Annotated in this window: 31 protein-coding genes and 1 pseudogene; 16 read left to right on the top strand and 16 right to left on the bottom strand. The window is 75.7% G+C overall.

Annotated elements, in window-relative coordinates; genetic code table 11:
- Nucleotides 1–253: 253 nt before the first annotated feature.
- Genes V9U69_RS12430 through V9U69_RS12420 form a run of 3 tightly spaced genes read right to left on the bottom strand, consistent with a single transcriptional unit; the run spans nt 254 to nt 3,282 of the window.
- Entirely contained in the window at nt 254–1,489 is a 1,236-nt protein-coding gene (locus tag V9U69_RS12430; protein ID WP_337062136.1) for an ABC transporter permease, read from the bottom strand.
- Nucleotides 1,489–2,217 carry an ABC transporter ATP-binding protein gene (locus tag V9U69_RS12425; protein ID WP_337062135.1) on the bottom strand — a complete coding sequence of 243 codons (729 nt, stop codon included), beginning with the start codon at nt 2,215–2,217 and terminating at the stop codon, nt 1,489–1,491. Before V9U69_RS12425 ends, V9U69_RS12430 begins: the two co-directional genes overlap by 1 nt.
- Nucleotides 2,218–2,220: 3 nt before the next feature.
- A complete protein-coding gene (locus tag V9U69_RS12420; RefSeq protein ID WP_337062134.1) occupies nt 2,221–3,282 on the bottom strand; it encodes an efflux RND transporter periplasmic adaptor subunit in 1,062 nt (353 codons plus the stop codon).
- Nucleotides 3,283–3,617: 335 nt separating this feature from the next.
- On the opposite strand from V9U69_RS12420, the gene V9U69_RS12415 reads away from it, so the two are divergent.
- Together V9U69_RS12415 and V9U69_RS12410 are read left to right on the top strand one after the other, a co-directional pair.
- On the top strand, nt 3,618–4,772 hold the full coding sequence (locus V9U69_RS12415; RefSeq protein WP_337062133.1) for a Gfo/Idh/MocA family protein: 1,155 nt from the start codon (nt 3,618–3,620) through the stop codon (nt 4,770–4,772).
- The gene (locus tag V9U69_RS12410) at nt 4,769–5,995 is read left to right on the top strand and encodes a dihydrodipicolinate synthase family protein (protein WP_337062132.1); all 1,227 of its coding nucleotides are present in this window, start codon (nt 4,769–4,771) and stop codon (nt 5,993–5,995) included. Before V9U69_RS12415 ends, V9U69_RS12410 begins: the two co-directional genes overlap by 4 nt.
- Before the next feature lie 43 nt (nt 5,996–6,038).
- On the opposite strand, the gene V9U69_RS12405 is transcribed toward V9U69_RS12410, so the two are convergent.
- The 4 genes from V9U69_RS12405 to msrA all read right to left on the bottom strand — a co-directional run bounded on the left by V9U69_RS12405 (nt 6,039) and on the right by msrA (nt 9,923).
- Nucleotides 6,039–7,118, bottom strand: a complete 1,080-nt coding sequence (locus V9U69_RS12405) for a hypothetical protein (RefSeq protein WP_337062131.1) — start codon at nt 7,116–7,118, stop codon at nt 6,039–6,041.
- Complete coding sequence (locus V9U69_RS12400; protein ID WP_337062130.1) at nt 7,115–8,353, bottom strand: ATP-binding protein; 1,239 nt, start codon at nt 8,351–8,353, stop codon at nt 7,115–7,117. Before V9U69_RS12400 ends, V9U69_RS12405 begins: the two co-directional genes overlap by 4 nt.
- Nucleotides 8,350–9,114: a response regulator transcription factor gene (locus tag V9U69_RS12395; RefSeq protein WP_337062129.1), complete on the bottom strand. Its 765-nt coding sequence runs from the start codon at nt 9,112–9,114 to the stop codon at nt 8,350–8,352. Before V9U69_RS12395 ends, V9U69_RS12400 begins: the two co-directional genes overlap by 4 nt.
- 167 nt (nt 9,115–9,281) lie before the next feature.
- A complete protein-coding gene (gene msrA / locus V9U69_RS12390; RefSeq protein ID WP_442907758.1) occupies nt 9,282–9,923 on the bottom strand; it encodes a peptide-methionine (S)-S-oxide reductase MsrA in 642 nt (213 codons plus the stop codon).
- Between the two features lie 110 nt (nt 9,924–10,033).
- Here msrA and V9U69_RS12385 point away from each other — a divergent pair, with 110 nt between their 5' ends.
- Entirely contained in the window at nt 10,034–11,239 is a 1,206-nt protein-coding gene (locus V9U69_RS12385; RefSeq protein WP_337062127.1) for a cystathionine gamma-synthase, read from the top strand.
- 321 nt (nt 11,240–11,560) lie between these two features.
- Nucleotides 11,561–12,763, top strand: a complete 1,203-nt coding sequence (locus V9U69_RS12380; protein WP_442907755.1) for a serine hydrolase domain-containing protein — start codon at nt 11,561–11,563, stop codon at nt 12,761–12,763.
- Nucleotides 12,764–12,840: 77 nt separating this feature from the next.
- On the opposite strand, the gene V9U69_RS12375 is transcribed toward V9U69_RS12380, so the two are convergent.
- Nucleotides 12,841–14,892 carry a vWA domain-containing protein gene (locus tag V9U69_RS12375; protein ID WP_337062125.1) on the bottom strand — a complete coding sequence of 684 codons (2,052 nt, stop codon included), beginning with the start codon at nt 14,890–14,892 and terminating at the stop codon, nt 12,841–12,843.
- A 232-nt stretch (nt 14,893–15,124) separates the two neighbouring features.
- Between V9U69_RS12375 and V9U69_RS12370 the strand changes: the two genes are divergently transcribed.
- Complete coding sequence (locus tag V9U69_RS12370) at nt 15,125–16,594, top strand: CoA-acylating methylmalonate-semialdehyde dehydrogenase (protein WP_442907757.1); 1,470 nt, start codon at nt 15,125–15,127, stop codon at nt 16,592–16,594.
- Between the two features lie 98 nt (nt 16,595–16,692).
- Here the strand turns inward: V9U69_RS12370 and V9U69_RS12365 are convergent, their stop codons facing one another.
- The gene (locus V9U69_RS12365; protein ID WP_337062123.1) at nt 16,693–16,896 is read right to left on the bottom strand and encodes a hypothetical protein; all 204 of its coding nucleotides are present in this window, start codon (nt 16,894–16,896) and stop codon (nt 16,693–16,695) included.
- Between the two features lie 279 nt (nt 16,897–17,175).
- Here V9U69_RS12365 and V9U69_RS12360 point away from each other — a divergent pair, with 279 nt between their 5' ends.
- Entirely contained in the window at nt 17,176–18,519 is a 1,344-nt protein-coding gene (locus tag V9U69_RS12360) for an MFS transporter (protein ID WP_337062122.1), read from the top strand.
- Nucleotides 18,516–20,186, top strand: coding sequence for an FAD-dependent monooxygenase (locus V9U69_RS12355; protein ID WP_337062121.1), 1,671 nt, complete (start codon nt 18,516–18,518; stop codon nt 20,184–20,186). The genes V9U69_RS12360 and V9U69_RS12355 overlap by 4 nt, the downstream gene beginning before the upstream one ends.
- Before the next feature lie 35 nt (nt 20,187–20,221).
- On the opposite strand, the gene V9U69_RS12350 is transcribed toward V9U69_RS12355, so the two are convergent.
- Nucleotides 20,222–20,980 (bottom strand): IclR family transcriptional regulator, encoded by a 759-nt coding sequence (locus V9U69_RS12350; protein ID WP_337062120.1) that lies wholly within the window; start codon nt 20,978–20,980, stop codon nt 20,222–20,224.
- 381 nt (nt 20,981–21,361) lie between these two features.
- Between V9U69_RS12350 and V9U69_RS12345 the strand changes: the two genes are divergently transcribed.
- The 5 genes and pseudogenes from V9U69_RS12345 to V9U69_RS19340 form a co-directional block, all read left to right on the top strand.
- Nucleotides 21,362–22,207: a fumarylacetoacetate hydrolase family protein gene (locus tag V9U69_RS12345; RefSeq protein ID WP_337062119.1), complete on the top strand. Its 846-nt coding sequence runs from the start codon at nt 21,362–21,364 to the stop codon at nt 22,205–22,207.
- A complete protein-coding gene (locus V9U69_RS12340; protein WP_337062118.1) occupies nt 22,204–23,409 on the top strand; it encodes a CaiB/BaiF CoA transferase family protein in 1,206 nt (401 codons plus the stop codon). Before V9U69_RS12345 ends, V9U69_RS12340 begins: the two co-directional genes overlap by 4 nt.
- Nucleotides 23,406–24,944, top strand: coding sequence for a carboxyl transferase domain-containing protein (locus V9U69_RS12335; protein ID WP_337062117.1), 1,539 nt, complete (start codon nt 23,406–23,408; stop codon nt 24,942–24,944). The genes V9U69_RS12340 and V9U69_RS12335 overlap by 4 nt, the downstream gene beginning before the upstream one ends.
- Nucleotides 24,934–26,148, top strand: a complete 1,215-nt coding sequence (locus V9U69_RS12330; RefSeq protein ID WP_337062116.1) for a DUF3500 domain-containing protein — start codon at nt 24,934–24,936, stop codon at nt 26,146–26,148. The genes V9U69_RS12335 and V9U69_RS12330 overlap by 11 nt, the downstream gene beginning before the upstream one ends.
- Before the next feature lie 63 nt (nt 26,149–26,211).
- Nucleotides 26,212–26,597: pseudogene (locus V9U69_RS19340) on the top strand (biotin carboxylase N-terminal domain-containing protein); the annotation flags it as partial.
- Nucleotides 26,598–26,659: 62 nt separating this feature from the next.
- On the opposite strand, the gene V9U69_RS12315 reads toward V9U69_RS19340, so the two are convergent.
- A complete protein-coding gene (locus tag V9U69_RS12315) occupies nt 26,660–27,349 on the bottom strand; it encodes a helix-turn-helix transcriptional regulator (RefSeq protein ID WP_337062115.1) in 690 nt (229 codons plus the stop codon).
- A gap of 133 nt (nt 27,350–27,482) precedes the next feature.
- On the opposite strand from V9U69_RS12315, the gene V9U69_RS12310 reads away from it, so the two are divergent.
- A complete protein-coding gene (locus V9U69_RS12310) occupies nt 27,483–30,239 on the top strand; it encodes a multicopper oxidase domain-containing protein (protein WP_337062114.1) in 2,757 nt (918 codons plus the stop codon).
- Nucleotides 30,240–30,275: 36 nt separating this feature from the next.
- On the opposite strand, the gene V9U69_RS12305 is transcribed toward V9U69_RS12310, so the two are convergent.
- The 3 genes from V9U69_RS12305 to V9U69_RS12295 all read right to left on the bottom strand — a co-directional run bounded on the left by V9U69_RS12305 (nt 30,276) and on the right by V9U69_RS12295 (nt 33,149).
- Nucleotides 30,276–32,501, bottom strand: a complete 2,226-nt coding sequence (locus V9U69_RS12305; protein WP_442907756.1) for a heavy metal translocating P-type ATPase — start codon at nt 32,499–32,501, stop codon at nt 30,276–30,278.
- Between the two features lie 68 nt (nt 32,502–32,569).
- A complete protein-coding gene (locus tag V9U69_RS12300) occupies nt 32,570–32,794 on the bottom strand; it encodes a heavy-metal-associated domain-containing protein (protein ID WP_337062112.1) in 225 nt (74 codons plus the stop codon).
- Nucleotides 32,795–32,867: 73 nt separating this feature from the next.
- Nucleotides 32,868–33,149, bottom strand: coding sequence for a metal-sensitive transcriptional regulator (locus V9U69_RS12295; protein ID WP_337062111.1), 282 nt, complete (start codon nt 33,147–33,149; stop codon nt 32,868–32,870).
- A 151-nt stretch (nt 33,150–33,300) separates the two neighbouring features.
- Here V9U69_RS12295 and V9U69_RS12290 point away from each other — a divergent pair, with 151 nt between their 5' ends.
- On the top strand, nt 33,301–33,615 hold the full coding sequence (locus V9U69_RS12290) for a type II toxin-antitoxin system Phd/YefM family antitoxin (RefSeq protein ID WP_337062110.1): 315 nt from the start codon (nt 33,301–33,303) through the stop codon (nt 33,613–33,615).
- Nucleotides 33,612–34,025 carry a type II toxin-antitoxin system VapC family toxin gene (locus V9U69_RS12285; RefSeq protein ID WP_337062109.1) on the top strand — a complete coding sequence of 138 codons (414 nt, stop codon included), beginning with the start codon at nt 33,612–33,614 and terminating at the stop codon, nt 34,023–34,025. The genes V9U69_RS12290 and V9U69_RS12285 overlap by 4 nt, the downstream gene beginning before the upstream one ends.
- A 106-nt stretch (nt 34,026–34,131) precedes the next feature.
- Here the strand turns inward: V9U69_RS12285 and V9U69_RS12280 are convergent, their stop codons facing one another.
- A complete protein-coding gene (locus V9U69_RS12280) occupies nt 34,132–39,960 on the bottom strand; it encodes a pectinesterase family protein (protein WP_337062108.1) in 5,829 nt (1,942 codons plus the stop codon).
- 226 nt (nt 39,961–40,186) lie between these two features.
- Entirely contained in the window at nt 40,187–41,629 is a 1,443-nt protein-coding gene (locus V9U69_RS12275) for a sigma 54-interacting transcriptional regulator (protein WP_337062107.1), read from the bottom strand.
- A 138-nt stretch (nt 41,630–41,767) separates the two neighbouring features.
- On the opposite strand from V9U69_RS12275, the gene V9U69_RS12270 reads away from it, so the two are divergent.
- A complete protein-coding gene (locus V9U69_RS12270) occupies nt 41,768–43,051 on the top strand; it encodes an AI-2E family transporter (protein ID WP_337062106.1) in 1,284 nt (427 codons plus the stop codon).
- Nucleotides 43,052–43,215 lie beyond the last annotated feature (164 nt).

Below are 43,215 nucleotides of genomic sequence, written 5' to 3'. Positions count from 1 at the left end.
TCCCGCTGGAGGCGGTGCTGCCGCCGGGGGTCGTCCTGCAGGACGTGCCCGCGTTCCCGGTGTCCGCGGCCGTCGAGGGGCTGCTGGCCGCCACGGCCGTGGGGGCGCTCGCCGGGATCGTGCCGGCGACCATGGCCGTGCGGGCGAAGGTCATCGACGCGATCCGGTACTGAGGCGATCGGCTGCCGAGCGCGAGCGGGGCCCCGCGGTGCGCGCACCGCGGGGCCCCGCTCGCGCTCGGCAGCCGATCGCCTCAGTACCGGATCGCGTCGATGACCTTCGCCCGCACGGCCATGGTCGCCGGCACGATCCCGGCGAGCGCCCCCACGGCCGTGGCGGCCAGCAGCCCCTCGACGGCCGCGGACACCGGGAACGCGGGCACGTCCTGCAGGACGACCCCCGGCGGCAGCACCGCCTCCAGCGGGAAGTTCGAGACCAGCAGCACCGACAGCGCCACCGCCGCGAACCCGGCCACGAAGGTGGCCGCCACGCTCTCCAGGAGCACCGCGAAGAACACCCGGCCGCCGGTGGCGCCGAAGCTGCGGCGCACGCCGATCTCCCGGATGCGCTGGCGCACCGTCACCAGGCCGACGTTGAGCACGCCGATGCCGCCGAGGACGAGGGCGAAGACGCCCACCCCGCGCACCCCGTAGGCGAGGACGAGGTCGACGACGCCGAGGGCCTCGCCCGCGTCGGAGCGGTAGACGCTCACGTAGTACCCCGGCAGGCTGCTCTCGAGCTCGGACTGCAGCACGGCCACGAGGGCCTCCGCGTCCGCGTCGGGCACCCACAGCTCCAAGGTGGGCGGCCCGCTCATCGCCGGGTCGATCAGCCCCCACGCCTGCGCGGCGGAGTTCAGCACGTACGCGGCGGGCACCTCCGGGTCGGAGTAGGGCACCTCCATGACTCCCACGATCGTGGCGGTCACCGGCCGGTCGCCGCCGAGCGCGACCGTCGTCGGTGCCCGCTCGTCGAAGCCGCCGAGCAGTTCCGCGAAAGCCCCGTTGACGACGAGGCGGGGCGAGTACGCCGCGTCGTCCCCGGCGTTCAGAAACCGTCCCTCGTCCGTGAGTGCGCGGTGCATGGTGCCGTAGTTCGGGTCCACCGCGGAGAAGGTGACCAGCTGCGCCCCGGAGGGGAAGCGCACCGTCATCTGCCCGGAGCCCTGCGACACGAAGCCCGACCAGGTGATCTCGTGGCGCTCGGCCGCTTCGCGCATCGCCCGCACGGCCGTGTCGGCGCTCTGCGCACTCGTCGGGCCCGTCATCGGCGAGGCGGACGCCTGCAGCGTCGCCGCACGGCCCGAGGACCGCTCGGTGCTCTCCAGCATCATCTGCCGGCCCATGTTCCCGGCCGCGGTGATGGTGGTCATCGCGAACACGGCCAGGAACACCCCGACGAGGGAGAGCACGACGCGGGTGCGGTGCACGCGGACCTCGCCCCACGCCTCGGTGACGGCCGCGACGGGCCCCAGCAGCCAGCGGCTCATCACACCGTCTCCCGGTGCGCGGTGGCGGCGGCGACGGCGTCGCGGGTGATCTCGGTGAGCACGCCGTGGTCGAGGCGGAACTGCCGGTCGGCGCGCGCGGCCACCGACAGGTCGTGCGTGATGGTGATCAGGGTGGTGCCGTCCACGCGCACGAGCTCCTCCAGGACGTCCATGACGGCCGATCCGGTGTCGACGTCGAGGGCGCCGGTGGGCTCGTCGGCCAGCAGCACGCGGGGCCGGCGCACCAGGCTGCGGGCCAGGGCGACGCGCTGCTGCTCACCGCCGGAGAGCTTCTCCGGCATGGTGTCCAGCCGCCCGCCCAGGCCGACGCGCTCCAGCATGGCGCGCGCGATCCGCTTGCGGGCCAGGAACTCCCGGCCGGAGGCGTACAGCAGCGGGGAGGCGACGTTCTCGGTGGCGGTGCGCCCCGGCAGCAGGTTGAACTGCTGGAACACGAACCCGAACGTCTCCCCGCGCAGGCGCGCGGTGCGGCGGGCGGACAGCCCGCTCACCGGGCGACCGTCGAGCAGGTACTGCCCGGAGGTGGGGGAGTCCAGCAGGCCCACGATGTTCAGCAGCGTCGACTTGCCGGAGCCGGAGCGGCCGACGACGGCGACGTGCTCGCCGGCGGCGACCTCGAGGTCGACGCCGGTGAGGATGCGCAGGGTCGTGCCGTCGGGCAGGGGCACGGAGCGGCTGACCTGCTGCAGGGACAGCGCGGCGGTCATCGCTCAGTACCCCCCGTACATCCCGCCGGGGGCGTACGGGTCGCTCACCTGGTCGCTGCCGGGCGTGAACTGCAGGACCTGCGCGCCCTCGGTCAGCCCCTCGGTGACCTCCACGACCGCGCCGTCGGTCAGGCCGAGGCCCACCTCGGTCTCGGTCTGGGCGCCCGTGGCGTCGACGACCCAGACGGTTCCGGTGTCCACGCGGCCGCGCACGGCGGTCACGGGCACCGTGAGCACCCCGGTGGCCGTGCCGGCGGTGACGTCCACGGTGGCGGACAGCCCGGCGAAGACCTGCACGCCCTCGGGCACGCGGCAGGAGACGGTGGCGCCGGTGGTGGCCTGCGCGGGGTCGGCGTAGGGGTCCACGTAGCCGGCGTCCGGGGCGGGGGCCTCCGGGGCGGTCGCGCTGGGCGTGCCGGTGCGCAGGTCCGTGCACTCGAACGTGCCGGGCCCGCCGGGGACGGTGACCTGCGCGGTGGTGGGCGGGGCGAGCAGGCGGAACTGCTGCTCCTGCGTCAGGGGCGCGGAGGCGCTGAGGGTGCCGGGGGAGACGGTGGCGACGGCCTGCCCGACGCTGACCTCCTGCCGGGGCAGGACGTCGAGGGTGGCCAGCGTGCCGGCGGCGGGGGCGGTGACGTTCACCGCCCGGGTGCGCGGGGCCGCGGGGGCCGCGGGGGCGGCAGGGGCGGCGGGCGCCGCGGGATCGGTGGCGGGGGGCGCGGCGACCGCGGTCTCCTCGACGGGCACGAGGACCGTGAACAGCACGGTGCCCTTCTCGACGGCCTGGCCGACCTCGGCGCGCACCTTGCCGACCTCGCCGGCGGCGGTGGACTTCACGGTGGTGGCGGGGTCGGCGGAGATGGTGCCGGTGAGGGAGACGGTGTTCACCACGTCGCCGCGCACGACGGCCGTGGTGGCGGGCTCGAGCACCGCGGAGGGGCTGGCGGCGGCCTCCCCGTCGGCGGTGGTGGCGCGCCCGAAGGCCAGCCACAGCAGGGCGACGGCGATGGCGGCCCACACCACCAGCCGCAGCGAGGGGAAGACGATCGTGCGGAAGACGCCCACGCGCCCTACCTCCGGGTGGTCCTGGGGGGTGGTGCGGTGCGCCGGAGCGCGCGCCGGTCGGCGCGTCGTGGAACCCCGCCGCCGATCCCCCGAGCGGCTCGGCGAGCGCGGCGAACCTAGCAGCGGCGGAGGGGCGCCCGTGAGCGTTCGCGGCGAACGGCGCCCCGTCGGCCTGTGGAGGTTCGGTGGTGTTCCAGGGCTCAACGAGACGGGGCTCACGCGGGCGGCCCGGACGGGGTCCTTGCACGGGGGCGCCTCCGGGGCCTACCGTCTGGGAAGCGCTTTCCAACCACGCCCCGTGCAGGGGCGCGACCCGGTGAGGAGGAGGAGCAGCGATGACGCAGCGCCTCGGAGTGGTGATGAACGGCGTCACGGGACGCATGGGCTACCGGCAGCACCTGGTGCGCTCGGTGCTGGCGATCCGCGAGCAGGGAGGTGTGGAGCTCTCCGACGGCAGCCGCGTGCAGCTCGAACCCCTGCTGGTGGGCCGCAACGAGGCCAAGCTGCGCGAGATCGCCCAGCGGCACGGCCTGGAGCGGTGGACCACCAGCGTCGACGACGCCCTCGCCGACGACGACTACCCGGTCTACTTCGACGCGCAGCTAACCTCGGTGCGCGAGCGCTCCATCCTCGCCGCGATCGCCGCCGGCCGGCACGTCTACACCGAGAAGCCCACCGCCGAGACCCTCGAGGGCGCCGTGCGCCTGGCGGAGGCGGCCACCGCCGCCGGCGTCAAGAACGGCGTCGTGCACGACAAGCTGTTCCTGCCCGGCCTGCGCAAGCTCAAGCGGCTCGTCGACTCCGGCTTCTTCGGCGAGGTCCTCTCCGTGCGCGGCGAGTTCGGCTACTGGGTGTTCGAGGGCGACTGGCAGCCCGCGCAGCGCCCCAGCTGGAACTACCGCGCCGAGGACGGCGGCGGCATCGTCGCCGACATGTTCTGCCACTGGAACTACGTCCTCGAGCAGGTCATCGCCCCCGTCGAGGCCGTCACCGCCCGCGCCGTCACCCACGTGCCCGTGCGCCACGACGAGAACGGCGAGGCGTACAAGGCGACCGCCGACGACGCCGCCTACGCGATCTTCGAGCTCGAGGGCGGGATCATCGCCCAGCTGAACTCCTCCTGGGCCGTGCGCGTCGACCGCGACGAGCTCGTCGAGTTCCAGGTCGACGGCACCCTCGGCAGCGCCGTGGCCGGCCTGTTCGGCTGCCGCGTGCAGCCGCGCAGCGCCACCCCGCGCGCCGTGTGGAACCCCGACCTGCCCGAGCAGCACCGCTACCGCGACGACTGGCTCGAGGTCCCCGACAACGAGCCCGGCGGCTTCGACAACGGCTTCAAGGTGCAGTGGGAGCAGTTCGTCCGCCACGTCGTCGAGGACGCCCCCCACCCCTACGACTTCGCCTCCGGCGCGCGCGGCGTCCGCCTGGCCGAGGCCGGCCTGGCCTCCTCCGCGCAGGGCCGGCGCATCGAGCTGGCGGAGCTGGCCCTGTGAGCGCCCCCGCCGAGGCGCGGCCCGCCACCGCGGCCGGGCACGCCACCACCGGCACCGTGCTGCGCCTGCCGCGCCGCAGCGCCGGCGGCGGCGTGGAGGTCGTCGAGCACGCCGTGCACGAGCCCGTCGCCTGGGAGGTGCCCGCGGGGCCGCCCACCAGCCGCATCGCGTTCGCCGCCGCCCACGTCGTGCCCCGCACCGGCTCGGAGACCGTGCCCGGTGCCCCGGCCGAGCTGGACTGGGACGCCACCCTGGCGTTCCGGCACCGCCTGTGGGGCCTCGGGCTCGGGGTCGCCGAGGCCATGGACACCGCCCAGCGCGGCATGGGCCTGGACTGGGCCGCCACCGCCGAGCTCGTGCGCCGCAGCGCCACCGAGGCCGCGGCCGTCGGCGGCCGCATCGCCGCCGGTGCCGGTACCGACCAGCTCGCCCCCGGCACCCACCCGCTCGCCGACGTCGTGGCCGCCTACGAGGAGCAGATCGCCGTCGTCGAGGACGCCGGCGCCCAGGTGATCCTCATGGCCAGCCGGCACCTGGCCGCCAGCGCCCGCAGCGCCGAGGAGTACGCCTCGGTGTACGGCCGGCTGCTGGGGCAGGTGCAGCGCCCCGCGGTGCTGCACTGGCTGGGGGAGGTGTTCGACCCGGCGCTCGCCGGCTACTGGGGCTCGCGCGACGTCGCCGCCGCCACCGACGCGTTCGTGGACCTCGTGCACGCGCACGCCGGGAAGGTCGACGGGGTGAAGGTCTCCCTGCTGGACGCCGACCACGAGCGCGAGCTGCGCCGCCGGCTGCCCGCGGGCGTGCGCCTGTACACCGGCGACGACTTCAACTACCCCGAGCTCATCGCGGGCGACGGCGAGCACCGCTCCGACGCGCTGCTCGGCATCTTCGCCGGCATCGCCCCCGCCGCCGCCGCGGGCCTGGCCCGCCTCGACGCCGGCGACACGGCGGGGTTCCACGCCGCCCTGGACCCCACGCTGCCGCTGGCCCGGCACGTGTTCGGCGCACCCACGCCCTACTACAAGGCCGGCATCGCGTTCCTCAACTGGCTCGACGGCCGCCAGGACGGCTACGCGATGGTCGGCGGCCTGCACGCCGCGCGCAGCGCCGTGCACCAGGCCGAGACGTTCCGGCTCGCCGACGAGGCCGGCGTGCTGGCCGAGCCCGAGCTGGCGGCCCGGCGCCTGCGCACCTACCTGGCCGTGCACGGCTTCGAGGCCTGAGCCGCCGGCCGGCCCGCCGACCGGTGCGCCGGCGGCGGGCCGGTCAGCGCGCCCGCAGCTCCGCCCACAGCGAGCCGTCCACCGCGTCGACGTCCACGTCCAGGGCCAGGTGCGCGGGCAGGCGCGCCTGCAGCGCCCACGCCACCGCGGCGGTCGTGGCCGGCGCCGCCTCGACCGCCAGGGTGGCCGGGCTCCCGCCCGGCGGCAGGCGCAGCGTCACCGTGCCGTCCGCGCACGACGGCAGCACCGTCGTGAGCACCCCGCGCACCCCCGCGAGGAACCCCTCGTCGTCGCCGCGCACCGCGCGGTCGTCGACCACGTCCACGGTGCAGCCGCGGGCACGGGCCGCGCGCAGCTGCGCGCGCACCGGCTCGTCCAGCAGGGCCCGCGCGCGCAGGTCGTCGCGCAACCGGCGCTCCAGCCCCACCGCCGCGCGCGGCAGCTGCTCCCAGGCGCGCTCGTCGGCCGGGTCCGCGGCCGCCACCCGCCGCAGCAGCGGAAGCGCCCCCAGGTCCAGGTCCGCCCGGCGCTGCCGCGCGCTGGCGCCGCGCGCCGCGACCGCGGCCTCCTGCGCCGCGGCCCGCGCCGCCACCTCCTCGTAGCGCGTCACCTCGCGCGCGGTGCGGTCGAACAGCACGCGCACCCCGACCGCCGCGCTGAACCACAGCAGCGCCGGCTGCTCCAGGGCGGCGATCCACGCGGCCGGCTCCACCACACCCGCCCGCAGCACCAGCACCGCCACGACGAGCGCGGACGCCACCTCCGCGGCCAGCGCCGCCGGCCACCGCCGGCGCACCACCAGCGCCACCACGAGCACCTGCGTCGCGCCCGGCCACCAGTTCGCGTAGGTGCGCCACGCGGTCACCGGCAGCCACGGCATCACCGCCAGCCCGGACAGCGGCACGAGCGCGGCCGCCGCCCAGGCCGCCCCGGCCCCCAGCCGCGTCGGCCCGCCCAGCAGCGGCCGCAGCAGCAGGGCCGACGCGGTCAGCACGGCGCCCACCGCCACCAGGCTCAGCGAGGGCAGGCGGTGCACGTCCAGCGACAGCAGCGCCGGCAGCGGCGCGTGCGAGACCAGCCACAGCGCCGCCCCCGCGGCGCAGGCGCGCTGCACCGCCCTCACCGCCCCGTCCCCCCGTCGAGCCCGTCGTCCCCGTCGTGCCCGTCGCCCGGCGCCGCGGGCAGCACCGGCACGGACAGCAGCGCGCAGGTGCCCGTCCCCGGCCACGAGCGCAGGCGCGCCGCACCGCCGACGGCGCGGACCCGCCCGTGCACCGACACCGCCAGGCCCAGGCGCCAGGCGCCGGGCGCCCGGGCGCCGAACCCGGGGCCGGCGTCGCGCACCTCCACCAGCAGCCGTTCCCCGTCCGCCCCGGCGCGCAGCCGTGCGCGCACCCGCACCGGTGGGGGAGCGCCGGTGGCGTCGGCGCCGTGGCGCACGGCGTTGCGCACCAGCTCCGCGGTCGCGGTGCTCAGCGCCTCGGCGGCCTCGGGGTCCAGCGCCCCCACGTCGCCCGGCCCCTCGCCCGGCCCCTCGCCCGGCCCGTCGAGCAGCGCACCCGGGTGCAGCTCCCGCACGGCGTCCGCCACCCGCGCCCACACCCGCGCCACCGGCAGCGCCGCCCGTGCCGCCGGGCGCTCACCCTCCACGCGCGCCAGGGCGGTGCGCGCCGCCTCCCGCGCCTCGGCGCGCCCCGCCGCCCCGCGAGCCTGCGCCGTCGTCGTCAGGGCGGCCAGCACGTCGTCGTGCACGATGGCGTCCCAGCGGGTGTTCTCCAGCTCTGCGGCGCGCGCCGCGGACTCCCGCGCCGCCGCTTCCTCCGCGCGCGAGCGCGCCTGCTCCAGCCGGGCGCCCGAGGAGCGCACGGCCGCCACCGCCACCCACACCGCCGGGACGACCACGAGCACCAGCAGGGCGTCCAGGGCGAACGCCACCGGGGGCACCACCCACACCCCCGCCGCCTGCACCAGCGCGCGCAGGCCGACGTGCACCAGGCCCAGCCCCACGGCCGCACCCAGGCCGGCCGCCACCGCCCCCGCACCCGCGGTCAGCGGCGACAGGGCCAGCACCCACGGGGCCTGCTCGGCCCGCCCGGGGACCACCAGCGGCCACGTCGCCAGGGCCGCGTCCCCGAGCACGACCAGCGCCCACGGCAGCCACGGTCGCGGCCGGCCGTGCGCCGCCTGCGCCAGCAGCAGCACCAGCAGCACCGCGTAGCCGGTGAGGACGGGCACGCTCCACGCCAGCGGGGGCCGGGGCCCGTGCCCCGCGCTCGCGGAGGCGATCGTCGGCACCAGCGACAGCAGCGACAGCGCCAGCACCAGGGCGACCAGGCGGTGGCCGCTGCGCGCGGTCACCCGCCGGGCGGGGGGCCGCCCGCACCGGGCACCGGTGGCGCGGCGGGAGGGGTGGCGGGGGGCAGCGGGCTCAGCACGCCGTCCTCCACGGCGCGCCGGTACAGCTCCATGCGCGTGTAGGCGGGCCGGTCCAGCGCGGCGTACTTGGCGCGGATGCGCTTGAGGTAGCTCTTGGCGGTCTCCAGCGTCACCCCCAGGCGCAGCGCCACCGAGCGCGCCGGCATCCCCCCGGCGTACAGCTCCAGCACGCGGCGCTCCTGCGGCGAGAGGTGCCCGGCCAGGTCGGCGTCGACCTGCAGCGCCGCGGCCGTCTCCGCCGACGGCAGCGTCTCGCCGTCGGCGACCGCGCGCAGCGCCTCCGCCAGCGCCGCCACCGGGCGGTCCTTCAGCAGCACGCCCTGCGCGCCGGCGCGCAGGGCCTCGGAGGCCTCGGCGTGCTGGCGGCCCTCGGTGTAGACGAGGACGCGGCTGCCGGCCCGCAGCAGCGCGCCGACGTTGTCCGCCGGCCGGGAGCCGTCGCCCAGGCGCAGGTCCAGCAGCACCACCGGGACCGCGCCGCCACCGCCCGCGGCGTGCTCGTCACCGGTGGTGCCCCCACCGAGGGCGCGCAGCAGCTGCGGCACCGTCGGCGCGGTCGCGACGAGCTGGACGCCGTGGTCGGCCAGCTCCACGCGCAGCCCCGTCAGCAGCGCCGGGTGGTCGTCCACGGCCGCCACGCGCAGCACGGCTCCGGGTGCGGTGGGTACGGGCTCCTGCTCCACTCGGGTGACCTCCTTCGACCGCGGAGCCTAGCCAGTCCACAGCCCACCACCGGCACGGACGGTGGGCGGCGGCGCCTGCGGGGTGGTGCCCCGGGGCGCCGCGGGAACGCGCGAGGGGGCGGTGCCGCGACCGCGCGGCACCGCCCCCTCGACCGTTCACGACCGGTTCACTCCCCGGTGCCGACCAGGCCGATCTGGCAGGTCAGCCCGTTCGGGCCGTGGTTGCAGTACCCGTTCGGGACCTTGTGCAGGTACTGCTGGTGGTGCTCCTCCGCGTACCAGAACGGGCCCGCCTCGCTCGCCGGGCGGATCTCGGTGGTGATCTCGCCGTGCCCGTGCCCGGTCAGCTCCCGCTGGAACGTCTCCCGGGTGCGCTCGGCGGCCGCCCGCTGCTCGTCCGTCGTCGTGTAGACGGCCGAGCGGTACTCGGTGCCGCGGTCGTTGCCCTGCCGGTAGCCCTGCGTGGGGTCGTGGTTCTCCCAGAAGACCTTCAGCAGCTGCTCCGGGCCGGTCACCGACGGGTCGTAGGCGACCAGGACCGTCTCGGCGTGCCCGGTGCGGCCCGTCACCGACTCCTCGTACGTCGGGTTCTCGGTGAAGCCGCCCTGGTACCCGGCGGCCGTGGTCACCACCCCCGGCTGGCGCCAGAAGATGCGCTCCGCCCCCCAGAAGCAGCCCATCGCGAACGAGATCACCTCGGTGCCCTCGGGCCAGGGGCCCTGGAGCGGCGTGCCGAGCACGGCGTGGGTGGACGGGACCTCGAAGCGCCGCACCGGCGAGCCGGGCAGGGCCTCCTCGCGGGTCACCATGCGCGTCTTGTACGGGTTGCCGAACAGCAAGACCAGCTCCTCCCTCGTGGTGCTCCGTCCAACCACGGGGACCGCCGGGACCTTCCCCGCCGTGCGTAGGCTTGCCGACCGTGACGACTCCCGACAGCCCCGCCGGCGGCACCCCCGCGACGCCCGGCTTCTCCACCCGCGCCCTGCACGCCGGTCAGGAGGCCGATCCGGCCACCGGCGCCGTCGTGACCCCGATCTACCAGGTGTCCACCTACAAGCAGGACGGTGTCGGCGGCCTGCGCACCGGCCTGGGCACCGGCTACGAGTACTCCCGCTCCGGCAACCCCACCCGCACCGCCCTGGAGGTGCAGCTCGCGGCCCTGGAGCAGGGCGACGCCGCCTTCGCGTTCGCCTCCGGCCTGGCCGCCGAGGACACCGTGCTGCGCGCGCTGCTCAAGCCCGGCGACCACGTCGTCATCCCGAACGACGCCTACGGCGGCACCTACCGCCTGGTGAAGAAGGTCGCCGAGCCGTGGGGCGTGGAGCACACCCCCGCCGACCTCGCCGACCTCGACGCCGTGCGCGAGGCCGTCCGTCCCGGCGGCACCCGCCTGGTGTGGCTGGAGACGCCCACCAACCCGCTGCTGACGATCGGCGACATCGCCGCCATCGCCGAGATCGCGCACGCCGCCGGCGCGCTCCTCGTCGTCGACAACACCTTCGCCACCCCGTACCTGCAGACCCCGCTGCTGCTGGGCGCCGACCTCGTCGTGCACTCCACCACCAAGTACGCCGGTGGCCACTCCGACGTCGTCGGCGGCGCCGTCGTCGTGCGCGACGGCGACGACGGCCGCGGCAGCACGATCGCCGAGCGCATCGGCTTCCACCAGAACTCCATGGGCGCCGTGCCCGGGCCCTTCGACTCCTGGCTGGTGCAGCGCGGCCTGAAGACCCTCGCCGTGCGCATGGAGCGGCACTGCGACAACGCCGAGCGGATCGTGGAGTTCCTGCAGTCCCACCCCCGCGTGACGAAGGTGCTGTACCCGGGGCTGCCGGAGTTCCGCAACCACGACGTCGCGGTCAGGCAGATGCGCCGCTTCGGCGGGATGATCTCCTTCCGCACCGCCAGCGTCGAGGACGCCCTGAGCGTGTGCAAGGGCACCGAGCTGTTCACCCTCGCCGAGTCCCTCGGCGGTGTGGAGTCGCTCGTGGAGCACCCCGGGAAGATGACCCACGCCTCGGTGGCGGGTTCCCTCCTGGAGGTCCCGGACGACCTCGTGCGCCTGTCCGTGGGCCTGGAGGACGCGGACGACCTCATCGCGGACCTCGCCACCGCCCTGGGCTGAGCCGGCCGGTCCGGTCCCGTCCGCGTGGTCGCGGTGGTGGGCCGGTGGGGGTGCTGCGGCCGGCTCTCCGCCCGCTGCTCGGTGCACCGCGTCGGGTGAACACCGAGGGCGGGCTCCGGACGCCGGCCTCCGCACCCCCACCGTCCTGCCGTGCGCTGCGGTGAGCGCCGGGACCAGGGTCGGCTCCAGGGCTTCCTCGTCTCGGCCCGTGGTGCCCGCCCGGGCGGGAACCCGGCCCTGATCTGGAGCTCCCCGGTAGGGGAAACCCCCGCACCGGGACACCCGCTCACCCCCTCGAACGAGACGCAGCCCTCCGGTCGGATGGGAACACCCACCCGCCGACGTCAGGAGAACGACGTGACCACCACCACCCTCGCCGCCCCCTCGCGCCGCTCCCTGCTCAGCGCCCTCGGGGGAGCCGCGCTCACCGCCGGGGCCGTCGCCGCGGCACCCGGTGCCGCCGCGACCCCCCGCCGCCGGCGCCACCCGCTGCAGGAGCACCTGGACCACCTCGTGCACGACGTCGGGTTCCCGTCCGCGCTGGCGAGCGTGCGTGACGCCGACGGGCGCGTGGACGACCTCACCGCGAGCTCCGTCGGGCCGGTGCCCGTGGACGGGCGCGTCCGCGTCGGCAGCAACACCAAGACGTACGTGGCGACCGTCGTGCTGCAGCTCGTCGACGAGGGGCTCGTCGACCTCGACGAGCCGGTCGAGGCGCACCTGCCCGGGCTGCTGCGCGGCCCCGGCGGGGACGGCCGCGAGATCACGGTGCGGCAGGTCCTGCAGCACACCGCCGGCCTGCCGAACTACACCGGGTTCTTCGGCACGACCGACTGGTTCGCCCTGCGGGAGCGCTACTACGAACCCCGGCAGCTCCTCGACCTCGTCGCCGAGCAGCCCGCGACGTCGGCGCCGGGGGAGACGTGGGCGTACAGCAACACCGGGTACGTGGTCGCCGGGCTGCTCGCGCAGCGCGTCGCCGGCCGGCCCCTGGCCGAACTGGTGCGGACCCGGATCACCGAGCCGCTGGGACTGTGCGAGACGTTCTTCCCGCACCCCGGGGAACAGGGTTTCCGCGGCGAGCACCCGGCGGCGTTCCACCGCGACTCCACCGCGCAGCCGTGGCGGGACATCACCGAGCTGGACCCGTCGTGGGGGTGGGCGGCCGGCGCGCTCGTCGCCTCGCCCAGCGACCTCAACAGGTTCACGGTCGCGCTGCTGTCCGGCGAGCTCCTGTCCGGCGACGCGCTGGAGCAGATGCGCACCACCGTGCCGTCGCCGGACCTGTGGGAGGGGGCGCGCTACGGCCTGGGGCTGTCCAGCTCCCCGCTCCCGGGAGGTGAGCCGCTGTGGGGGCACGGCGGGGACATCCCGGGTTTCGAGACGCGGGGAGGCGCCACCGAGGACGGGCGCGCGGTGACGATCGCGGTGACGGCGCTGCCGAACGGTGTCGCTGCCGACGAGGAGGGGGCGCTGGCGGTGGCGCACGAGGTGCTGGACGCCGTGCGTGCTGCCTTCGCCTGAGTTCTTTCCCCGGGTTCCGTCCGCGTGGTCGCCGTGGTGGGCCGGTGGGGGTGCTGCGCCACCGCTGGGCAGCGCCCCTACGACGCGCGGCGACGGGAGGAACGCCCCGACCGCGAGCGGAGGTAGTCGTCGACGACGAACTGCCCGAGGCGCTCCGGGCTGGGGGAGAGGACGCGGCCGCCGTTGCGGCGGGCGACGGCCTCGACGAAGCGGCGCAGACCGGGGTCCTCGCCGAGCATGAACAGGTTGATCGTGGCGCCGAAGCGGGTGAGGTGGTCCACCTCGGCGACCGTGGCGCGGATCGTGGCGCTGGTGGGGGGCCATTGGAACACCGCCTCGGGGGTGCCGGTGCTGTCGTCGAGGTGGGCGGTGGGTTCGCCGTCGGTGATGACGAGGACGACGGGTTCTGCGTCGGGGTGCCGGCGCAGGTGGCGGCGGGCGATGCTCAGGGCGTGCTGGAGGTTCGTGCCCTGCACGAAGTCCGGTTCGGCCTCGGCCAGTTCGGTGAGGGTCATGGGGGCGGCGTGCAGGCCGAAGCCGATGACCTGCAGGGCGTCGCCGGGGAACTTCGTGGAGACGAGGTGGCTGAGGGCGAGCGCGGTCTCCTTCATGGGGCCCCACCGGCCCTCGGCGGCCATGGAGAACGACAGGTCCACGCAGAGGGCGACGGCGGCGGAGGCGCGGCGTTCCGTCTCGACGACCTCGAAGTCCTCCCAGCTGAGGCGGACGCCGCCACCGGGGGTGGGGCGGGTGCGGCGCAGCGCGTTGGAGACGGTGCGCACGACGTCGAGGGGCTGCTCGTCGCCGAACTCCCACCGGCGGGTGGCGCCGGTGGGTTCCCCGCCGGCGCCGGCGCTGGTGTTCTCGTGGTCGCCGCGACCACCGCTCGTGACGCGGTTCAGCACGTCGCGCAGCGCGGTCTGCCCGAGTCGGCGCAGCGCCTTGGGGGAGAGGGTGAGGCCCTGCCCGGAGCGGGTGAGCCAGCCCTGCCGCTGCAGCTCGCGCTCCAGCTCCTTCAGCCGGCGCAGGTCGTCGGCGGCGCCGCGGCCGAGCTGGCGCTCCAGGGCGTCGACGTCGACGTCGTCCAGGGTCGCGCCGGGGTGCTCCTGGCCGAGGGAGTCCAGCAGGTCGTCGAGCTCGGAGATGTCCTGCAGGGCGTCGGCGGCCTCGCCGTAGCCGAGGGGTTCGCTGCCGCGCGCGCCGCGCACGCGCTCGCCGCGACCGGTGTCGAGGTCGGGGCGCAGGGCGCGCAGGTTGTCGGAGAGCTGCGACATCTGCGCCTGCAGGTCGAGGTCGTCACCGAACGCCTGCTGCACGAGCTGCGACAGCTCCTCGCGCTGCTGGGGGGACAGCGAGCGCATGAGGCGGGACGCGGCGGCGGCGCGGCGGGCGAGCAGGTCGACGAGGCCGTCGAGGTCCTCCACGCCCTCCGCGTCCGCGCCGAGGGTCTCGCCGTGCTCGGACATGAAGTCCTCGAAGTCGGCCTGCGTGTCCTCGCCGCGGGCCCGCTTGGCGAGGAGGTCGTTGAGGTCGGCGACCATGTCCTTCATCGCCTGCAGCGCGGCCGGGTCTCCGCCTTCCAGCGCCTGCTTCATCCCGTGGAACTGCTGGCCGAGGACGTCCTCGCGCAGCCCGTCGAGGATCTGCCGGTACTGCTGCCGGGCCTGCTCGGAGGCCCAGTCGTAGTCCTCCAGGTCGCGCACGGCCCGGGCGGTGGAGCGGGGCAGGGCGTCCAGGCGCGCTTCGGCGAAGCGGGCGTCGTCGGCGCGCGGGTCCTCACCGGTGCGGGCGGCGAGCTCCTCGCGCTCGGCGGCGAGGGCCTGGTCGAGCTGGGCGCGGGCCTTCGTGAGCGCGCCGTCGAGGTCGCCGCGACGTGCGGCCTCGCGGCGCAGGCGGGCGGCGCGGGCCCGCAGGTCCTCCAGGCCGGAGCGCCCGTCGGGGCCGTGGCGCAGCAGGTCGCGCAGCGCCTCGCGCAGCGATCCCCCGTCCAGCACCTCGCGCCCGACGCGGTCGAGGGCGGCGCGCACGTCGTACGGCGGGGCGAGGGGGTCGGGGCCGCCGGCCCACTCGCCGTAGCGGTAGCGCCCGCCGCGCCGTCGCGCCCAGGAACGGCCCCGCGCATCGCTCATGCGCCCGACGCTACGTCCGGTGCGGCCGCGCCGCCACGCCCGTCCTGCGCCGACCACCCCACCCGCATGACAGCTTGTCTTTACAAAAGGGGGTGTTCCGGTGGCATGATGGCGCGGTCCGCCGACCCGTGACCGAGGAGGCTCCCTCGTGACCACCACGACCGCCAGCTCCACCGCCGCCGCTGGCAGCGCCGCGTCGCAGCGCAGCGACCACCCGCTCGTCGAGCACTGGATCGGTGGTGCCCCGACCGCCGGGTCCGGCGACCGGTTCGGTGACGTCTACGACCCCGCGACCGGCCGCGTCACGAAGAACGTGGCGGTGGCCGCCCCCGCGGACGTGGAGGCCGCCGTGGCCGCAGCCAGCGCTGCGTACCCGGCCTGGCGCGACACCTCGCTGGCCCGGCGCACCACGGTGCTCTTCAAGTTCCGCGAACTGCTGAACGCCCGCAAGGGCGAGCTCGCCGAGATCATCACCGCCGAGCACGGCAAGGTCCTCTCCGACGCCCTGGGGGAGATCTCCCGCGGCCAGGAGGTCGTGGAGGTCGCCTGCGGGATCAACCACCTGCTCAAGGGCGGGTTCACCGAGAACGCCTCGACCAAGGTCGACGTGTACTCCGTGCGCCAGCCGCTGGGCGTGGTCGGCATCATCTCGCCGTTCAACTTCCCGGCCATGGTGCCCATGTGGTTCTTCCCCCTGGCGATCGCGGCGGGCAACACCGTGGTGCTCAAGCCCAGCGAGAAGGACCCCTCGGCGGCCAACTTCATCGCGCAGCTGTGGAAGGACGCCGGTCTGCCCGACGGCGTCTTCAACGTCCTGCACGGCGACAAGGTCGCCGTGGACGGGCTGCTCACGCACCCCGACGTCGCCTCGATCTCCTTCGTGGGGTCGACTCCCATCGCGCAGTACGTCTACGAGACGGGCACCTCCCACGGCAAGCGCGTGCAGGCCCTGGGCGGGGCGAAGAACCACATGCTGGTCCTGCCCGACGCCGACCTGGACCTGGCCGCCGACGCGGCCGTCAACGCCGGTTTCGGCTCCGCCGGTGAGCGCTGCATGGCCGTCTCGGCGCTGGTGGCCGTGGACTCCATCGCCGACGAGCTGATCGCGAAGATCAAGGAGCGCGTGGCGACGCTGCGCACCGGTGACGGCCGCCGCGGCTGCGACATGGGACCGCTGGTCACCGGCGCGCACCGCGACAAGGTCACCGGTTACGTCGACGCCGGTGTGGCCGAGGGCGCCGAGCTCGTCATCGACGGCCGCGAGGTCGTCCCCGACGGCGACGCGGACGGCTTCTGGCTGGGCCCCACCCTCTTCGACAAGGTCTCCACGGACATGTCGATCTACACCGACGAGATCTTCGGCCCCGTCCTGTCCGTGCTGCGCGTGGACGGGTACGCCGACGGCGTGGAGATGATCAACGCCAACCGGTACGGCAACGGCGTGGCCATCTTCACCAACGACGGCGGCGCGGCCCGCCGGTTCCGCAACGAGGTTCAGGTCGGCATGATCGGGATCAACGTGCCGGTGCCGGTACCGGTGGCGTACTACTCCTTCGGCGGCTGGAAGGCGTCCCTGTTCGGTGACACCCACGCCCACGGCACCGAGGGCGTGCACTTCTTCACCCGCGGCAAGGTCGTCACCGAGCGGTGGCTGGACCCCTCCCACGGTGGGCTGAACCTGGGTTTCCCCCAGAACTCCTGACGACCGGCTCCGGGGGCGCTGCCCGCTGCGGCACCGCGCGCAGCGCCCCCGGCGGTCCACCCGGTGCCCCCCACGACCGGGTGAGGGCCTGCGCCGACTCAGCGGCGGTCGCGAGCGGCGGCGACGCGGGCGTGCAGGCCCAGCAGCCGGGGCACGCCGACGTGGACGGCGAACAGCACGACCAGCGCGGTGAGCACCCCCGTGCGCAGCAGGGACGGCCAGCCCTCGGTCAGCGGCGCCATCACGGCCTGCCCCACCGCCACGCTCGGGAAGATCACCAGCCAGGTCAGCAGGGCGCGCACGTGCACCGACGGTGCGCGCACCGGTGCGGTCGTGGCGGGAGCGGTGGCCGGCGGTGCGCCGGGGCCCGACCGCGGTCGTGACGGTGTGCTCAAGGGACTCCCCGGTCGTGCGGCTGGAGCTCCAGGTTACCGGTGCGCCGGCCGCGGATTCCCGTCCCATTGAGCGGGCGCCACCCTTCTGGCGGCCGGGTGGCGCGTGTCACGGTCGCGGTGACGCCGGAGCCGCCGTCACCGCGAGGCGGACCGGACGACCCCACCCGTCCGTCCCAGGAGGCCGCAGTGTCGCTCGCCCCCACCCCGACCGCCCGATCGCGGGCACCCCTGTTCGTCCTGTGCTGGTTGTGCTTGATGGCCGACGGGTACGACCTGCTGGCCTACGGCGCCACGCTGCCCAGCCTCATCGGGCACCCGCCGTTCCTCCTCACCGTCGAGCAGGGCGGGCACATCGGCAGCCTGGCCCTGGCCGGGATGCTGGCCGGTTCCCTCGTGGCCGGAACCCTGACCGACGTGGTCGGCCGCCGCCGCATCTTCATCTCCAGCGTGGCGCTGTTCTCGGCCGGCACGCTGATCACGGGCCTGGCGCCCACGCTCGAGGTCTTCGTGGTGTTCCGCACCCTCACCTGCGTGGGCGTGGGTGGGCTGCTGCCGACCGCCGTGGCCCTCGCCTCCGAGTTCGCCCACCCGCGCAACCGCTCCCGCACGCTGGGCCTGGTCCTCACCGGCCCACCGCTGGGCATGCTCCTGGCGTCCTTCGTCGCCTCCCAGGTCGTGCCCGCCCACGGTTTCCGCCCCGTGTACGTCGCGGGCGGTGCGGTGCTGCTGCTGGTCCCGGTGCTGGTGAAGCTCCAGCCCGAGTCGCCGGCGTTCCACACCGCGCGCGGCCGGCACGAGCTGGCCGCAGCGCTGCGCGCGCGCTACGGGCTGCCCCCCGAACCGGTCCCGGCACCCACCTCCGGCGCGACGGGCGGGCGCAACCCCCTCGCAGGCCTCCTCGGAGGCCACGATCGGCTGCCGACCCTGCTGATCTGGGGGACGACGTTCTTCAGCCTGCTGACGGTGTTCGGCATCAGCACCTGGCTGCCGCAGGTGATGACCCGGTCCGGGTACGGGCTCGGCTCGTCCATCGTCCTGCTCGGCGTGTACTGCACCGGGGCGGTCGTCGGGACCCTGGTCGCCTCCGCGCTCGCTGACCGCGTCGGGCCCAAGCCCCTGGTGCTCGCCGGGTACCTCACGGCCGCCGCCTCCCTGCTGGCGATCTCCCAGCGGCCGCCGACGCCGCTGCTGGTCGTGCTGGTGCTGCTCGCGGGGTTCGGTGGGCTGGGTACCCAGAACGTGCTCAACGACCTGATCTCCCGGTACTACCCCGCCGCCCACCGTGCCAGCGGGCTGGGCTGGGCCCTGGGCGTGGGGCGGCTCGGGGCCATCGTCGGCCCCACCTTCGGGGCCTGGGCCGTCGCCGGTGACGAACCGCTCAGCGCCACGACCACCGCCTTCGCCGCGACCGCTCTCGCGGGCGCGCTCGTCGTGCTGTTCGTGCCCGCGCAGCGGCGTGCCCCCGAGGAGCGGGCCGTGAGCCCCCGGGGACCGCGCGAACCCCTGAACGCCACCGGAGGGGCGTCGTGATCTCCACCTCCCTCGACGACCTGCCCGAGCGGGCCGACGTCCTCATCGCCGGCGGCGGACCCAGCGGGTTGTTCCTGGCGCTGGACCTGGCCCGGCGCGGCGTGCGCTCCCTCGTGCTCGAACCCCGCGTCGAGATCGACTGGACCCGCCCGCGCGCGAAGACGACCAACGCCCGGACGATGACGCACCTGCGCCGCCTCGGCCTGGCCGACGAGCTGCGCGCCGCCGCACCGCTGCCTGTGTCCTACTCCGACAGCGTCATCTTCTGCACCTCGCTGGCAGGGCGGGAGCTCACCCGGTTCACCGGTGCCTTCCAGTTGCAGGACGGCCGCTACGAGCCCCAGCCGGAGTGCGGGCAGCAGGTTCCGCAACCGGTCGTCGAGCAGGTGCTGCGGGCGGCGGTGGCCCGTGAGGAGCGCACCGCCCTGCACCTCGGGGCCCGTTTCGCCGGCTCGTCCACCGCACCCCGGGAAGGCCCGCTGGTCACGGTGGAGGACGGCTCGGGAGCCCGTGCGCACGTCCGGGCCCGCTACCTGGTGGGCGCCGACGGCGTGTCCTCCGCCGTGCGGGCGGACCTGGGTGTGCGCCTGGAGGGGTCCTCGGCGGCCAAGTCGAACCTCGGTGTGGTGTTCCGCTCGCGCGGTACCGCCGGGGCCGTGGTCCTGGACCCGGCGGTGCAGTACTGGGTCGTCGGCGGCGAGTACGCCGGCATGGTCGGGCGGCTGGACCTCGGCGACCTGTGGTGGGCGATCGTCCAGGGCTACGACCCGGATGCCCCGAAGTTCTCGGGCGTGCCCACCGAGGACGTCCTGCGCGCGCTGGTCGGCGCCGACGTCGATGTCGACGTCGTCGCCCAGGACCCCTGGACGGCGCGCATGCTGCTGGCGCCGACCTACCGGCGCGGCGCCACCTTCCTGCTCGGCGACGCCGCCCACGCCAACCCGCCCTGGGGTGGGCACGGGTTCAACACCTGCGTGGGCGACGCCGCGAACCTGGCCTGGAAGCTCGCCGCGGTCCTCGACGGCTGGGCGGGGGAGGACCTGCTCGACAGCTACGAGGCCGAGCGCCGCCCCGTCGCCCGGCGCACCGTCGAGGAGGCCGCGCGCAACGGCAGGCTCCTGGCCGACGACCTGCTCGATCCGCACCTGGAGGAGGACGGGCCGGCCGGTGAACGGGCCAGGGACCGGGCGGCCCGCGCCCTGGCCGTCAAGGAGAGCGAGTTCCACGCGCTGGGCCTGGTGCTCGGTTACGCGTACACCGGTTCACCGCTGTGCTCACCGGACCCCGACCCGGCGCCGGACCCCGACCCGGTCGCCTACCGCCCCTCCGCGGTCCCGGGGTGCTTGCTGCCGCACGCGTGGCTCGACGCTCGCACGTCCCTGTACGACGTCCTGGGACCGGGTTTCACGCTCCTGCTCGACGCCGACGCGTTTCCCGCCGTTCCCGACCCCGGTGCCGCCGGGGCACCGCTGGAGGTGCGGTCGGTGCGTCATCCCGCACCCGGCAGCACCTTCACGCGGGTGTGGGGCGCGCCCGCGGTGCTGGTGCGCCCGGACCAGCACGTCGCCTGGCGCGGCTGCGACGTCGGCGAGGTCCCCGCGGCCCTCGCCCGCGCCACCGGTGCCGCGCCCGCCGCCGGCGGCCGGCGCCTGACGACCGTCGCCTGAGGGCGCCCGTGCCCGCCCCGCGACCGTGCGCGGCGTCAGCCGCCGTGCACGGTCGCGGGACGCGTCGACGCCCTCGGGGCGCCCAGCGCGCGCGAGACGGCCCGCGCGGTCGCCTGCACCGCGGGGACGAGGGAAGCAGCGCTCACCCCGGAGTCCGGCACCAGCACGGACACGGCCGCGCAGCAGCGGTCGGTGGAGTTCCACACCGGTGCCGCCACGGCCAGGACCGGTCCCGGGGACGCCCGCCGGAACTCCACGAACCCCTGCCGCCTGACCTCCGCCAGTCGTCGGCGCAACTGCGCCGGGTCGGCGAGGACCCCCTCGGGCTCGTGCACGAGCGGGTTCTGCAGCAAGCGCTCGCGCTGCTCCGCCGGGGCGTGCGCGAGCAGCACGACCCCCACGCCGGTGGAGTGCAGCGGGACGCGCCCGCCCACGCGGTAGAGCACCTCGGGCGCCGAGCGGTGCGAGAGCCGTTCCACCAGGAGCGCGGTGTCGTCCTCGGGGACCGCCAGCAGGACGTGCTGGTGCGTGGCCTCCGCCAGGTCCGCCATGTACGGCATGGCGGCCTCGCGCACGCCGTGCCCGCGAGGCGCCAGCGACGCCACCTCCAGCAGGCGCAGGCCGACGACGTACCGGCCGTCCGCGTCGCGCTCCAGAGCGCCCCAAGCCAGCAGCCTGCCCGCCAGTCGGTGCGCCGTGCTGGTGGGCACCCCGCTGCGGCGCGACAGCTCGGCCAGCGTCAGCGCGCGCCGGTCGGAGCCGAACGCCGCCAGCAGCGCGAACGCGCGGTCCACCACCGGGTCGCCGTTCGCGGGGCGGTGGCCGCGCCGCGCTCCCGGGGCCGGTGTCCGGGGGGCCGGTGCTTCGGGGGACGGCGGCATCGCGGTGACCTCCTCGTCGGTGTGCCCGTCGCCGGGCTGCCGGGAGCCCGGGGCACCGCGCGCAGCTCTGCGCGCAGGCCCCCTCCACCCGGTGGCGCGACGCTATCCCACCCGGCTCGTCCCGCCCCGGGCTTCCCGCCCAATGGGACGGGGCGTTCCGCCGCCGGTCGCGCGGTGCCACAGTCGCCGGACGGCTCGAGGACGAGCCGCGCCGGGACGTCCGGTCCCCGTGCGGCGCACCCCTGCGTGCCGGCCGCCCCCTGGATCACCGAAGGACCACCACGGAGGTCGATCGTGAAGATCGTCGGATTCGCCCGGCCCGGCAGCACCGAGGTGCTCGTCGGGGAACTGCTCGACGGGGCGGTCCGCCCGCTGACGAACCTCGAGGAGTTCTGGGTCGCGCCGCGCCGCTGGGCCGTTCCCGGGAAACCGGCGGACGGACCGGCGCTGCCGGTCGAGCAGGTCGAGCTGCGACCTGTCGTGCCCCCGTCGGCGCGGGTGCTCTGCATCGGGCTGAACTACCGCGCGCACGCCGCCGAGGGGGGTTTCACCCCGCCGGAGTTCCCCACCGTCTTCGGGAGGTGGACGGCGTCGCTGACCGCCGGTGGGGTTCCCGCGCCCGTGCCCGCGGACGAGGCGGGTCTGGACTGGGAGGGCGAGGTGCTGGCGTACGTGGGGGAGGACCTGGCCGACGCCGACCCGGACAGCGCCAGAGCCGCCGTGCTGGGGTACTCCACGTTCAACGACCTCACCGCCCGCCGCGCGCAGAAGCTCACCGCGCAGTGGACCCTCGGCAAGAACGCGGACCGCAGCGGGCCCACGGGGCCGCTGGTGACCGCCGACGAGGTCGGCGACCTGCGCGACGGGCTGGCGGTGCGCACCCGCGTCAACGGTGAGACGGTGCAGGACGGCAACACCCGCGACATGGTCTTCGACGTGGGTACCCTGCTCTCCCTCATCAGCCGCACCCTCACCCTGCACCCCGGCGACGTGGTGGCGACCGGCACGCCCGAGGGCGTCGGTTACGTGCGCAACCCCCCGTGGCTGCTCCAGCCCGGTGACGTCGTCGAGGTGGAGGTCGACAAGCTCGGTGTGCTGCGCACGCCGATCGTCGACGCCGGCGGGAGGAAGGGCGCGTGAGCACCGCGACGCGCGAGCGCCCGGGCGCCGGGCCACTGGCGGGAACGGTCGTCGTGGACCTGTCCCGGGCGCTGGCCGGCCCGCACGCGGCGATGGTCCTCGGCGACCTCGGCGCCCGCGTCGTCAAGGTGGAGGTTCCCGGGGCGGGGGACGACACGCGCGGGTGGGGGCCGCCCTTCGTGGAGCCCCACGACGGTGATGCCCCGGAGTCCACGTACTTCCTCTCCTGCAACCGCAACAAGGAGTCGATCGCCCTGGACCTGAAGTCCGCCGACGAGGGCAGGGTCATCGCCGGGCTGCTGCGCCGCGCCGACGTGCTGGTGGAGAACTTCCGTCCCGGGGTGCTGGACCGGCTCGGGCTCGGCACCGCCGAGCTGTTCGCCCTGAACCCCCGGCTGGTGGTGCTGTCCATCACGGGTTTCGGCCACGACGGCCCCGAAGGCGGCCGCGCCGGGTACGACCAGATCGCGCAGGGCGAGGCGGGGCTGATGTCGCTGACGGGTTCCGGCCCGGACGACCCGCAGCGCGTCGGGGTGCCCATCGCCGACCTGCTCGCCGGGCTGACCGGCGTGAACGGCGTCCTGGCCGCGCTCCTCGAGCGCGAGCGCACCGGCCGCGGGCAGGTGGTGCGCACCTCCCTGTTGGCCGCGGTCGTCGGCGTGCACGCCTTCCAGGGCACGCGCTGGACGGTGGCCGGTGAGGTGGGGCGTGCACAGGGCAACCACCACCCCTCCATCAGCCCGTACGGGTTGTTCCGCTGCGCCGACGGTTCGGTGCAGATCGCGGTGGGCAGCGAGGGGCTGTGGCGCAGGTTCTGCGCGGCCTTCGCCCTGGACCCGGACGCCGACGGGCTGGCCGCCAACGCCGACCGGGTCCGCCACCGCGAGGAGGTGGTGCGGGTCGTGGAGGGCGCCTTCGCCGACTGGAAGGCCGCCGACCTGCTGGACCGGCTGGCCGAGGCGGGGGTTCCCGCGGGCAGGGTCCGCGACGTCGCGGAGGTCTACTCCTGGGAGCAGACGGCCAGTCAGCGGCTGCTGCTGGACGTCGAGCACGACACCCTGGGAACCGTCACCCTGCCCGGCGTCCCGCTGCGCTTCTTCGACGCGGACGGCGCCGAGACGACCCGGCGCGAGCACCGCGCGCCACCGGTGCTGGACGCCGACGCGGATGCCGTGCGCCGCTGGCTGGGGGAGGGGTCGTGAGCGTGACCACCGGTTCACCGTCGGCGGCGCGGACCGTCCGCCCCGGTGCCCGCGACGTCCTGGCGGCGGTGCTCGACCCCGGCAGCTTCCGCTCCTGGGACGCACCCGTGGACTGCCCCACCGCGGACCCCGCCTACCGGCGGCAGCTGGAGCAGGCCCAGGACCGGTGCGGGGCCGACGAGTCCGTGCTCACTGGCGCGGGCACGATCGCGGGCCGCCGCGTGGCCGTCGCCGTCTCCGAGTTCGGTTTCCTCGCCGGGTCCGTGGGCACCGCTGCGGCCACCCGCCTGGTGACCGCCGTGCGCCGCGCCACCGCCGAGCGGCTGCCGCTGCTGGTGGCGCCCGCCTCGGGCGGCACCCGCATGCAGGAGGGCACGTCCGCGTTCCTGGCGATGGTGCCGGTGACGGCCGCCGTCGCGGACCACCGCGCCGCGGGTCTGCCGTACCTGGTGCACCTGCGCCACCCCACGACCGGCGGGGTGCTGGCCTCCTGGGCCTCCCTGGGGCACGTGACGACCGCCGAACCCGGGGCGCTGGTGGGTTTCCTGGGCCCGCGCGTGCAGGAGGCCCTGACCGGGGCTGCGCTGCCCGAGGGCGTGCAGACGGCGGAGAACCTCCTGCGGCACGGGCTGCTCGATGCCGTGGTGCCGCTGCACCGGCTGCGCTCGGTCGCCGGGCGCGCCCTCGCGGTGCTGACCGACCCGCCGTCCGCGGCTGCCGTGCCCGCGCCCCGCCACGAGGGACCGGGCAGCGCCCCGGACCCCTGGCAGGTCGTGCTGCGCTCGCGCGAGCCCGGCCGGCCGGGGGTGCGCGAACTGCTGGCGGCCGCCGACGAGGTGCTGCCGCTGCGCGGCACCGGCCAGGGCGAGAGCGGCGGGGCGCTGCTGCTGGCGCTGGTCCGCCTGCGCGGCGCCTCCTGCGTCCTCGTCGGCCAGGACCGCCACGCCCAGGCCCGCGGCGCGGCGCTCGGCCCGGCGGCGCTGCGCACCGCCCGTCGCGGCATGCGCCTGGCCGAGCAGCTGGGCCTGCCGCTGGTGACGGTGGTCGACACCGCCGGCGCGGAGCTCTCGGCCGCCGCGGAGGAGCAGGGGCTGGCCGGGGAGATCGCCCGGTGCCTGGCGGACCTGGTGGGCCTGCGCACCCGCACGGTCTCCGTCCTGCTCGGTTCCGGTGCCGGCGGTGGGGCGCTCGCGCTGCTGCCGGCCGACCGGGTCCTCGCGGCGCGCACCAGCTGGCTGGCGCCGCTGCCGCCCGAGGGGGCCAGCGCGGTCGTGCACCGCGACACCGCGCACGCCGCTGAACTGGCGCGCAGCCAGGGCGTCGACGCCACCGCGCTCGAGCGGAGCGGGTTCGTGGACGTCCTCGTGCCCGAACCGCGCGACGCGGCCGAGGACCCCGAGGGGTTCGTGCGCCGCGTGTGCGACGCGATCGGCGCGGAGCTCGTCGCCGGCCGGGGGCAGCGCCACCCCGCACCGCGGCGCCTCGGGCGCCACGCGACCACCCCGCACCCGACGGAGGAGAACCGTGACCAGTGAGCTGACCGTCGAGACGACCGGGGGAGCGGCCGGCGGGCCGGCCCCCCGGTCCGCCGCCGCGCGTCCCGACGAGGCGGCGGCCTACGAGGCCCCGCGGACCGCGACGCGGATGCTGGTGACCGCCATGGGGCTGCTGGACACCTTCAGCCCCGAGCAGCGCGCCGAGGCCGTCATCACGGACTTCGACGACCCGCGGCGCCTGGACTGGGACATCATCCCGCGCCCGGACCGCACGGGGATCCCGCTGCACCGCCTGGACCGGCACCAGAAGGTCCTGCTCTGGGACCTGGTGCGCACCGCCCTGCCGATGCGCACGTTCACCAAGGTGCTGGCGATCCCGCAGCTGGAGCACGTGCTGCGCGACTACGAGCACGACTTCCTCGGCCCGGCCCTGCAGGCGTGGCGCACCTCGGACTCCTACTTCGTCACGTTCTTCGGCCGGCCCGGTTTCGAGGACACCTGGACGATGCGGTTCCTCGGCCACCACGTGTGCCTGAACGTCACGGTCGTCGACGAGCGGTGGGTGTGCGCCACTCCCGTGGCGCTGGGGCAGCAGCCCACCGAGTACGACGGGGTGCTCAAGCCCCTGGCCGACGACGAGGGCGTCGCCTTCGAGCTGCTGGCGTCCCTGGACGAGCAGCAGCGCGCCGGCGCGGTGATCCACGACGTCGCGCCCGCGGACTTCGTGACCCGGCAGGTGCCGCGCATCGGCGCCTTCGAGCACCCCGACCACTACGACCTGGGCATGCCGCAGTACACGATCACCGACGCGGACCGGGTGGCGCTGCGGTTCAGCCGCGACGAGCCGTCCGGCGTGGCGGGGGACGCGCTGGGGCCGCAGCAGCAGGAGCTGCTCTGGCGGCTGCTGGACTGCTACCTGGCGCGCCTGCCGGAGGAGGCCTGGCTCCGGCACCGCGAGGCGGTGCGGGCCGAGGGGGTCGGATCCGTCCACTTCGCCTGGGCCGGGGCGCAGCGCCGCGGTGAGCCGCACTACTTCCGGGTCCAGACGCGCCGCTTCCTCGTGGAGGCCGTCAACGCCGTGGGCGGCGGCAACCACCTGCACACCGTGCTGCGCGACCTGGAGCAGGACTTCGCCGCGGGGCTGCTGAGCACCCACCGGGGCAGCGACTCCTCCTGGGGCCGCGGGCACCTGGACACCCGCACCACCTCCAGCGCCGACGGCCCCCGCGGACCGCGCCCTTGACGCCGGCCGGGCGGCCCGTCAGGGGCGGCCCGGGCCCGGACCGATCCACGGAGGAGGCAGGGCGTGTTCCGCGAGGTGCTGGTGGCGAACCGCGGGGAGATCGCGATCCGGGGTTTCCGTGCCGCGTACGAGCTGGGGGCGCGCACCGTGGCGGTGTACGCGCACGAGGACCGCGCGTCGGTCCACCGCCTGAAGGCGACGAGTCGTACCTCATCGGTGAGCGCGGGCACCCCGTGCGCGCGTACCTGGACGTCGACGAGGTCGTGCGGGTCGCGCGGGAGTCCGGTGCGGACGCGGTGTACCCCGGGTACGGGTTCCTCTCGGAGAACCCGGAGCTTGCCCGGGCCTGCGCGGCGGCGGGCATCGCGTTCGTCGGCCCGCCGGCGCGGGTGCTGGAGCTGGCCGGCAACGAGGTCAGCGCGGTGGCCGCCGCGCGGGCGGCGGGGATCGCGACGCGGGGGAGCTGCTGCTGCGCGTGCGGCCCGACTGAGCAACCGCCCCTCCTGCGCGCTCACGCGGGAGCGGCTCCCGGGCGCAGCACGCACAGGTCCGGCCCGGCGAACGGCGCGAGGGCCACCCCAGGGCCGTCGGGGCCGTCGGGCCCGGCGGCCCGCTCGGCGAGCCGCTGGGCCAGGCCCAGGTGCACCCGGCACACGACCTGCGGCTGCCGGCGCGCCGCCGACCGGAACGGGCAGGCGTGCAGGGCGATGCCGTCGGCACCGACCTCGGGGGCGAAACCCAGGTCGCCGAACACCCCGGTGAGGGCCGCGACCGGCCCCCCGGGGGGCAGCGCCACCTGCTCCGCCCAGCGGCGCCCCGCCTCCAGCGCCCGGTCCGGCCCGGCCGTTCCGGCGCCGGGTTCGGCGAGGGCTTCGGCCAGCGCGTCGATCATCCGCTCGCGCACGTCACCGTCGCCCTGCTCGCCGGGCCCCCGCTGGACGGCTCGGTAGCGCACGGGGGGACGGCCGCGCCCGGCGGGTTCCACGTGCCGGGTCACCAGCCCGGCGCGCTCGAGGTGGCCGAGGTGGAACCGCGCGGTGGTCACGTGCAGCTGCAGGCGGTCCGCGAGCTCGTGCACCGGCACGGGGTCCTCGGCGGCGCGCAGCAGCTCCAGGAGCCGTCGCCGGACCGGTGACGCCAGCGCGGCGTGCACCTGCGTGCGCGCCCCGGTGTGCGCTTCGGCACGTTCTCGCCCGTCCACGAATTGAAAGTAACACTCTCCGCTAAAATCGGACCGTGTCCACGCCCCGAGGTGTCCGGCGCTCCGCACCGTCACCGGCACGGCCGCTCCTGCTCGCGGCCCTCGCCCTCCCCGTCCGGCCGGGGGTGGCGGCGTGAACCGCGCCCCGGGCCGCCCGCCGGCGGCCGGTCGCCCGCGCCGGCGGCGCACCGACCGCTTCACGACGCTGTGGCTCCTGGCGGCGCTGGTCACCACGGCCGTCGGGCTGACGGCGCCGGGCGCGCTGCCCCAGCCGTTCTGGACGATGATCCACGTCGTCGCCCTCGGGGTGCTGACCAACGCGGTCCTGCAGTGGTCCTGGTACTTCGCGCGGGCGCTGCTGCACCTGCCGGCCGCCGACGCGCGCGCCGGTCGGGACAACGCGGTGCGCTCGGTCGCGTTCAACGCGCTGCTCGTGGCCCTGGTCGCCGCGATGTGGGTGGGCAGCGCGTGGGCCACGCCGGTGCTGGCGGGGGCCGTGGGGGCCGTCATCGCCTGGCACGGCCTGGCGCTGCTGCGGGCGAGCCGCACCCGCCTGGCGTCCCGCTTCGCCGTCGTCGTGCGGTACTACGTCGTCGCCGCCGCCTTCCTCGTGCTGGGCTGCGTGCTCGCCGGGATGCTCACCGTCGCCCTCTTCGCGACCGGTGCGCCCGCGTGGCTGCTCGCCGCGCGCGACCGGCTGACGCTGGCCCACGCGCTGGTCAACGTCGCCGGCTGGCTCGGGCTGTCGATGGCCGGGACCCTGGTGACGCTGGGCCCGACGGTGCTGCGCACCCGGATGGCCCCGGACGCCGTGGAGCGCGCGGTCGCGGCGCTGCCGTGGTTCACCGGCGCGATCCTGCTCGCCGCGGCGTCGGCCACCGCCGGGTGGGTGCCCGGCATCGGGGTGGGCGTCGTCGTCTACGGCGGTGCGCTCGTGGGGGGCGTCGTGGTCCCGCTGGTGCGCGCGGCCTCGGCCACGACCGTGCGCTCCTACCCGGCGACGACCCTCGCGGCGGGGCTGGCGTGGCTCCTGGTGGGCCTGGCCGCCGTCGCGGTCAACGCGTTCACCAGCGCCGACGCCACCGAGCTGCGCACCGCGAACCTGCCGTGGCTGCCCCTGCTGGGGGGCGCCGGGCTGGCGCAGGTCTTCGTCGGTGCGCTGACGTACCTGATGCCGGTGGTGATCGGGGGCGGGCCCGCGGTGGTCCGCCGGGGCGTCGCCGTGCTGGAGAGCGCCGGGCCGCTGCGGTGGGCCGCGCGCAACACCGCCCTGCTCCTGCTGGCGGTGGCGTCGGGGGCGGGCGGTGCGCCGCGTGCGCTCTGGTGGCTGGTGCTGGCCTGCTTCGCGGCCGACGTCGTCCTGTTCGCGCGCGCCGGCGCCCGCCAGGCGCGCGCCCGTCGCGAGGCCGCCGCAGCGGGCCCGCCCGGACCGGAACCGGTCAGCATCACCCCCGCGCCGGTCCGCCCGCCGGCGCAGCAGCCGCCGGCGAACACCTCCCGTCCCGGCCTTGCCGTCGCCGGCGTGCTGGTGGCGGTCGTCGTCGCCACGGCCGCGTCCCTCACGGACCCCGGCCCCGTCGGGCCGGCCGGTGCCGACGCGAGCGGCGCCACGTCGGCCGGTGCCGTCGAGGCCACCGCTGCGGCGGCCGTCACCCCCACCGGGCACACCACCGAGGTGACCCTGCGGGTGGACGGGATGTCCTTCACCCCCAGCTCGATCGAGGTCCCGGCCGGCGACGAGCTGCGCGTCACCCTCGTCAACACCGGCGACCAGCGCCACGACCTCGTGTTCGACGGCGGCGCCGCCCTCGACGCCCTCGCGCCCGGTGCGAGCGGAACCCTGGACGTGGGCGTCCTCAGCGCCGACGCGCAGGGCTGGTGCTCGCTGCCCGGGCACCGCCAGATGGGCATGGTCGTGCAGGTGGACGTCGTCGGCGCACCCGCGCAGGAGGCGTCCACCGCCACCGCGCAGGACGGGACGCAGGAGGACGAGGCGCCCAGCGCGGCGGCGCTGCAGCGCGCGGCCGCCGACGCCGAGCCGCGCGCGGCGGAGCTGCCGCCGCTGACGGACGCCACCGAGCACCACGAGACGTTCACCGTCACCGAGCAGGTCGAGGACGTCGCCGAGGGGATCTCCCGCACCGTGTGGACGTACGACGGCACCTCGCCCGGGCCCGTCCTGCACGGCCGGATCGGGGACACCTTCCGCATCACCCTCGTCAACGACGGCACCCTGGGGCACTCGATCGACTTCCACGCCGGTGAGCTCGCCCCCGACGGGCCCATGCGCACCATCGAGCCCGGCGAGAGCCTGGAGTACGCGTTCACCGCCACGCGCGCCGGCGTGTGGATGTACCACTGCTCCACGACGCCGATGTCGAACCACATCGCCAACGGCATGTTCGGCGCCGTCGTCATCGAGCCGGACGGTCTGGAACCCGTCGACCGCTCCTACGTGCTGGTGCAGTCCGAGAACTACCTCGGCGCGGACGGGGAACCGGCCGACGCGGCCGAGGTGGCGGGCGCGGTGCCCGACGTCACGGCCTTCAACGGCCGCGCGTTCCAGTACGACGCGCACCCCCTGACCGCCGGGGTGGGCGAGCGCGTGCGCCTGTGGGTCCTGGACGCCGGGCCGAACTCCCCGCTGGCGTTCCACGTCGTCGGCGCCCAGTTCGACACCGTCTGGAGCGAGGGCGCCTACCGGGTCCGGAACGGCGCCTCCACCGACGGGGCCACCACCGGCTCCACGGGCTCGCAGACCCTCTCGCTGCTGCCGGCCGAGGGCGGGTTCGTCGAACTGGTGGCCCCCGAGGCGGGGGACTACCCGTTCGTCAACCACGTGATGAGCCTCGCCGAGAAGGGCGCCCACGGGGTCCTTCGGGTCGGCTGACCCGGCCCCGCCGGTGCGGCGGGGCCGGGCCGGGGGTCAGCCGGCGGTGGGCCGGAACCGGCGCAGCCGCAGGCTGTTCGTCACCACGAACAGCGACGACAGCGCCATCGCCAGCCCCGCCAGCAGCGGGTTCAGCAGGCCCGCCACCGCCAGCGGGATCGCGGCGACGTTGTAGGCGAACGCCCAGAACAGGTTCGCCCGGATCGTCCGCAGCGTCGCCCGGGACAGCCGCAGCGCGTCCACGGCCACCAGCAGGTCGTCGCGCACCAGGGTCAGGTCCGCGGCGCGCGCGGCCACGTCGGTGCCGGTGCCCATCGCCACGCCCAGGTCGGCGGCGGCCAGGGCGGGGGCGTCGTTGACGCCGTCGCCGACCACGGCGACCGTGCGGCCCTCGGCCTGCAGGCGGCGGACCACGTCCACCTTGCCCTCGGGCAGGACCTCGGCGATCACCTCGTCGATGCCGACGCGGGCGGCGACGGCGTGCGCGGCGCGGGAGTTGTCGCCGGTCAGCAGCACCGGGCGCAGGCCCATCCCGCGCAGCCGGGCGACCGCGTCGGCGCTGGTGGGGCGCACGGTGTCGGAGACCACGAGCACCCCGCGGGCCGCGCCGTCCCAGCCGACGGCCACGGCGGTGCGCCCGGCGGCCTCGGCCTCCTCGCGCGCCGCGGCCAGGTCCGCCGGCAGCGGTTGCGCCCACTCGCCCTCGAGCCAGGAGGCGCGCCCGGCGACGACGGCGCGCCCGTCGACCACGCCGCTCACGCCCAGCCCGCCGGTGGAGGCGAACGACTCCACCGCGGGCAGGCGCAGCCCGCGCGCACGGGCGCCGGCCGCGACGGCCGCCGCGACCGGGTGCTCGGAGGCGTCCTCCAGCGCACCGGCCAGGCGCAGCAGTTCCACCTCGTCCACGCCGGCGGCGGGGTGCACCGAGGCCAGCGCCATCCGGCCGGTGGTGATCGTGCCGGTCTTGTCGAGCACGACGGTGTCCACCCGGCGGGTCGACTCCAGCGCCTCGGGGCCCTTGACGAACACGCCGAGCTGGGCGCCGCGGCCGGTGCCCACGAGCAGCGCCGTGGGGGTGGCCAGGCCCAGCGCGCACGGGCAGGCGATGACGAGCACCGCGACCGCCGCGGTGAACGCGGCCTCCGCGCCGTGCCCGGTGAGCAGCCAGCCGGCGAGCGTGGCCAGCGAGATGAGCAGCACGACGGGGACGAACACGCCGGAGACGCGGTCGGCGAGGCGCTGCACCGCCGCCTTGCCGGACTGCGCGTCCTCCACCATCCGCGCCATCTGCGCCAGGCGGGTGCCGGCGCCGACGGAGGTGGCGCGCACCACCAGGCGGCCGCCGGCGTTGACGGTGGCGCCGGTGACGGCGTCGCCGACGCCGACCTCCACGGGCACCGGCTCGCCGGTCAGCAGGGCGGTGTCCACCGCGCCGGAACCCTCGACGACCACGCCGTCGGTGGCGATCTTCTCGCCCGGCCGCACGACGAACTCGTCGCCGACGGCCAGGGCGTCCACGCCCACGCGCTCCTCGCGCCCGTCCCGCAGGACGGCGACGTCCTTGGCGCCCAGGTCCAGCAGGGCGCGTAGGGCCTCGCCGGAGCGGCGCTTGGCGCGCGCCTCCAGGTAGCGGCCGGTCAGCAGGAACACGGTCACCGCGGCGGCGACCTCCAGGTACAGCTCCTCCGCGCCGCCGCGGGCGGGCAGCAGCGAGAACTCCATCCGCATCCCCGCCATCCCGGCATCGCCGAGGAACAGCGCGTACAGCGACCAGCCGAACGCGGCGAGCACGCCCAGGCTGACGAGGGTGTCCATGGTGGCCGCGCCGTGCCGGGCGTTCGTGAACGCCGCCCGGTGGAACGGCCAGGCGCCCCACACCGCGACCGGTGCGGCCAGGGTCAACGCCAGCCACTGCCAGTTCGTGAACTGCAGGGCGGGCACCATCGACAGCAGCACCACGGGAACGGTCAGGGCCGCCGAGACGAGCACGCGGTGGCGCAGGGCCGCGGTGCGCGGGTCCGGCACCTCCTGCGCGCCCGCGGGCCCGGTGCTGGGGCCGGTGGTGGCGGCGGGCGGCTCGGGCGGTGCGGGCAGCACCGCGGTGTACCCGGTGGCCTCGACCACGGCGATGGCGTCGTCGACACCCGTGCCCTCGGGCAGCGCCACGCGGGCCTTCTCCGTGGCGTAGTTGACGCTGGCCTCCACGCCCGGCATCCGGTTGAGCTTCTTCTCCACCCGGGCCGCGCACGAGGCGCACGTCATCCCGCCGATCTCCAGCTCGACCGTGCGCAGCGCGACGGGCGAGCCCGCGGAGGTGGGGGGCTCGCCGCTCACGGCCGCCTCCCGGCGAGCTCGTAGCCGGCCTCGTCCACGGCGGCGGCCACGGCCGCCTCGTCGATCGGGGCCTGCGACGTCACCGTGACGGTGGAGGCGCCGCCGGTGACGAGGTCGACGTCCACGGAGGTGACACCCTCGATCGCGCCGACCTCGGTGCGCACGGCGTTCACGCAGTGCTGGCACGTCATGCCGGTGACCTCGTAGGACTGCTGGTTCACGGTTCCTCCTGGTGTCGCGGGTGCTGCTGGGTGGATCGGTCGTTCCGGGGCGGGCCGCTGCCGGCCCGGTCGGTCAGGACCGCACGAGGCGGGCGATGGCGTCGGAGGCCTCCTTGACCTTGGCGTCGGCGGCCTCGCCGCCCTCGCGGGCGGCGTCGACGACGCAGTGCGCCAGGTGGTCGTCCAGGAGCTGCAGCGCCACGGCCTGCAGGGCCTTGGTGGCCGCGGACACCTGCGTCAGCACGTCGATGCAGTAGGTGTCCTCCTCGACCATGCGGTGCAGGCCGCGGACCTGGCCCTCGATGCGGCGCAGGCGCTTGAGCACCTGCTCCTTGTCGTCGTCGTAGCCGACCACGGCCGCCTCCTCCCTCGCTCGTCGTGTACCCCTGGGGGGTACCTGAGTGAACAGGGTGGCACGCGGGTCTGTTCCCGTCGAGGTGGCGGCGCCGGAGTAGCGGCTGCGATCCGCCTCTTGCTACCTCGTAGCCGATGGCTACCCTGGGACGATGAAGACGATCCAGGTCCGTGACCTGCGCAACAACTACGCGCAGCTCATCCGAGAGGTGGAGGCGGGGGAGACGTTCACCGTCACGAGCCACGGCAAGCCGGTGGCCACCCTCGCCCCCGTCCAGCCGCCCCCGACCGCGGGTCCGCGCACCTTCGTGCCCGCCGACGAGGTCGCAGGTGCCCTGTCCCACCTCGGTCCCGGCCTGGCCGAGGAGCTGCGCCGGGACCTGGACGGCTTCGACCTGGAGGACGACGACCCCTTCGAGCGCCCGAGCGCAGCGCGCACCCGGCGGCGCGAGAGCCCCGAGGCGTGAGCGGCCCCGCCTACCTGCTCGACACGAACGCGGCGATCGACCTGCTGGCCGACCCGGCGCGCGCCGCGACGCTGGGCGCCGCGCCGACGGCCGTGTCGACGCTGACGGAGATCGAGGTGCGACGGGGCGTCGCGGTGCGTGCACACGACCCCGCTGCAGTCGTCCAGCGTGTCGACCTGCTGAACGGACTCCTCACCCGGTGGAGTCCGATCCCGGTCGACGCCCGGGTGGCTGCGGCGTACTCCCGAGTCGTGGCCGCCGTCGTCGCCTCCGGCCAGCAGCCCCGGCCTCGCGTCGTCGACCACCTGATCGCCGCGACGGCGCTCGCGCACGGCCTGACGCTCGTCACGGCCGATCGGACCCTGCTGAACGGGGTCGCCGGCCTGGTGCCCACCACGTCCCTGCCCTGACGGGCGCTGGGCACGGTGCTGGGCACGGTGCCGTGCACGGCGAGAGGCCCCGCCCGGTGGTCCGGGCGGGGCCTCTCAGTCGTGCTGCGCAGCTGCGCGCCGCGCGTCAGGCGGCGGTGGGGTCCCAGCCGTCCGCGCCCGCGAGGTAGGCGCGGGCGGTGAACCGCTCGGCCTCCTCATCGGTCAGCTGCGGACGGGTGGTGGGGTCGGTGATCGCCGCTCCGGCGCCGGTGTTGCGGTACTCGCTGAAGCGGGAGGACCTCCACGTGGCGGTGGTGTTGTAGTCCTTCCACGGGGTCGCGGTGTTGATCGCAGCCCCGAGCTCGGTGTCGCGGACCACGACCTGCGCCGAGGTGCTGGGGTCCGCCGGGTAGGGACGGCCCAGGTAGGCCGATCCGGCCTTGCCGTCGGTGAGAATCCGGCTACCGGTGATGAGGAAGCCATGAGGAGATCCGCCGCTGATCGAGGAGTCGGTGATGTACGCGTTGGCTCGGTCCAGGACGTGGAAGGTGCTCGCGTCGAAGACCGCCACTGCGCGCCCCAGGACCAGATCGGCACCGCCCTCGACGTAGACGCCGCGGAAGTAGGCCCGCGAGTACGTGGTGGGGTTCGCCGTCGAGAGCAGCAGCGTCTGCTTGTCACCCAGGAAACGCACCCGGTCGAAGACCATCCGATCGCCGGACTTCACCTGCAGCGCCGTCGCCTGCGCGCCCGGGGCGGTGGCGCCGTTGGTGTTGGCCAGGGTGAGGTTCTGCAGCGTCCAGGCGTTGCCGCTGATGGTCACCGTGGCGGTGCTGCCCGTGCCGCCTGCGGTGATGACCGTGTCCTCCGGGGAGGAACCCGCGCCGATGATCGTCACGCCGTAGCGGTTCCCGCTGACGACCGCGCCGCTGTAGGTGCCCGGCTGGACGAGGACGACCCGTCCGCCCTGGCTGGTGAAGTCGGCGTTGTCCTTCAGCAGGTCGATGCCCGCCTGCAGGGTGGTGGCGTCCCCGGAACCGTCGGCGGCCACGACCACGTCGGCGTCCACGGGGGTGGCGCTGACGGCGTCGGAGGCGGGCGAGGCGTTGCCGGAGGCGTCCACCGCCGTGACGGTGTACCGGTGCGCGGTACCGGCGGTGGCGGTGGTGTCGGTGAACGTCGTCCCCGTCACGCCCGTCGCCACCTGCACGGCGTCGCCGCTGCCGGTGGAGCGCTGCACGCTGTAGCTCACCACGTCGGCGTCCGCCGGAGCGGTCCAGCTCAGCACGACGGTGCGCCCGCTCAGCCGGCTGCTCGGCGCGCTCGGTGCCGCCGGGGCGACGGTCTCGACCGGGGTGGTCGGGGTGACCGGCGCGGTGGTGCCGGGCACCTCACCCGTGGGGTTCCAGCCGTCGGAACCGGCCAGGTACGCCCACTTCGTGGCGGAGGCGGCCTGCTCGTCGGTCAACTGCGGGCGGTTGTCGTTGACGCCTGCACCGGCACCGGTGTTGCGGTACTCGAAGAAGCGCCCGTCGGTCCACAGGTTCGGGCTCATGTCCGTCCACGGGGACGACTTCACGGCGGCCGGCAGTTCGGTGTCCCGGATCGTCACCTGACCGCGGGAGTTGTAGACGGTGCCGTTCTTGGCGTAGCCGTCGCCCCACCCGCGCCACGGGCGACCCAGGTGGAACGTCCCGGCCGGGGCGTCGCTGGTGATGGTGGAGTCCGTGATGAGGATGCCGTGGGGGTTCTTGTCCGAGGTGCTGGCCGCGGTGAGGTAACCGTTGTTGGAGCTCGAGCCGCGGGACAGCGCGTGGATCGTGGTGCGGTCGAACACCGCGGTGCCGCGGCCGAAGATGAAGTCGACGTCCCCCTCGACGTAGCTGTTCACGAAGTAGGAGCGGGCGACCCTCGGCACGTCGGGGGAGTCGACCAGCAGGGTGTCCTGGTTGCCCAGCAGGCGCACGTTGTCGAACACGAGCCGGTCGCCGGTGGTCTTCAGCGCCACGGCCTGCTCGCCGTCGTAGGTGAACGCCGCCTCGTCGAAGGAGTTCTCGATGGTGAGGTCCCTGACGGTGACGTCGTCGCCCGAGACGAGCACCGACTGGCTCTTGCCGGTGCCGTAGGTCCCCGTGCCCCCCGGGATCGGCGTCCCGGCCGCGTTGTCGTAGGTCAAGACGACGTCGGTGGCCCTGCCGGTGGTCCCGATGAGCGTCACACCGCTGCGGGAGATGGTGATCGTCTCGCGGTAGACGCCGGGCTTGACGGCGATGACGGTCGGCTTCGCGGCCGTGCCGGCCGGGGCCGCGGCCAGGGCCGCCTGGACGCTGGTGTACTGCCCCGTCCCGTCGGCCGCCACGAGGACGTCGTGGGCGGGCAGCGGGACCCCGATCGGGGTGGCCGTGACCGGCGTGGACGCCGGCGACTCGTTGCTGCTGCGGTCCACGGCGGTGACCACGTAGCGGTAGGTCGGGCCGTTGGCCGCGGTGCGGTCGGTGTAGGTGGGTTCCGTCACGCCGGTGGCGATGCGGTTCGCCGCGGTGAGCTCGACCGTCTCGCCGGTGGAGCGGTAGACGGCGTACCCGGCCAGGTCGGTCTCGCTCCCGGCCGTCCAGGTCAGGGTGACGGAGCTGTCGCTCGGTGCGGCGGTCACACCGGCCACCGCCGCGGGGGCGGTGGTGTCGGCGGGAGCGGCCTCGCCGGTCGGGTTCCAGCCGTCGGTTCCGGCGAGGTAGGTGAACTTGGTGTGCTTCGCCGCGTCCAGGTCGCTCAGCTGCGGCCGGTCGGTGTTCACCGCCGCGCCGGCACCGGTGTTCTGGTACTCGGCGAACCGGGCGTCCCGCCAGGAGAACGTCTTCGACATGTCCGTCCACGGCGAGGACTTGATCGCCGCGGGCAGTTCGGTGTTCCGGATGACGACCTGGGCGATCGCGTTGGCGTCGCCGCTGGGCTGCCACGGCCGGCCCAGGTGGAACGTGCCGGCGGGAGCGTCGCTGGTGACGGTCGAGTCGGTGATCAGGAAGCCGTGGGGCAGGGACCCGTCCGTGCTGGCCGCCGTCAGGTAGCCGTTGTTGCTGCTGCCGCGGCTGGAGGCGTGGATCGTGCTGCGGTCGAAGACCGCGGTGCCACGCCCGAAGATGAAGTCGACGTCGCCCTCCACGTAGGAGTTCACGTAGTACGAGCGGGCCAGGACGCCCTCGCCCGAGCTGTTGGCGTACAGGGTGTCCTGGTCACCGAGCAGACGCACGTTGTCGAACACCAGGCGGTCCCCGGTGGTCTTCAGCGCCACCGCCTGCTCGCCGCTCTCGCCGGTCTCGACGTAGGAGTTCTCGATGGTGAGGTTCTTCGTCGTGACGTCGTTCGCCTTGATGAGGACCGTGGCGCTGCCGCTGGTGCCGTAGGTTCCGCTGCCGTCCGGCTTCTGGGTCAGTGCCGCGTTGTCGTACGTGATGACGACGTCGGTGGCGACGCCGCTGCTGCCCACCAGGGTGGTGTACGGCCGGTCCACGGTGAGGAGTTCCCGGTAGGTGCCGGGACGGATCGCGATGACGGTCGGGTCGGCGGCGGTGCCGGCGGGTGCGGCGGCCAGCGCGGCGGCGACGGTGGTGAAGTCGGCGCTGCCGTCGGCGGCGACCGTGAGGTCGGCGTCCAGGGCCGGGGCGGCCACCGGCCGCAGCGCCTGCGCGGTCGCGGGTGCGGAGGCGTTGCCGGCGGTGTCGACGGCCACGACGCGGTAGTGCGCCGGGACACCCTCGGGGGCGGTGGTGTCCGTGTACGCGGCGCCCGTCACCGCGGTCGCGGTCAGCTGCGCCCACGGCCCCTCCGCGGTCTCCGCGCGGAACACCAGGTACCCGGACAGGTCCGCCTCGGTGCTCGCGGTCCACGCCAGCGCCGTGCCGTCGGCGCCACCGGTGGCGACCAGGTCCTGCGGCGCGGCCGGCGCGGTGGTGTCCGGCAGTTGCGCCGGAACGCCGGTGCCGGGCTCGGAGAGGTTCCCGCTGCGGTCCGCGGCGCGCACGCGGTAGGTGTACGCGGTCCCCGGCACGGCGGTGGTGTCCGTGAACTCCGACGCGGTCAGCGCGGTCGCGGTGAGGGTGTCGAACGTCGTGCCCGTCCCCGTGGCCCGCTGCACCACGTACCCGGCGAGGTCCGCCTCGGCCGAGTCCGCCCAGTCCAGCGCGATCCCCTCCGGGGCCGTCGTGGCGGTCAGCCCCGCGGGGGCCGCCGGTGCGACGCGGTCGGTGCGCAGGACGGAGACCGCGGCGGGCAGGGACTCGTTGTCGCTGCGGTCCACGGCGGTGACCCGGTAGTACGAGAACACGCCGGCGGGGGCGGTGGTGTCGGTGAACTTCGCCGAGGTGGTGGTGCCGGTGAGCGTGAACTCGCCGTCGGCGGTGGCCGAGCGGTACACGCGGTACTCGGCGAGGTCCTTCTCAGAGCTCTTCGACCAGCTCAGCGCGACGCCGCTGGTGGAGGCCTTCGCCTTCAGCGAGCGCACCGCGGCGGGGGCGGCGGTGTCGGGCAGCACCGCGGTGGCCGCGGTGTGCGCGCCGGTGTTGCCGCTGAGGTCCACGGCGGCCACCCGGTACGTGTACGAGGTCCCGGCGACGGCGGTGGTGTCGGTGAACGTCGAGGCGGTGAGCGCCTTCGCCAGGGTCTTGAAGGAACCGCTGGTTCCGGTGGCGCGCTGCACGACCCAGGTGGCCACGTCGGGCTCGGTGCCGTCGGCCCAGTCCAGGACGACGGTCGCGGCGGTCAGGTCGGCGGTGGCGACCAGGGCGGTCGGAGCGGCCGGCGCGGTGCGGTCCTCGCGCAGGCCGGTGACCGCGGTCGCCGGGGACTCGTTGCCGCTGACGTCGACGGCGGTGACCCGGTAGTGGGAGAACACCCCCGCGGGCGCGGTCCTGTCGGAGAACTTCGCCGAGGCCGGGGTGCCGACCAGCTCGAAGGGACCGTCGGCGGTGGCGGCGCGGTAGACGCGGTACCCTGCCAGGTCCTTCTCGGAGCCCTTCGACCAGCTCAGCGAGACGCCGCCGGTGGAGGCCTTCGCCTTCAGCGAGCGCACCGCGGCGGGTGCGACGCCGTCGGGCAGGACGGCGCCCGCGGACGCGGCGCGCGAGTCGTTGCCGCTGAGGTCCACGGCCGTGACGCGGTAGGTGTACGCGGTGCCGGGGACGGCGCTCGCGTCCTTCCACGCCGACGCGGTCACGGGTGTGCCGGTGAGGGCCTTGAACGAACTGCTGCTGCCGGTGGCGCGCGAGACGACGTACCCGGCGAGGTCGGCGTCGGTGCCGTCGGCCCAGTCCAGCGCGATGCCGTCGGCGTCCGCCGTCGCGACGAGGCCGGTGGGGGCGCCCGGGTCGGTCTTGTCGCGGCGCAGCGCCGAGGCGCTCACGGGGGCGGACTCGTTGCCGGCGCGGTCCACGGCGGTGACGCGGTAGGTGCTGGTGAACCCCGCGGGGGCGCTCTTGTCCGTGTGCTTCGCCGAGGTGGCGGTGGTCAGGAGCTGGAACTCGCCGTCGGCGGTGGCGCGGTAGACGCGGTAGCCGGCCAGGTCCTTCTCGGAGCCCTTCGACCAGCTCAGCGAGACGCCGCTGGTGGAGCCCTTCGCCTTCAGCGAGCGCACGGCCGCGGGGGCGGTGGTGTCCGCGGTCGACGTGCCGGTTCCGCCGGTGGTGCCGCCCGTGGTGGGGGCCGGGGTGGTGGTGACCGGGGTGGTGGGGGTCGGCGTGGTGGTGACCGGCGTGGTGGGGGTCGGCGTGGTGGTGACCGGGGTGGTGGTGACCGGGGTCCACGTCCCGGAGGTGACGGACTCGTCCACCCCCCGCTCGGCGCGCTCGACCTGCACGGGCTCGGCGGCCGCGGCGGGGCCGGCGAGCCCGGCGGCCAGCGCCAGGGCCACGAACGGCGGGACCGCGCGGAACGCGCACGCGCGGGCGGTGAAGGCACGGGGGGTGCCGGAAGGGCTGCTCATCGTGGGATCTCTCTCTGCGCGCACCGCGGGACGGCACGCGGCCGACCGATCGGAGCACCCGGGGGACGCTGGCCTCAGTGACAGCCGGGTGACAGGAAGAGGTTGAGATCCGGACGGTGCGCAGAGCAAACGGTCTGCACCCGTTCGGGCACACCGAGTGCCCCGGCGAGGGCAACAGTGTCGCGCTGGGTGACGACTGCTGACTCACCGGGACTGCGCGGGCGCGTCAGCTGCCGTAGACGGTGCGCCCGTCCTCCAGCACCACCTTGTCCAGCCGGCGCGTCAGGTGCAGCGCCTCCAGCACGAACTCCACGCCCGACGCGGCCCGCTGCGGCGTCGGCTCGTCGCCCAGCCCGAGGCGGTCCAGCACCTGCGCCAGCCCCGGCACCGTGCCCACCTGCTCCAGCAGCCGCTGCGCCGGCACCAGGTCGCCCGTCTCCACGGTGCGCCCCTCGGTGACCAGCGCGCTGAACCCCGACAGCTCCGCGCCCCCCAGCCGAGCCCGGTAGGTCTCCGCCACGGACGTGCGCAGCAGGTGCTCCAGCACCTCCGCCTCGCGGCCCTCCTCGCCCTGCTCGAACTCCACCTTGCCGCCCAGCACGCTCACCACCGTGTGCAGGTCGCCCACCCGCGCCACCGGCCCGCCGTCCTCACCGGCCAGGGCCGCCCGGCGCAGCGCCGCCGCGGCGACCGTCTCGGCCGCCGCGATGGAGAAGCGCGCCGAGACGCCCGACGCCGGGTCCACCGCCGGCGACTCGCGCACCGCCCGCGTGAAGCGGGCCAGCACCTCCAGCAGGTGGTCGGGCACCTCCGCGACCGTCCGCGCCTCCTGGCGCACCAGGTCCACCTCCAGCTCCACCTCGAGCGGGTAGTGGGTGCGCACCTCCGCGCCGAAGCGGTCCTTCAGCGGCGTGATGATCCGCCCGCGGTTGGTGTAGTCCTCCGGGTTCGCGCTGGCCACCAGCAGCAGGTCCAGCGGCAGGCGCAGCTGGTAGCCGCGCACCTGGATGTCGCGCTCCTCCAGCACGTTCAGCAGCGACACCTGGATGCGCTCGGCCAGGTCCGGCAGCTCGTTGATCGCGAAGATGCCGCGGTTGGTGCGCGGCACCAGGCCGAAGTGGATGGTCTCCGGGTCGCCCAGGGGGCGGCCCTCGGCCACCTTCACCGGGTCCACGTCGCCGATGAGGTCGCCCACGGAGGTGTCCGGGGTGGCGAGCTTCTCGCCGTAGCGCAGCGAGCGGTGCAGCCACGCCACCGGCAGCGCCTCGCCCTCCTCGCGCACCCGCCGGCGCGAGGCGGGCGTCAGCGGCGCGTACGGGTGCTCGTTCAGCTCGCTGCCCTCGATCACGGGCGTCCACTCGTCCAGCAGGCCCACCAGCGAGCGCAGCAGCCGCGTCTTGCCCTGGCCGCGCTCACCCAGCAGCACCACGTCGTGCCCGGCCAGCAGCGCCCGCTCCAGCTCCGGGGCGACGGTGTCCTCGTAGCCGAGCACGCCGGGGAAGCGGTCCTCACCGGCGCGCATCCGGGCCAGCAGGTTGCGGCGCAGCTCCTCCTTGACGCCGACGTGCTCGTGGCCGGAAGCGCGCAGCTCACCGAGCGTGCGCGGCAGGTGCGCGGGGGGTTCGAGGGGGAGGGTGGTGGCCGTCGCGGTGGAGTCCCGGTTGCTCACCCGCCGAACCTACGTCCGTTCCGCCGGGCCCACACCCCCTCGCGGTGCCCGTCCCCGCGTGCCCGTCCCCGCGCGCCCGCACCGCGCTCCCGCCGGCTCGGCGAGCCACCGGCGAGCACGACCAGCACGATGGGCCGCATGCCGCAGTCCCGCAGCCACGACCGCACCGCCGCCCCGGCGGACCCGCGCGTGGAGCAGCGCACCGACCCCGCACCGCAGCCGGGCAGCGACCCGGAACCCGCCGACGCGCTGCACCCGCGCCCCCACCACCCCTACGTCAGTCCCGCCCTGCGCACCGCCGCCGAGTGGTCCTGGCGCCTGGTGGCGATCACCGCGGCCGTGGTCGTCCTCGCGTACGGGCTCAGCTACGTCTCCACGGTGCTCATCCCCGTCCTCGTCGCGCTGCTGATCGCCGCGCTGCTCAACCCCCTCGTGGCGTGGGGGCACGCCCGCGGGGTGCCGCGGGCGCTGGCGACCGCGCTGACGATGCTGCTGGCGCTGGCCCTCGTGGCCGGGCTCGTCACCCTCATCGGCACCCGGGCCGCCGAGGGCTTCGCGGACCTGTCCGACTCCGCCAGCCGGGGCATCGACGAGGTCGAGGAGTGGCTGGCCACCGGGCCGCTGCAGGTGTCCTCCGCGGCCCTGTCCGGCTACGTGGACCAGGCCCAGGACGCGCTGGCCGCCAACCGCGACACCATCGTCTCCGGCGCCACCGGCGTCGTCACCACCGCCGGGCACGTCGTCGCGGGCCTGTTCATCGCCCTGTTCGCGACGTTCTTCTACCTGCTGGAGGGCCGGCGCCTGTGGTCGTGGCTGCTGCGCCTGTTCCCGCCGCCGGCGCGCGAGCGTCTCGACGGCGCCGCCCGCCAGTCCTGGGTCACGCTCACGCACTACATGCGCGCCACGATCGTCGTGGCGCTCGCCGACGGCGCGGGCGTCGCGATCGGGGCGGCGGTCCTGCAGGTGCCGCTGGCGGTGCCGCTGGGCCTGCTGGTGTTCCTCGGCGCGTTCATCCCCATCGTCGGCGCCCTGCTGTCGGGGGCCGTGGCGGTCCTCGTCGCGCTCGTCGCGCAGGGCCCCGTCACCGCGCTGATCATGCTCGGGGTCGTCGTGGCCGTGCAGCAGCTCGAGAGCCACGTGCTGCAGCCGTTCCTCATGGGCCGCGCCGTGGCGGTGCACCCGCTGGCCGTCATCCTCGCCGTCGCGGCCGGCGCGACCGTCCTCGGCATCGTCGGCGCGCTGTTCGCGGTGCCGCTGGTGGCGGTGCTCAACACCGGTGTCAGCGCCCTGGCCCGCGGCGGCCGGCGCACGGAGGAGGTCGCCGGGATCGAGGAGTCCGACGCGCCCCTGGCCCCCGAGCGCCCCGCCCCCAACGACGGCACCGAGCACCGGGACGGCCGCGAGCCGCGCGTGCGGCGCTGACCCCCGGCACGGGCGCGCCCCGGCACCCGCGGGTGCCGGGGCGCGCCCGTGCCGGGGGTCAGCGCCGCACGCGCGGCTCGCGGCCGTCCCGGTGCTCGGTGCCGTCGTTGGGGGCGGGGCGCTCGGGGGCCAGGGGCGCGTCGGACTCCTCGATCCCGGCGACC

Source organism: Kineococcus sp. G2, from assembly GCF_037154035.1.
Taxonomy (GTDB): domain Bacteria; phylum Actinomycetota; class Actinomycetes; order Actinomycetales; family Kineococcaceae; genus Kineococcus.
Note: the sequence above shows the minus strand (reverse complement) of the source record. Positions and strands in the feature narration are given on the sequence as shown.

Bases quoted from the DNA above. Each gene is read 5' to 3' on its own strand.
- msrA (WP_442907758.1), bottom strand. From the start codon at position 9,923: ATGGTGACCCGCGAGGAGGCCCTGCCCGGCTCGCCGGTGCGGCGCTTC.
- V9U69_RS12430 (WP_337062136.1), bottom strand. From the start codon at position 1,489: ATGAGCCGCTGGCTGCTGGGGCCCGTCGCGGCCGTCACCGAGGCGTGG.
- V9U69_RS12290 (WP_337062110.1), top strand. From the start codon at position 33,301: ATGAAGACGATCCAGGTCCGTGACCTGCGCAACAACTACGCGCAGCTC.
- V9U69_RS12425 (WP_337062135.1), bottom strand. From the start codon at position 2,217: ATGACCGCCGCGCTGTCCCTGCAGCAGGTCAGCCGCTCCGTGCCCCTG.
- V9U69_RS12280 (WP_337062108.1), bottom strand. From the start codon at position 39,960: ATGAGCAGCCCTTCCGGCACCCCCCGTGCCTTCACCGCCCGCGCGTGC.
- V9U69_RS12375 (WP_337062125.1), bottom strand. From the start codon at position 14,892: ATGAGCGATGCGCGGGGCCGTTCCTGGGCGCGACGGCGCGGCGGGCGC.
- V9U69_RS12415 (WP_337062133.1), top strand. From the start codon at position 3,618: ATGACGCAGCGCCTCGGAGTGGTGATGAACGGCGTCACGGGACGCATG.
- V9U69_RS12305 (WP_442907756.1), bottom strand. From the start codon at position 32,501: ATGACGTGCGCCTCGTGCGCGGCCCGGGTGGAGAAGAAGCTCAACCGG.
- V9U69_RS12270 (WP_337062106.1), top strand. From the start codon at position 41,768: ATGCCGCAGTCCCGCAGCCACGACCGCACCGCCGCCCCGGCGGACCCG.
- V9U69_RS12380 (WP_442907755.1), top strand. From the start codon at position 11,561: ATGGGAACACCCACCCGCCGACGTCAGGAGAACGACGTGACCACCACC.